Annotated in this window: 49 protein-coding genes (1 of these 49 running past the window's edge); 33 read left to right on the top strand and 16 right to left on the bottom strand. The window is 68.2% G+C overall.

Translation table 11 applies throughout. The annotated features are described in order from the left end of the window. Window positions 1-639 carry the 5' portion of a glutamate--cysteine ligase gene (locus tag DMH03_RS26375; protein ID WP_125794710.1) on the bottom strand. It extends 474 nt beyond the left edge of the window, so the window shows 639 of its 1,113 coding nt (coding positions 1-639); it begins with the start codon at window positions 637-639; its stop codon lies off the left edge, out of view. Continuing rightward, complete coding sequence (locus tag DMH03_RS26370; protein ID WP_125794709.1) at window positions 639-2,153, bottom strand: FAD-dependent oxidoreductase; 1,515 nt, start codon at window positions 2,151-2,153, stop codon at window positions 639-641. Before DMH03_RS26370 ends, DMH03_RS26375 begins: the two co-directional genes overlap by 1 nt. Window positions 2,154-2,227: 74 nt before the next feature. On the opposite strand from DMH03_RS26370, the gene DMH03_RS26365 reads away from it, so the two are divergent. From DMH03_RS26365 to DMH03_RS26350, 4 genes are all read left to right on the top strand, one after another. Continuing rightward, a complete protein-coding gene (locus tag DMH03_RS26365; protein WP_125794708.1) occupies window positions 2,228-3,526 on the top strand; it encodes an acetyl-CoA carboxylase biotin carboxylase subunit family protein in 1,299 nt (432 codons plus the stop codon). A gap of 3 nt (window positions 3,527-3,529) precedes the next feature. Beyond that, window positions 3,530-5,554 (top strand): CocE/NonD family hydrolase, encoded by a 2,025-nt coding sequence (locus DMH03_RS26360; protein WP_125794707.1) that lies wholly within the window; start codon window positions 3,530-3,532, stop codon window positions 5,552-5,554. After that, window positions 5,541-6,467, top strand: a complete 927-nt coding sequence (locus DMH03_RS26355; protein WP_125794706.1) for an alpha/beta hydrolase — start codon at window positions 5,541-5,543, stop codon at window positions 6,465-6,467. Before DMH03_RS26360 ends, DMH03_RS26355 begins: the two co-directional genes overlap by 14 nt. Before the next feature lie 151 nt (window positions 6,468-6,618). Further along, window positions 6,619-7,065: a DUF6098 family protein gene (locus DMH03_RS26350; protein WP_125794705.1), complete on the top strand. Its 447-nt coding sequence runs from the start codon at window positions 6,619-6,621 to the stop codon at window positions 7,063-7,065. 115 nt (window positions 7,066-7,180) lie between these two features. Here DMH03_RS26350 and DMH03_RS26345 read toward each other — a convergent pair whose 3' ends face one another. Then, complete coding sequence (locus tag DMH03_RS26345; RefSeq protein ID WP_125794704.1) at window positions 7,181-8,263, bottom strand: glutamate--cysteine ligase; 1,083 nt, start codon at window positions 8,261-8,263, stop codon at window positions 7,181-7,183. A 72-nt stretch (window positions 8,264-8,335) separates the two neighbouring features. Here DMH03_RS26345 and DMH03_RS26340 point away from each other — a divergent pair, with 72 nt between their 5' ends. Continuing rightward, window positions 8,336-8,695, top strand: a complete 360-nt coding sequence (locus DMH03_RS26340) for a hypothetical protein (protein ID WP_125794703.1) — start codon at window positions 8,336-8,338, stop codon at window positions 8,693-8,695. 10 nt (window positions 8,696-8,705) lie between these two features. On the opposite strand, the gene DMH03_RS26335 is transcribed toward DMH03_RS26340, so the two are convergent. After that, the gene (locus DMH03_RS26335) at window positions 8,706-9,641 is read right to left on the bottom strand and encodes a universal stress protein (RefSeq protein ID WP_125794702.1); all 936 of its coding nucleotides are present in this window, start codon (window positions 9,639-9,641) and stop codon (window positions 8,706-8,708) included. A gap of 97 nt (window positions 9,642-9,738) precedes the next feature. On the opposite strand from DMH03_RS26335, the gene DMH03_RS26330 reads away from it, so the two are divergent. Beyond that, window positions 9,739-10,131 (top strand): STAS domain-containing protein, encoded by a 393-nt coding sequence (locus DMH03_RS26330; protein ID WP_125794701.1) that lies wholly within the window; start codon window positions 9,739-9,741, stop codon window positions 10,129-10,131. Window positions 10,132-10,148: 17 nt separating this feature from the next. On the opposite strand, the gene DMH03_RS26325 is transcribed toward DMH03_RS26330, so the two are convergent. The 4 genes from DMH03_RS26325 to DMH03_RS42135 form a co-directional block, all read right to left on the bottom strand. Then, complete coding sequence (locus DMH03_RS26325; protein WP_125794700.1) at window positions 10,149-11,393, bottom strand: CdaR family transcriptional regulator; 1,245 nt, start codon at window positions 11,391-11,393, stop codon at window positions 10,149-10,151. A 22-nt stretch (window positions 11,394-11,415) separates the two neighbouring features. Beyond that, on the bottom strand, window positions 11,416-11,763 hold the full coding sequence (locus tag DMH03_RS26320) for an STAS domain-containing protein (protein ID WP_125794699.1): 348 nt from the start codon (window positions 11,761-11,763) through the stop codon (window positions 11,416-11,418). Between the two features lie 220 nt (window positions 11,764-11,983). After that, entirely contained in the window at window positions 11,984-14,170 is a 2,187-nt protein-coding gene (locus DMH03_RS26315) for a tetratricopeptide repeat protein (protein WP_125794698.1), read from the bottom strand. A gap of 188 nt (window positions 14,171-14,358) precedes the next feature. Further along, the gene (locus DMH03_RS42135) at window positions 14,359-14,517 is read right to left on the bottom strand and encodes a hypothetical protein (RefSeq protein ID WP_158632604.1); all 159 of its coding nucleotides are present in this window, start codon (window positions 14,515-14,517) and stop codon (window positions 14,359-14,361) included. Window positions 14,518-14,777: 260 nt separating this feature from the next. On the opposite strand from DMH03_RS42135, the gene DMH03_RS26310 reads away from it, so the two are divergent. The 4 genes from DMH03_RS26310 to shbA all read left to right on the top strand — a co-directional run bounded on the left by DMH03_RS26310 (window position 14,778) and on the right by shbA (window position 18,226). Then, window positions 14,778-15,779: a hypothetical protein gene (locus DMH03_RS26310; protein WP_233611658.1), complete on the top strand. Its 1,002-nt coding sequence runs from the start codon at window positions 14,778-14,780 to the stop codon at window positions 15,777-15,779. A gap of 485 nt (window positions 15,780-16,264) precedes the next feature. Then, window positions 16,265-16,768 (top strand): hypothetical protein, encoded by a 504-nt coding sequence (locus DMH03_RS26305; protein WP_233611657.1) that lies wholly within the window; start codon window positions 16,265-16,267, stop codon window positions 16,766-16,768. Between the two features lie 380 nt (window positions 16,769-17,148). Further along, the gene (locus DMH03_RS26300) at window positions 17,149-17,571 is read left to right on the top strand and encodes a hypothetical protein (RefSeq protein ID WP_125794697.1); all 423 of its coding nucleotides are present in this window, start codon (window positions 17,149-17,151) and stop codon (window positions 17,569-17,571) included. 4 nt (window positions 17,572-17,575) lie between these two features. Further along, window positions 17,576-18,226 (top strand): RNA polymerase sigma factor ShbA, encoded by a 651-nt coding sequence (shbA, locus tag DMH03_RS26295; RefSeq protein WP_125794696.1) that lies wholly within the window; start codon window positions 17,576-17,578, stop codon window positions 18,224-18,226. Window positions 18,227-18,238: 12 nt separating this feature from the next. On the opposite strand, the gene DMH03_RS26290 is transcribed toward shbA, so the two are convergent. After that, entirely contained in the window at window positions 18,239-19,174 is a 936-nt protein-coding gene (locus tag DMH03_RS26290; protein ID WP_158633124.1) for an SEFIR domain-containing protein, read from the bottom strand. A gap of 222 nt (window positions 19,175-19,396) precedes the next feature. Between DMH03_RS26290 and DMH03_RS26285 the strand changes: the two genes are divergently transcribed. The 7 genes from DMH03_RS26285 to DMH03_RS26255 all read left to right on the top strand — a co-directional run bounded on the left by DMH03_RS26285 (window position 19,397) and on the right by DMH03_RS26255 (window position 30,688). Then, complete coding sequence (locus tag DMH03_RS26285; protein ID WP_233611656.1) at window positions 19,397-19,975, top strand: toll/interleukin-1 receptor domain-containing protein; 579 nt, start codon at window positions 19,397-19,399, stop codon at window positions 19,973-19,975. A 3-nt stretch (window positions 19,976-19,978) separates the two neighbouring features. Next, entirely contained in the window at window positions 19,979-21,610 is a 1,632-nt protein-coding gene (locus DMH03_RS26280) for a CATRA system-associated protein (protein WP_125794694.1), read from the top strand. A 25-nt stretch (window positions 21,611-21,635) separates the two neighbouring features. Then, a complete protein-coding gene (locus DMH03_RS26275) occupies window positions 21,636-22,274 on the top strand; it encodes a hypothetical protein (protein ID WP_125794693.1) in 639 nt (212 codons plus the stop codon). Then, window positions 22,274-25,360, top strand: coding sequence for an ATP-binding protein (locus tag DMH03_RS26270; RefSeq protein ID WP_125794692.1), 3,087 nt, complete (start codon window positions 22,274-22,276; stop codon window positions 25,358-25,360). Before DMH03_RS26275 ends, DMH03_RS26270 begins: the two co-directional genes overlap by 1 nt. A gap of 53 nt (window positions 25,361-25,413) precedes the next feature. Continuing rightward, window positions 25,414-28,806: a hypothetical protein gene (locus DMH03_RS26265; RefSeq protein ID WP_125794691.1), complete on the top strand. Its 3,393-nt coding sequence runs from the start codon at window positions 25,414-25,416 to the stop codon at window positions 28,804-28,806. Between the two features lie 92 nt (window positions 28,807-28,898). After that, window positions 28,899-29,579: a DNA alkylation repair protein gene (locus tag DMH03_RS26260; protein ID WP_199749033.1), complete on the top strand. Its 681-nt coding sequence runs from the start codon at window positions 28,899-28,901 to the stop codon at window positions 29,577-29,579. A gap of 89 nt (window positions 29,580-29,668) precedes the next feature. Beyond that, window positions 29,669-30,688: a hypothetical protein gene (locus tag DMH03_RS26255; protein ID WP_125794690.1), complete on the top strand. Its 1,020-nt coding sequence runs from the start codon at window positions 29,669-29,671 to the stop codon at window positions 30,686-30,688. Window positions 30,689-30,710: 22 nt separating this feature from the next. Here the strand turns inward: DMH03_RS26255 and DMH03_RS26250 are convergent, their stop codons facing one another. Continuing rightward, window positions 30,711-31,094: a nuclear transport factor 2 family protein gene (locus tag DMH03_RS26250; RefSeq protein ID WP_125781405.1), complete on the bottom strand. Its 384-nt coding sequence runs from the start codon at window positions 31,092-31,094 to the stop codon at window positions 30,711-30,713. A gap of 123 nt (window positions 31,095-31,217) precedes the next feature. On the opposite strand from DMH03_RS26250, the gene DMH03_RS26245 reads away from it, so the two are divergent. Both DMH03_RS26245 and DMH03_RS26240 read left to right on the top strand, forming a co-directional pair. Beyond that, window positions 31,218-31,799 (top strand): PadR family transcriptional regulator, encoded by a 582-nt coding sequence (locus tag DMH03_RS26245; RefSeq protein ID WP_125794689.1) that lies wholly within the window; start codon window positions 31,218-31,220, stop codon window positions 31,797-31,799. Beyond that, window positions 31,792-32,214 carry a VOC family protein gene (locus tag DMH03_RS26240; RefSeq protein ID WP_125794688.1) on the top strand — a complete coding sequence of 141 codons (423 nt, stop codon included), beginning with the start codon at window positions 31,792-31,794 and terminating at the stop codon, window positions 32,212-32,214. Before DMH03_RS26245 ends, DMH03_RS26240 begins: the two co-directional genes overlap by 8 nt. Window positions 32,215-32,219: 5 nt before the next feature. Here the strand turns inward: DMH03_RS26240 and DMH03_RS26235 are convergent, their stop codons facing one another. Then, the gene (locus DMH03_RS26235) at window positions 32,220-34,061 is read right to left on the bottom strand and encodes a glycoside hydrolase family 5 protein (RefSeq protein ID WP_233611655.1); all 1,842 of its coding nucleotides are present in this window, start codon (window positions 34,059-34,061) and stop codon (window positions 32,220-32,222) included. Between the two features lie 71 nt (window positions 34,062-34,132). Here DMH03_RS26235 and DMH03_RS26230 point away from each other — a divergent pair, with 71 nt between their 5' ends. The 3 genes from DMH03_RS26230 (at window position 34,133) to DMH03_RS26220 (ending at window position 36,944) form a co-directional block, all read left to right on the top strand. Next, on the top strand, window positions 34,133-34,690 hold the full coding sequence (locus DMH03_RS26230) for a cysteine hydrolase family protein (protein ID WP_125794687.1): 558 nt from the start codon (window positions 34,133-34,135) through the stop codon (window positions 34,688-34,690). Window positions 34,691-35,523: 833 nt separating this feature from the next. Next, on the top strand, window positions 35,524-36,510 hold the full coding sequence (locus tag DMH03_RS26225; RefSeq protein ID WP_125794686.1) for an aldo/keto reductase: 987 nt from the start codon (window positions 35,524-35,526) through the stop codon (window positions 36,508-36,510). Beyond that, window positions 36,510-36,944, top strand: a complete 435-nt coding sequence (locus tag DMH03_RS26220) for a VOC family protein (protein WP_125794685.1) — start codon at window positions 36,510-36,512, stop codon at window positions 36,942-36,944. Before DMH03_RS26225 ends, DMH03_RS26220 begins: the two co-directional genes overlap by 1 nt. Window positions 36,945-36,952: 8 nt before the next feature. Here DMH03_RS26220 and DMH03_RS26215 read toward each other — a convergent pair whose 3' ends face one another. Then, window positions 36,953-37,537 carry a hypothetical protein gene (locus DMH03_RS26215; protein ID WP_125794684.1) on the bottom strand — a complete coding sequence of 195 codons (585 nt, stop codon included), beginning with the start codon at window positions 37,535-37,537 and terminating at the stop codon, window positions 36,953-36,955. A gap of 228 nt (window positions 37,538-37,765) precedes the next feature. Between DMH03_RS26215 and DMH03_RS26210 the strand changes: the two genes are divergently transcribed. The 3 genes from DMH03_RS26210 to DMH03_RS26200 are packed head-to-tail and all read left to right on the top strand — an operon-like array spanning window position 37,766 to window position 40,047. After that, complete coding sequence (locus DMH03_RS26210) at window positions 37,766-38,434, top strand: Crp/Fnr family transcriptional regulator (RefSeq protein ID WP_125794683.1); 669 nt, start codon at window positions 37,766-37,768, stop codon at window positions 38,432-38,434. Between the two features lie 28 nt (window positions 38,435-38,462). After that, a complete protein-coding gene (locus DMH03_RS26205; RefSeq protein ID WP_125794682.1) occupies window positions 38,463-38,786 on the top strand; it encodes a hypothetical protein in 324 nt (107 codons plus the stop codon). A 25-nt stretch (window positions 38,787-38,811) separates the two neighbouring features. Then, window positions 38,812-40,047, top strand: coding sequence for a glycosyltransferase family 4 protein (locus DMH03_RS26200; RefSeq protein ID WP_125794681.1), 1,236 nt, complete (start codon window positions 38,812-38,814; stop codon window positions 40,045-40,047). Here the strand turns inward: DMH03_RS26200 and DMH03_RS26195 are convergent. Further along, window positions 39,992-42,655, bottom strand: coding sequence for a tetratricopeptide repeat protein (locus DMH03_RS26195; protein ID WP_125794680.1), 2,664 nt, complete (start codon window positions 42,653-42,655; stop codon window positions 39,992-39,994). The two genes, DMH03_RS26200 and DMH03_RS26195, sit on opposite strands and share 56 nt — an antisense overlap. A gap of 701 nt (window positions 42,656-43,356) precedes the next feature. On the opposite strand from DMH03_RS26195, the gene DMH03_RS26190 reads away from it, so the two are divergent. After that, entirely contained in the window at window positions 43,357-43,803 is a 447-nt protein-coding gene (locus DMH03_RS26190) for a GNAT family N-acetyltransferase (protein WP_125794679.1), read from the top strand. Between the two features lie 59 nt (window positions 43,804-43,862). On the opposite strand, the gene DMH03_RS26185 is transcribed toward DMH03_RS26190, so the two are convergent. Beyond that, window positions 43,863-46,172, bottom strand: coding sequence for a PQQ-dependent sugar dehydrogenase (locus tag DMH03_RS26185; protein ID WP_233611654.1), 2,310 nt, complete (start codon window positions 46,170-46,172; stop codon window positions 43,863-43,865). Window positions 46,173-46,473: 301 nt separating this feature from the next. On the opposite strand from DMH03_RS26185, the gene DMH03_RS26180 reads away from it, so the two are divergent. The 5 genes from DMH03_RS26180 (at window position 46,474) to DMH03_RS26160 (ending at window position 53,306) form a co-directional block, all read left to right on the top strand. After that, window positions 46,474-46,917, top strand: a complete 444-nt coding sequence (locus tag DMH03_RS26180; protein WP_125794678.1) for a hypothetical protein — start codon at window positions 46,474-46,476, stop codon at window positions 46,915-46,917. A gap of 1 nt (window position 46,918) precedes the next feature. Continuing rightward, window positions 46,919-47,854, top strand: coding sequence for a hypothetical protein (locus DMH03_RS26175; protein ID WP_125794677.1), 936 nt, complete (start codon window positions 46,919-46,921; stop codon window positions 47,852-47,854). Next, on the top strand, window positions 47,851-51,456 hold the full coding sequence (locus tag DMH03_RS26170) for a WD40 repeat domain-containing protein (protein WP_125794676.1): 3,606 nt from the start codon (window positions 47,851-47,853) through the stop codon (window positions 51,454-51,456). Before DMH03_RS26175 ends, DMH03_RS26170 begins: the two co-directional genes overlap by 4 nt. Before the next feature lie 63 nt (window positions 51,457-51,519). After that, window positions 51,520-52,647 (top strand): sensor histidine kinase, encoded by a 1,128-nt coding sequence (locus DMH03_RS26165; protein WP_125794675.1) that lies wholly within the window; start codon window positions 51,520-51,522, stop codon window positions 52,645-52,647. Beyond that, window positions 52,644-53,306, top strand: a complete 663-nt coding sequence (locus DMH03_RS26160; protein ID WP_125794674.1) for a response regulator transcription factor — start codon at window positions 52,644-52,646, stop codon at window positions 53,304-53,306. Before DMH03_RS26165 ends, DMH03_RS26160 begins: the two co-directional genes overlap by 4 nt. Window positions 53,307-53,312: 6 nt before the next feature. On the opposite strand, the gene DMH03_RS26155 is transcribed toward DMH03_RS26160, so the two are convergent. Then, complete coding sequence (locus tag DMH03_RS26155) at window positions 53,313-54,191, bottom strand: alpha/beta fold hydrolase (RefSeq protein ID WP_125794673.1); 879 nt, start codon at window positions 54,189-54,191, stop codon at window positions 53,313-53,315. A gap of 202 nt (window positions 54,192-54,393) precedes the next feature. On the opposite strand from DMH03_RS26155, the gene DMH03_RS26150 reads away from it, so the two are divergent. Beyond that, complete coding sequence (locus DMH03_RS26150) at window positions 54,394-55,653, top strand: HNH endonuclease signature motif containing protein (protein ID WP_125794672.1); 1,260 nt, start codon at window positions 54,394-54,396, stop codon at window positions 55,651-55,653. A gap of 175 nt (window positions 55,654-55,828) precedes the next feature. Then, a complete protein-coding gene (locus DMH03_RS26145) occupies window positions 55,829-56,272 on the top strand; it encodes a hypothetical protein (RefSeq protein WP_125794671.1) in 444 nt (147 codons plus the stop codon). A 71-nt stretch (window positions 56,273-56,343) separates the two neighbouring features. Here DMH03_RS26145 and DMH03_RS26140 read toward each other — a convergent pair whose 3' ends face one another. Beyond that, window positions 56,344-56,979 (bottom strand): TetR/AcrR family transcriptional regulator, encoded by a 636-nt coding sequence (locus DMH03_RS26140; protein ID WP_125794670.1) that lies wholly within the window; start codon window positions 56,977-56,979, stop codon window positions 56,344-56,346. Window positions 56,980-57,092: the final 113 nt, after the last annotated feature.

Below are 57,092 nucleotides of genomic sequence, written 5' to 3'. Positions count from 1 at the left end.
CACCCCGCAGTCCACCAGCTTCCCGACCTGTTCTTCGTATCCGGCGGCGTCCGCGAAGTACGGTGCGATGCCGGAGCCGGGGAAACGGCTCTGCTCCACCATCCGCCAGCTCTCGTATCCGGTGTCGCGGCCGCCTTCGAACGGCGAATTGCCCGACAACGCCAGCAACGTGGGCAGCCATTCGCCCAGATGGTTCACGACGGCGACCGCGGTCTCGCGGTCCGGCACGCCGATGTGCACGTGGCAACCGCAAGCCTCGTACGCCTTGACCACACCGGCGTACAGCGCGTCGACCTTGCCGAAACGGTCGCCGGCGCCGTAGTCGCGGTCGGGCGAGGGACACAGGGGTGAGGGACACAGGGGAGTGCCGGAGGCGATGATGGCGCAGTCCTCGCCCGCCGCCGCTTCGGCGAGTGAACGGCGCCCGGCCGCCAGGTGCTCGTACAGCTCGTCGGCTGTTTCGCAGACGCCGGTGGCGGCCTCGATCTGCGTCGGCCGCAGTTCCCGGTGGACCGCCGCGCCGTCCGGCAGCGGGCAGCAGACGCGGTGCCGTTCGAGAACGGCCTCCGCCCGGGGACAGCTCACCCCGGTCCTGGGGTCGACCAGCAGGAACTCTTCCTCGACACCGATGCCGGTCATCACCGCTCCCGCTTCTTCGGCAGCGCGCGCACGGCCGGCCCCTGGATCACCGACCCGTCCAGGCCGAACCGTGACCCGTGGCAAGGGCAGTCCCACGTCTTCTCCGCGTTGTTGAACGCGACGAGGCAGCCCAGATGGGTGCAGTGGGCGCCGACGGCGTGCAGCTCACCGCCCGGGTCGCGGTAGGCGGCGACGAGTTCTCCGCCGTCACGGGTCACCTTGGCCTCGCCGGGGACGAGTTCGTCCAGGGAGGCGGGTTTGCGCAACGCGCTGAGGTGGTCGCCGACCAGGAACTTCGCCACCGTGGCGTTGTTCTCCACCGTCGAGATCGCGGAGCGGAGGTCGAAGCGGTTGGGGTCGTACAGGCTCGCCGACGGGTTGTCGCGTCCGGTCAGCAGGTCCGCGAGCAGCAGCCCGGCCGCGGTGCCGCCCGTCATCCCCCATTGGCCGAAGCCGGTGGCGACCCACAGGTGACGGCTCGCCGGATGGTAGCGCCCGACGTACGGAACGGAGTCCAAAGTGGACAGATCATGGGCCGACCACCGATGAGTGACCCGGCGTACGCCCGCGTGTTCGCTCGCCCAGCTCGCCAGCCGTTCGTAGCGGCTTTCGACGTCGACGGAGTCGCCGACGCGGTAATGCTCACCGCCCGCGATCGCATACGGGACACCGTCTTTGAGATAGCTCCGCACGGAGTGGTGGGTATCGGCGTCCAGGTACATGCCCTCAGGCGGGTGGTCGCCTTCGACCGGTCCGGCGACCACGAGGTCGCGGACCGGGTCGAGCCTGGCGAAGAACAGGCCGCGGTCGAACACGGGATAGTGCGTCGTCACCACGACCTCGCCCGCCCGCACATCGCCGGAACTGGTGCGCACTTTCACCCCGCCGAGTTCGTCGACGCCTTCCGCGCGAACGCCTTCGACGATCGTCCCGCCCGCGCGTTCGATCTCGCCGGCGAGCGCGAGCAGCCAGCGGCGCGGGTGGAAGTGCGCCTGCGACGCGAACTTCACCGCGCCGAGGGCGGGCACGTCGAGGTCGACCTCGGTGACGTAGGAAGCGGGAAGCCCTGCCTCGGCCGCGGCTTCCGCTTCTCGTTCGAGGCTTTCGACCGTTCCGGGATGGGTCGTGTAGACGAAACTGTCGGCACGGGTGAACCCGCAGTCGATGCCGAGTTCGGCGGTGGCCGCGGCGATCCAGCCCAGCGCGGCCGCCTGCGTGTAGGCGTACATCGCGGCGGCTTCGGTGCCTTTGGTCTTCGCCAGTGTGGCGTACTTCAGCCCGTGCTGGGTGCTGACCTTCGCCGTGGTGTGGCCGGAGACCCCCGCCGCGAGGCGACCGGCCTCCAGTACCAGCACCGAGCGCCCGGCCCTCGCCAGCCGGTAGGCCGTGGTGAGGCCGGCGATCCCGCCGCCGAGCACGGCGACGTCGACCTCGGCGGGCAGCGGCGTCCCGGTGCGGTCGGGAGCGGGAGCGGTGTCGAGCCACAGTGAACGCGTTCCGGGCAACTCCGTCATGGCGCCCGGATTCCCGCGCGGCCACGGAGGCAAACCAGGGTTTTCCTGGCCGCCGGAGCGGGTAGCACTGGCCTATGACCACATCCTCCAGGCCCCCAGAGGAAAAGAACATCTTCGTCATCGGTCTCGACGACAGCAACGAAGAGGTGCTGAGACGAGTCCCCGGCGCCGAGCGGTATCGCTTCCACGGTCTGCTGTCGCCGGACCAACTCCAGCACGGGCAGATCCCGATCGTCGAACTCGTGGAGAAGGCCGTGTCCCAGCTGGACGCCTTCGACGGGTCGATCGACGCGATCGTCAGCTATTGGGACTTCCCGTCTTCGACGATGGTGGCCATGCTGTGCGAGAAGTACGGCCTTCCCGGTGTTTCGCTCGAAGCGGTGCTCAAGTGCGAGGACAAGTACTGGAGCCGCCTCGAACAGGCGAAGGTGATCGACGAGGTGCCGTCGTTCGGCATCGTCGACCTGGACCAGGACGACCCCCGGCCGCCCGAGGGGGTCGACTACCCCATGTGGCTCAAACCGGTGAAGTCGTTCTCCTCGGAGCTGGCCTTCCACGTCGCCGACGACGACGAGTTCGAGAAGGCCGTCGCCGAGATCCGGGCGGGTGTCGACAGGATCGGCAAACCCTTCGACCGCATCCTCGGCATGGTCGACCTCCCCGCCGAGGTGGCCGACGTCGGCGGGGCCGCGTGCCTTGCCGAGGGTGAGCTCAGCGGCGTGCAGGCGGCGACCGAAGGGTATGTCTACAAAGGACAGGTCACCGTCTACGGTGTCCTCGACTCGATCAACTATCCCGACACCCCTTCGTTCCTGCGGCATCAGTACCCGTCGCAGCTGCCGGAGGACGCCGTCGAGCGGATGAGGGAGATCTCCGTCCGCGTGATGGAGCAGATCGGCTTCGACAACGCCACTTTCAGCATCGAGTTCTTCTGTCACCCCGAATCCGGGCAGGCCTGCCTGCTGGAGATCAACCCACGGCATTCGCAGTCCCACGCGGAACTGTTCGAATACGTCGACGGGGTGGCGAACCACCAGATCATGGTCCAGCTCGGCCTCGGCCAGGATCCCGGACGGCGCCGGAACAAGGGTGACTACCGGATCGCGGGCAAGTGGTACTACCGCCGCTTCCGTGACGCGCTGGTCACCAGGGTGCCCACCCGCGGCGAGATCGCGGACCTGGAGGCGGAGATCCCGGGGGTGAAGATCGAACCGGTGGCCGAGAAGGGAATCCGGCTCTCGGAACTGCCCGAACAGGACAGTTACAGCTATGAACTCGCGCATATCTTCGTCGCGGCGCAGACCGAACGGGAGATGGAGAGCAAGTACCGCCGGTGCACCGAGGCGCTGCGGTTCGACTTCGAGGAGGGGTAGCCCATGCGGACGGTGGCCTCGCTGCCGTACGAGATCACGGAGGAGGACCACGTCTGGATCCCGGTTTCCGACGGCGTCCGGCTGTCGGCGCGGGTCTGGCGGCCGGTCGCCTCGGACGGCGAACCGGTCCCGGCGATCCTGGAGTACATCCCGTACCGGCACCGCGACCTGACCTCGGTGCGGGACTCCGTGCACCACCCGTACCTCGCGGGGCACGGCTACGCCTGTGTCCGCGTCGACATCCGCGGTTCGGGGGAGTCGGAGGGCGTGCTCACCGACGAGTACCTCGAACGGGAGCAACTCGACGCCGAGGACGTGCTGGAATGGATCGCCGCGCAGCCATGGTGTTCGGGCCGCACGGGGATGATGGGCATCTCCTGGGGCGGGTTCGCCGCCCTCCAGGTGGCGGCACGCAAACCGCCGAGCCTGACCGCGATCGCGATCGCGTCGTTCACCGACGACCGGTACTCCGACGACATGCACTACATGGGCGGCTGCCTGCTTTCGGACAACGTCGCCGAGGCCTCCACGATGTTCGCCTACGCGACGCTGCCGCCCGATCCCGCGCTGGCGGGCGAGCGGTGGCGGGACCTGTGGCACGAACGGCTGGAGAACTGCGAACTCTGGGCGGGCGAATGGCTGGCACACCAGCGCCGGGACGACTACTGGCGGCACGCGTCGGTCTGCGAGAACTACAGCGACGTCCAGGTGCCCGTCCTCGCCTCGAGCGGCTGGGCGGACGGGTACTCGAACGCGGTCTCCCGGCTGCTGGCCAATCTCGACGTGCCGAGGCGCGGCTTGATCGGGCCGTGGTCGCACAAGTACCCGCACCTCGGCCGCCCCGGGCCCGCCATCGGCTACCTGCAGGAGCTGGTCCGCTGGTGGGACCACTGGCTGAAGGACGCCGAGAACGGCGTCATGGACGGGCCGATGCTCCAGACCTGGATGCAGGACAGCGTGCCACCGTCGACCTCGTACGAGGACCGCCCCGGCCGCTGGGTGGGGGAGCCGTCCTGGCCTTCGCCGCATGTGCACCCGTCCGAGCATCGGCTCACCCGGCACCGGATCGCCCGTCCGGGTGAGGACGTCCCGGCGGAGAACCTGTCGGTGGAGTCACCGCTTTCGGTCGGTCAGTTCGCCGGTAAGTGGGCCTCCTACAGTGCTCCGCCCGATCTGCCGTACGACCAGCGGGAGGAGGACGGCGGCTCGCTCGTCTTCGAAACCGACGAGCTCGCCGAACCCTGCGAGATCCTCGGTTCGCCGGTGGTGGACCTGGAGGTCTCGGCGGACAAGCCGGTCGCGCAGGTCGCCGTCCGGCTGTCCGACGTCGCGCCGGACGGCAGGGCCACGCGAGTGACCTACGGACTGCTGAACCTGACCCACCGCGACGGGCACGAAGACCCGGAGCCACTGGAACCGGGCAAGCGGTACCGGGTGCGCGTCGAGCTCAACGCCGTCGCGCAGGCCTTCCCCGCCGGGCACCGGATCCGGTTGTCGATCTCGTCGTCGTATTGGCCGCTGGCGTGGCCACCGCCGGAACCGGCGATGGTGACCGTCCACACCGGACAGAGCACGCTCACGCTTCCGGTGCGGCCCATAGCGGAAGCGGACGAGGTCCCGGCACGGCCGTTCGGTGAACCCGAAGGCGCGGAACCGCTGCCCGCGACCCAGATCGAACCCGGCGAACAGCGCTGGACCGTCTCCCGTGACCTGATCGACTACCGATCCGCGCTCGACATCGTGAAGAACGAGGGCAAGGTCCGGTTCGAGGACATCTGTCTCGACGTCACCAGGAACGTGTTCGAGCGATACTCGTGGGTGGCCGACGACTTCTGTTCCCCGGTGGCGGAGACGTCGTGGTCGATGACGTTCGCCCGCGGCGACTGGGAAGCCCGGTCCGAGACCCGCACCCGGGTGTCCTGCACTCCCACCGAATTCGTGATCGACGCACAGCTCGACGCATACGAAGGGGAGCGAAGGACGTTCTCCCGCAACTGGCATCGGACGGTTCCCCGTGATCAGGTCTAAGACGAGTCTCCCCGCGAAGTCGCTGCTCGCGTGGCTGCGCCTCACCAACCGGAAGCGCACCTACGCCGAGCTCGGCCGCTTCCGCCGGAGCATCGAAAGCAGCCAGGCGAAGGGCGACCGGGGGCCGATCCGCGCGATCAGGCGCCGGTTCGACGTCACCCGGTCCGAAGTGGACGGACGACCCTGCTACACCATCCGCCCGGCCGGCGGCGGAGGCGACGGCAACCACGTGCTGTATTTCCACGGCGGCGCCTACGTGCACCAGATCCAGCACGACCACTGGCGCTTCTTCGGACGGCTGATCGACCGCACCGGCTGCTCGGTCACCGTGCCGATCTACCCGCTGGCCCCGGCGCACCAGTGCCCGGAGACCACCGAGTTCGTCCGCCGCGCCTACGACGAGTTCGCCGCGGATGTCGCCCCGGAGGACCAGATCGTGATGGGGGATTCCGCCGGTGGCGGGATCGCGCTGGCGCTCACCAAGGCGTTGCGGGACGAAGGCAGGCCGGTGCCCAAGGAGACCGTCCTCCTGTCGCCGTGGCTGGACCTGACGATGACCCATCCGGCGCAACCGGCGCTGGACGAGCGTGACCCGTACCTGGCGCTCACCGGGCTGAACGAGGCGGCCAGGCTCTACAGTGGACAGCTGCCGCGCACCGACCCCAGGCTCAGCCCATTGTCCGGCGACCTTTCCGGGCTCGGGGCCTTGACCGTCTACATCGGGACCAAGGACGTCCTCCTCTCCGACGCCCGGCGGCTGCACACCCTGTGCACCGAACAAGGGGTGCCGCTGAGCTATCACGAGTACGAGGGCATGATCCACGCGTGGATGCTGGCCGCGATCCCGGAAGCGAGGCTGGCACTGGAGGAGATCGCGCATCTCGTGGATCGATCGCTGGTGAAACCGGTGTAGCTCCCTCGTGAGCGGGTAACCGGAACGAAGCGGCCGGTGCAGCGAGGTTGTACGTCCGCCGGTCGCGAGGTGGACCGGCGTGGGCAGCCCCGGCGGAGCAGGGACGCCGGCGCGCCGGTCACCGTGTCCATTCGTCGCACAGGAGCGCTCGATGCAGCAGTTGGAATCCCTGGGGGAACTCGCCGCGCTGGTCCGGCGACGGAAAGGCCTGTACGTGCGCTGGGCGCCGTCTCCCGAACATCGCCCCGGCACGAGCCGGGACGAACTCACCGGCACGGAACTGCCGGGACTCTCGGTGAACCCCCTCGATCCCGAACCATGGTGGCGGGATCAGCCGCTCGAACTCTGGCTGGCCAGGCGGCTTTACGACTATTGCCACCTCAGGCACGAGCGGCCCCGCGAGACCAAACCCTGGGTGCTGGCGGGCCGCGTGGTCGCTTCGGGACCGGACAACGAGCCACTGCTGACCGACCCCGAACCCGTCGGGCGGATCTCCACCGCCGTCCTCGACGAGGCTCGCGGCCTGTTGCGCGAGCGCGCGCGGGACGACGCCGACTGGGGCCCGCTACGCCGGCCTTCGGAACTCGGCCAAACCTGACCCCCGCCTGGCGTCCGCCCGATCACGCGAGTTCGCCGTCCAATCACGCGAGTTCCGCCTTCAATCACGCGAGTTCGCTTTCTGGACACGCGAATGACGCCATCCGGACTGGCCGCTAACCCGGCCGGACGGCCAACAGGTCCACGACGTCCTCCGCGCGTTGACGCTTCTCGAACCGCGCCCGTTGCCGGTCGGCCCCGCTGCCTTCGGCGACCAGCCTGGCGAGGCCGTCGTGGACGAAGTCGAGGTCCCCGGTCTCCTCGAGCGCACCGGCGGCGAAGGTGACGACGTCGTCGAGCACCTCGCTCGCCGGGGCGAGGTCGCCGGTCCGGAAATGCGGGCAGCGTCCCGAAAGCCCTTCCCGCGACGCACGCCAGATCTGGGCGCGCAAGACCTCGTTGGACAAATCCGCGGGGCGCTCCTCCGTGCCGAGGACCGTGCCGACCAGCCCGCGGATCAGCACCCCGAGCAGTACCGCTTCGCCGGGAGTGGCCGCGACGTCGGCGAACCGGAACTCCACCGTCGGCTGCTTCTCGGAAAGCCTTACGTCCCAATAGACCATCGCGCGATCGAGGATGGCGCCCGCGCGGAGCCAGGCGTCGACGATGCTTTCGTAGTGGTCCAGCGAGGTGAACCGCGGCGGCGAACCGGCCGACGGCCAGCGGTTCCACTGCTGGTAACGCCAGCTGGCGTATCCGGTGTCGTACCCGTCGCAGATCGCGGAATTGGCCGTCACGGTCAGCAACACGGGGAGGAAGGGCCGGACGCGGTTGATCACCCGGATCCCGGTTTCCCGGTCGGGGATGGCGATGTGGACGTGACAGCCGCAGGTGTGCGACGTCCGCGCGGTCGCCCCGAAATGTTCGGACATCCGCTCGTAGCGCGGATTCGGTGTGATGGCGGGTAACTCCGTCTCCGCCAGCGGTGCGCTGCCGCTGGGCAGCAGACGGCAGCCCCGCCGGGCGGCGCCTTCGGCCAGTTCCGCGCGCATCGCCGTCAGCTGCCGCTCGGCTTCAGCGTGTGTCTTGCAGATGTCGGTGGCCGATTCGGCCTGGGAGCGGGTGAGCTCCTGCTGGAGTTCGCCCTGATCCTCCTCGGCGGCGTCCACGACGGCATCTCCCGCCGGGGAAAGGTGGCCGTCCCGGCCCACCACGAAGAACTCTTCCTCGACCCCGAAGGTGAGTACGTTGTCGTTCACAACCGCTGATACCCCCCGCCCGCTCGGCACAAACTTTGTTTTCGCAGGTCGAGGACGGGGTATTTCAGGGTAATGAACCCGAAGTCGGCGGAGCCGCCGTATCTGCTGGCCGCACAGGCCGGCACAGTCGTGCGTCACCTGTACAGCCGGCTGCGGACCGAGGAACAGGCCTCACCCGCCGACCTCTGCCGCACCATCGGCGCGTTGCAGCAGCTCGCCGACGACCTCGCCAACGTCCTGCCCGGCTTGCAGGCACAACTCGAACAGAGCCTCCTGTCCGGTCAGCTCGGCACGGCCGACTCGGCGGGGGAGTCCTGGGACAAGGTCGCCGATGTCGGCTACGCGCTCGCCCAGGCTCGCACTGGCGGTCTGCTGATGGCCGCGGAACTACGCGCTTCGCGGCGGACGCTCGGAGAACTCGCTTCCTCGTGACGCGCCGCGCTCAGGCCACCGGCTGAGCGCGGACCACCGCCACCGGGCAATGGGCGTGGTGCAGCGCGTCGTCGCTGACCGAACCCAGCAGCAGCCGCCGGAGATCGCCGTGATCGCTGCGGCCGAGCACCAGCAGCGCGGCCTCACTGGACTGCACGGTCAACGCCTGCGCGGCGGGCCCCACCCCGTGCACCAGCTCCACGGAGACCTCCGGATAGCGCTCGCGCCACGGCTCGAGCTGCCGGGCGACGAGCTGGTCGGCCACCTCCTGCGGGATGCCGGGCGCCGGATCCAGTACCGGCCCGCCGAGCAGAGGCTCGCTCGCGGGGCCCCAAAGCGGCATGCGCGCGACGTGGACCGCGTGCACGGTGAGCCCGTGACGTGAGGCGAAGTCGAACGCGAAGCCCGCCGCCTGCGCGCTCTGCTCCGAGCCGTCGGTTCCGAGGATCACCGGCCCGCCCGGAGGCGGCTCGTCCCCGCGCACGACCACGACGGGACGTCCGGCGGTCTTGGTCACCTCGGATTCCGTCGAGCCGAGGACGGCCCTGGCGAACAACCCGGTGTGGGATTCGCCCAGCACGATCATCGCCGCGTCCGTCTCGTCGGCGACCGAGGTCAGGACCTGCTCCGGAGTTCCGCCGCCGACGACCGTGCGGACGTCGAGATCGGGCTCGGAGCGCTTCAGGGCTTCCGCCATCGAAGCGAGCTGACGTCGAGCGGGCTCGACGTCAGCTTCATCGGCGGCTTGCGGAACGGCTTCGTTCAGCGGCGTCGCGACCGGGTCCGAGCCGGGCGGGGGAAGACGGTCGTGGGTGCAGTAGGCGAGAACGAGGCCGAGGCCGCGCGTCTTCGCCTCGGCGACCGCCCAGCGGACGGCGCGGCGCGCCTCCGCGGATCCGTCGAAACCGGTCACCACCGGCCCTGTACCGGTCTGTGCAGCGGACATGGGACATCACCTCCGACGTGGGCGGTGATACCCGTTTTCGGTGGTCTTCAAGCGGCCGGACGGTTTCATCGCACCGGGTGACGGGGTACTTCCACATATGACTTCTCTGTCGACGCCCCGCGCGCTTGACAAGAAGCGCGCCTCCTCAGCGTCCTCCGAGCTGCGGGCACTCGAAGAACCACGAGGACGCCTCCGCCTGCATGTCAGCAGGCCGACCAGGGAAACCGCGGTCGTCAAGGCGAACGGCGAGGTCGACCTCGCCACCGCGCCGAGGCTGTGGGAGATGCTGGACCAGCGGCTCCACGGCAGCGGCACCAGGTTGATCCTCAACCTGTCCGAACTCGAGTTCTTCGGCGTGCCGGGCATCCGGGTGCTCGAACGCGCGCAGTTGCTCGCCGAGGACACGGGCACGCAGCTCTTCGTCTTCCCCGGTGAATGCCGGTCCGCCCGACGGCTGCTCGACCTTTGTGACGGTCTCCGAGTCTTGTAGGCACCTTTCGTGACGCGTCACAAGTGGCCCGTGGCCGAGCGGGCCGCGAGGGCCGCCTGCAGCAGGGCGACGTGTTCCAGCCTGGTGGGGTCCAGCCCGGTGAGATCGGCGATCCGGCGCAGCCGGTAGTCGACGGTGTTCGGATGGACGTGCAGGGCGGCGGCGGTCTGCCTGCGTCCTCCGCGGCGAAGGAAGGTCTCCAACGTGTGGACGAGTTCCTCGTTGCCGTCCAGCGGTGCCAGCCGGGTGGCCAGCCGGTCGAGCGCCGGGCCGGGGCGCGAAAGCTGGTACTCGAGCAGGACGTCGTCGAGCCGGTACAGGCCGGGCGGACGGCCGGATGCGGTGGCGACCGCGAGGACGTCCTGCGCGAGCCTCGCCGCCGCGGGCACCCCGGACGGCTCGGCCGCGGCTGCGCCGGCGATGACTTCCGCGCCCGCCGTGCGAGCGACGTCGGCGAGGACCCGCTCCAGCCGTGTCCAGTCGCGCGTGGACAGTTCGCCGACCGGGGTTTCATGCGGTAGCAAGGCGATCCCGCCTTCGGGCGTGAGCGAGGTCAGCACCGCGCCCCGGACCTGGCGCTCCAGCTCGACCCGGAGCCGCCGGAGTTTCCGGCGGCCGGCGATCTGCGGGTCGACCCCGGTGGTGGCCTCGTCCGGATGCGCCCCGACCGACGCCGCGAGCACGATGTAGCACGGCGGCAGGCGCAGACCGGCCTGTCCCGCCGCGACTTCCGCCGGTTCGCCGTCGAGCAGTGCGGAGAGCACCGCGTGCCGCGCCGAACGCTCGTCGTCGACCATCGTCTGGCGCTCGTCGAGATACCCCGCGCCGACCGCGGGGGTGACCACTTCCAGGTACCGCAGGGTGAGCGCGTTGACCGCGAGGACGTCGGCGACCTCCTCCGGCCGCGCGTCCGGCGTCAGCGACGCCCAGACCACCTGGATGCCGATGTGGTACGCGGTGAGCACGATGTCGATCGGGATGCCCTCCTCCGCGCGCCGGGCCGCCGATTCGCGGAGGAAGTCGAGCTCCTCCCGCGTCGGCGTGGACCCGGTGCGCAGAGTGTCGATGAACGAACGCAGGTTCTGCTCGATCACGTGGGTGATGTCGCCACTGAGTTCCTCGGCGGGTAACAGCCCGTACTCCGGGATGCGTGAGACGATCTCGGCGAGAACCGTCTTCGCGAGCGACGGCAGGACCTCGGTCAGCCGTTCCGCCAGTGGACGCCCGCCGATGCGGAACCCTGGATCGTTGTCACCCGTCACAACCGCCCATCATGACAGCTGGTCAGCGAGTGAGCGCGTCCCGTGCCGAATCGAGGGTCGGGTGCACGGTGAAGACGGCGTCGAGGCCGAGCAGCGACATCGGGCGCAGCAAAGCCCGCTCCCGGGTGACGATGACGAACGGGACGCCCGCTTCTTCGGCCTTCGCGCGGACCTGGACGAGAGCGGTGAAACCGGACGAATCACAGAAGCTCACCGTGGACAGGTCCGCGATCAGCGCCGCCGGCGTGAACAGGAGCTCCTCTTCCATCGCCCGTCGCAGATCGGCGGAGACGGCAAGATCGATTTCACCCGACACGGTGACGACGGTATCGGTGCCGGACGCGGTGACCGAGATGTCGAGAGAGGACACGAATCTCCGTGTTGACCGGGAAAGATCGGATGCGGGAGCGCGGTAGTCAGTCAAGTGGACTCCTTGCCGGTTTGGGGGCCGGCTCCTGCCCGGAGGGCATGCCGGACCCGGAAAAAAGGATCCGGCGGCTGGTGTCTGAACCGCGACAGGTCAACCGTAGCAGCCTTGCGGGTCGACCCGCCGGATGAGCGGCGTCCGGACTCGTCGCCGGTATCCCCGCTCAGGCCGTCGCGCCTCCGCGCGCACGGCTTTCACCGACCATGACCTCGTCGAGATCGGGATGGACCTCGTCGGCTCGATTCCACAGGTCGGCCGCCAGCTCGGTGGAGCCTTCAGCGGCAGCGACGTTCCCGAGGCCGACGTAGGCGCGCGCGGTTTCGTAACGGCTTCCGCAGGCTTCGGCGCGGTCCGCGGCCGCGCGATACGCCGAGGCGGCCAGGTCGTGACGCTCCGTGTGAAACCAAGCCCAGCCCAGGCAGTTGAGGGCCATCGCGGCGTCGAGGTCCAGCCCCAGCTCGTCGAAGACGGCCAACGTTTCGGCGGCGAGTGTGGTGGCTTCGACCGGCTGCCCAAGCGCCGTCAGTACCAAGGCGATCCCGCGGCCGGTGATCGCGGCGTTGCGGCGATTGCCGTCACGGCCGTAGGCCGCGTGCGCCTGCCGGAGATCTCGCAACGCGTCGTCATGGTTGCCCCGATAGTGTTCGGCCCAGCCGCTGTGCGCGAGTGTCGTGGTTTCCCCGTGACCGTCACCGATCTGCCGGAACAGCGCGAGCGCTTCGCCGTAACACGCCGAAGCTTCGTCCAGATCGCCGCGATCGACGTGCGCGACCCCGAGATTGGCCGTGGTGGTGGCGAGCGCCCACGTGTCGCCGACAGCCTCGGCGGACGCGCGCGCCCACCGATGGGTTTCCAGCCAAGGATCCCAGAGTTTGGCCACGAAGAAGTAGTCACGCAGGAAGAAGGCGAGCTGCCAGCACCGGTCGTACTCACCGCGTTCATGCGCCGTCCTGCACAGGGCGACCAGCCCGGGCCATTCGGCGCGGAACCAGGACATCGCCATCTCGCCGTCGTCCAGCCGTACCGGTTCCGGGATTCCAGGGTCGAAGACGATCTCCGGGACGAAGCGGTGCGGGGTGAGTTCCTTGTCGGCCTGAGCCGCGGTTCGCACCGCGAAGGCGGTCAGCCTGCCGAATGCTGTCATTTCGTCCTCCGCGTCGGTCAGTACGAATTCGGTCGCGAACGCGCGCAGCAGGTCATGGAATCCGTAGCGGTCGGAGTCCGGTTGGGTGAGCAGGTGGGCTTCGTGCAAACGGTCCAGCAGCCGATCGGTCTCCCGGAACGAAAGCGCGCTCAGCGCACTCGCGGTATGGATGTCGACGTCGGTCCCGGGGTGGACGGTGAGCAACCCGAAGAGCCTCGCTTCGGCGGCACTCAGCTGCTTGACGGACAGCCGGAACGCGACGGCGAGCGAGCGTTCGCCGTCGTCGAGCTCGCCGAGACGAGCTGTTTCGTCGGCCAGCCGCCGATCCAGTTCCTCGACGTCCCAAGACGGGTGAGCGCGAAGCCTCGCCGCGGCGATCCGGACCGCGAGGGGGAGCCGGGCGCATCGTTGGACCACCCGGATGACGGCTGCGCTGGAGGGAACACCGGTGACCGTGGTGAAGAGGCCGACCGCCGCATCGAGCGGGAGCATGTCCAAGGAGATGTGCGCGGCGTCGTCGAGCGCGCTCAGCCGGGACCTGCTCGTGATCAGCACCCGGCACTTCGGCTCGGCCGGGAGCAGCGGGCGCACTTGAGCCGCGTTGACCGCGTTGTCGAGTACAAGGAGCACACTGCGGCCCCGAAGCCGGGACCGATACAACGCCGTCCGATCGGCAGGGTCGGCCGGGATGTGATCCGCCGGCACGCCGAGGACGCGCAGGAGTCTGTCGTGCACCGCGGCGGATTCGCCGGATTCGTCGCGCAGATCGACGAACAGGCAGCCGTCGGCGAACCCGGACTCCAGCCGGTGCGCGCACCGCACCGCGAGTTCCGTCTTGCCCACGCCGCCCATGCCGGACACGACGCAGACTCCTCCGTCGGCTTCGAGCGCCGTGCGGATCGCCCGCAGTTCGGCGGTCCGCCCGGTGAAGGAGGTCGTCGCCGGCGGTAAGCCGGACGGCCGGACGTCCGGCCGTGTCCTGCGCCGCACGGATTCACCGGGCAGCAGTGGTTTCAACGCTCCCTCCGCACCTAGTTCGGTTTCGCACAATGCGGCGAGTGCGGGATTCGGCGCGGAAAGCCCGGTTTCGACCTTGCTGAGGTAACCCTTGCTGTAGTGGGTGCGAACGGCGAGTTCGGTGAGTGAAAGGCCGGCCGCCTTGCGGCGGCGTCTCAGCTCGGCTCCGAACGTGGCTCTCTCGTTCATCGGCCCCCACCCTCGTCGGAGGATCAGTATGGCCGTGTGGAAGATGTTTCGGCAGCTGGCTCCGGCCGCCTGCCGGATCCGTGGACCCGGCAGGCGGCCGCGTGTGCGTTCCATGGTCGCCGATCGTCCTCAGCCGAACACGAAGCCGAGCAGGGCCAGGATGAGGCCGATGGTGTGGGTCTGCATGGTCAGTCCACCTCCTTTCCGTGTGTGGCGACCGCCGGCTGGACCGGGTTCGCGGGCGCGGTTCCCTGTGCGCCGCCGAGCACCACCCCGACGACGAGCGCGATCACCCACAGCCAGAAAGCCAGCCGTAAGAGCAGTGAAAGCGAGCACATGACCTTCATTCCGACTCCTTGGATGTGCGCGTCAGGGCAGCACTCGACAGCACGGAAACCGCTGGTCGGTGTGTTATTCGCCGCGAATTTCGGCGACTCACCAAGAATGCGTCGCGGGTCTGGCAGCGACAAGGAGTTTCCTGTTTCCCGTCTGGGCGGGAAAGGGAAACCCGAATAACGATCGTCGATACACGGCCGCGACCGGCTGGACACGGGCCGCCGGGCTGACGACTATTGACCACCGTGCTCGAACCACTAGGGGAGGACTGGTGACCGTCAGCGCTGTTGATCTCGCCGGCGAATTGAAGCTGCTTCGACGGGGTAGGGGAATCGCGGCACCTCACCTCGCCGAGCGGGCGGGTCCCGCGCTGCGCGCGGTCTGCGGTACGGCCGGGGGTGCCGGAAACGCGGCGATCCGGAGAATGCTGGGCGAATGCCTGTCCGAGTGGTCGCGTTCGTTGCCCGAGGATCTGTGCACCGCTGTGCTGGCCGCGCTCGGACTGCACCCGGAGGCGGTGCACCCCGTCTATCAGGAACGGGTGCGCTGGCTGGCCGGGCATCTGCAGCGTGACGACCGGACCGCCCGCCGGCGTATCGACGAAGGAATCGATCGGCTCGCCGAGGTCGCCGTGGCGTCCACGAACGAATCCTTCGAAGCGGAAACGGCCCAGCCCAGTAGTAGGTGGCACACGGAGGAGCTGCGAGTGACGCTGGCGCTCGACCAGCCGGTTCCGGAGGTTTTCGAATTCCGCCGGATCGTCGCGGACGCCGACGACATCACCGAGCTGGACCTCGCCCTGACCCTCACCGACTCGGTCTATCGGGGTGAAGCCATCGGCGCCGACGATCTCCGGGTGGACGTGTTCCACGGTGGACGGCTGATCGGCAGGGCGATGGAGTCCACTGATCGCGTCGGCTTGGCGTTACACCTGCCCGAACCGCTTCAGCGGCAGAGCAGACACGAGATCGCGTTGCGGTTCAGAGCGGAATTCAGGCACCCGCATTTCGTCTGCGTCCCCCGTCATCCGGTCGATCTGTTCGACCTGCACGTCCGGTTTCCCCTGCCGATCCCGGCGGAAGTGGTGCGGCTGGAGCGGGTCTTCCAGGACGACGCGAGTGATGAGGCGGCGCGAGGATTCTCCTTGACGCCGGACGCTTCCGGCGAGGTCCATGTCCAGTTCCGGCGCCTGACACCGGGTTTCGCCTATGGAGTGCGCTGGAGGGCGCCAGTACCGCTTGGGGAACCTCTCGTGAGCGGTAAGGACGGCTAGAGTCAGCGCGTGCCGGTGTGCGGGCGGCGATTTCGGCGTGTGTCGTCCGCCGGATCACACGTGCCGTCCGTCCAGTCACGCGAAACCGCCGGCTCCGGTTATTCGGATAGCCCCCCGGAACTGTTGAAGGGTAAGGCAAGCGTGTCGTGTCTCGGGCACGTCCCCAAGCACGCGAGTCACGCCTTGCCGAAGTACATGAAGGCCCCCTTCCTTGCGCTAGACGCAAGGAAGGGGGCCTTCATGTACTTCACGACCGGCCGCCGAGGCCACTACCGTCCCACGGTCACCAGGGATCACATCTGACGGTAGCGAAAGCCTCCTTCACTACCCTCAGAGTAGGCAAAGAGGCCCTCACTACCAGGAGAACGCCTACGCAGAAGCGGACACTGGCCCCGCGCTTCCCCTTAATAACCCGGCTTGAGTGCCGGGGTGGCCCTCGCGGCTACGGTGGTCAGGAACACTTCGTCAGGCGGAAAGGGACCACCATGCCGGGCCGGGAACCTGCGCCCACGCCGCGCTACGACGATGAAGACGTCGAGGACCAGTCCACCACACGCCGACGCCGAGTGATGCTGTCCATGGTGGCGCTGGCCGTTCTCGGCGCGCTCTGTGGAGCCGCGTTCACCTCCAAGGCGGCGAACCACTTCGGCTACGCCCTGCCGGAAGAGAAGGGCCTCCCGCACCAGGTCCAGTACAACGGCAGGGACTACCGCGACCCCACGACGTGCGCCGGCGCGCAATGGTGCGAAGACGAGAAAACCCCCGAACAGCGAGCAAGGCCGTACTGCACGCCTCGGACTGGACTGGGCCTGAGTGAAGGCACAGGTGGCTCAGGGTTGATAAAGGTCGATGACGTCTTCACCCTGTTCGGATCTTCACACCCCCTTTTCACGGCTGGTGCCGTCTCGCCGGGGGAGACAGTGACGAGGGTGGTCGTCGAGGCGTCCGATGACTGTTACCTGACCTACGATCTGGTGGGCGGCCCCTAGCCATCCGCCGCCACCCAGGATCGGCTTCGGTGAAGCTCTTATTGAGGGGTAAGGCAAAGGCGGCTTGATGCCAAGGCGACACGGCCGCTGGGTGGTCGTGAGTGTTTCGGGTCGTCAGAACGACACATAACACTCACGACCTCCCCACGGGGCTGCACGGCGTAGCGCTGCCGGTGCAGGACGGGTTCGGCTTCGGTCATCTGCGCAGGGATCGATTGCCGAAACAGTTTCGCTACCGGTGATCGCGCCCGTGCGGAAAATGTCCTTGATTTGGGGCTGTTCGCAACGGTCAGAACAAGGACAAGAAACCGCGAGCCGCAACGTCGCCGCCGCTTTCTCCGATCACCGGGTATTCGGACCGCGAACGCCCGGGAGAGAGCATGGGAACCGCCACTGGCACCACGGCTGCGGGAAACGGCACGGCAGGCGCCCTGATCGTCGTTCTGTACCTGGGCTATACCGCCTTCAAGAGACATGGATTCCGGCCGCGGCGCGTGGAAACGACGCTGAGCGGGCAGCAGCTGCGGCAGGTTTTCAGGAGAACGGTCGCGAGGAGGGGCTGGTCCATCGCGGACGACGGAAATCCCATGATCGCCCACTCCGCGGCACTCGACGCGGTCCGGCAACGGATCGCCCTCAGCGTCTCCGAGACGAACGGGCGCACGGTAGGTGAACTGGCCGCCCTTCTTCCCGGGAAGACGACGCTCGGTGATACGACGAAGGCGTACAGCCTCCGATGGCGGATGAATTCCTTCATCGCACAGGTCCGCCGGCTCGATTCCACCGCGAAAGTGATGGATTGATCCGATGGCGACCATCGACACTCGCCTTATCGGCGGCGAAGTCCAGGGATACCGCACCTTGGCGGATTTGCCGCGCCCGTCGGGCCGGCTGACCAAAGAGGCGCTCGCCCCGCTCGTCGTGGCGGCGAAGAACGGTGATCCGGACGCGGTGCACGCCTTGCTGGCGGTCGTGAAGCCGATGCTGGTGCGCTACTGCCGCGCGCGGATGGGCGGTCGCGACCTTTCCTACCTGTCGGCCGACGACGTCGCGCAGGAGGTTTGCCTCGCGGTCTTCAAGATGTTGCCCGCCTATGAGGATCGAGGTGGCTCGTTCCTCTACCTCGTGCGGGCGATCGCGGCCAACAAGGTCGCCGACGCCTTCCGCATGGTTTCCCGTGACCGATCCGACCCCGTGCCCGAGCTGCCGGAGGCCGGATCGGTCCGCAACGAGCCCGAAAGCCACGCGCTCGGCGTCGACCTCGGCGTGCGGTTGGGCAGGCTCGTCGCCAAGCTCCCGAGAGTGCAGCGGGAGGTGCTCACCCTGCGGATCGTCGTCGGCTTGACCGCAACCGAGACCGCGGCCGCGCTCGGGTTGACACCGGGGAACGTGCGGGTCAAGCAGCATCGCGGCTTGGTGAAGCTTCGTGAACTGGTGCGGGAGGAGGACGACTTCTGAGCCGTACGCGTGCTAATCCAGGACGGGATCGCCCCAGGCCAGTTCCGGGAACCATCTGGTCCCAGTCGTGCCAGGGCGGTGGAATTCCAGCCGAAGCGTCAGCACTCCGGTGACGCCGATGTCGATCGTGGCCGGTTTCCCCAGCGCGACCTTGACCTCGGGTGAGGGTCTTCCGTCGAGGAGTACGCGAAAGTGCCCGACCTGGAAGGGTTCCACGGCGTCGTCGAGGACGCCGGCGACCGCGGTCAGCCTTCGGTAAGCCATTCCGAGGTCCACTTCGACGAAGGCGAGTCGCTCCGCCGCTCGTAGGACGATGCTGTCCGCGTAGTGGACGTCGTTGATCCGCGCGCCTTCCGTCCGGACGCCGTCGCTGCACGCCCGCCATTCCAGGCCGGTCGCCAGCGACGTCCGGTGCGGTCCGGTCGCGCTCACCGCGCCGCCGGACCATCGGCCGCGCTCGGGCCGCTGGTGCCGGGCTCTGCCGGTGATCGCGGCCAGCAGATCCTCCACGCCTTCCTCGGTGAACGCGTCGACCGGGTACCTGGTGGTGGAGAACGGGTTGAGGAAGTTCGGGATGTCCTCGACGGACTGCTGGGGGAACACGACCGGGAGTACCCGTTTGATCTCGCGGCCGAGATCCCTGGTCAGCCGATCGCGGATCCGCGCCGCCTCGAACTGGGATCCTCGTCCTTCGTCGGGGGCGGCCGTTCCCTCGGCGCGGCGTTTGTACTCCGGGGAAGCGATGACCACTACGAAATTCGCCGTGTCGAGGTGCTTCAACGCCCACAATGACCAGTCGCGACGTTCGTTGTCGTCCCATTGATCAAGGTGCACTTCGAGGCCGATCCGGCTGTGCAGGAAATCCGCGAAGAGGCGAACCCGATCTTTGTGCTCCGGTGAATCATGTGCGTAAGTGACGAACACATGCGGCGGCTCGTTGTCGGCCATCGAAACTCCTGTCAGGTGAAGGTGACCCATTCTGCGGGTGCGTCGCATTCTTGACGATCGCACGGTCGAAGACACTCGTTGTCACCCGCTTGTCATCTTTCTGTCTTTCCATGCCCGCCTGCGCTGCGGTGTCCACTTTTTGTCTTGTTTTTGGACCTTTTTAAAAACCCGCATGGGCCCCTACGATCAGGTCTGTCCGGCGGATCGGGGTGCGAAGGGGCGATGACGCTCGTGTACGAGTACGACGTGTTCATCAGCTATCGCCGCAGTGGAGGCGACGCCCCGGACTGGGTGCGGAATCATTTCCTTCCTCGTCTGCGGAGACTTTTCGACGACAATGTCGACTATGACGTCAAGATATTCCTGGAGGACAGCGTTCCCGTCGGAGGAAAGTGGCCACAGGAGATCCGGGACGCGTTGCAGCGCACCCGGATCCTGATCCCGGTCTGCTCGCCGAAGTACTTTCTCGACGAATGGTGCCTCGCCGAATGGCACACCATGGCGAAACGAGAGGAAATCGTCGCGAAGGCAGGCCGGTTGATCTATCCGGTGATCTTCAGTGACTCGGAATACTATCCCGGCTACGCCCACGAGCGCCGTATGCGCAGTTTCCGGAACTGGAACAAGCCGCATCCGCAGTATCAGAACACCCTTGAGTACCTCGACTTCGACCGTGAGGTCGAGCGGATGGTGGAGGAACTGGTGGAGATCATCGCGCAGGCGCCGCCGTGGTGTCCCGAGTGGCCGATCGAGACGCCGCCGCCCGAACCGCCAAGACCGTCGAAGCTGCCGAGGTTCTGACCCATGCCGGGAACCGTGGTCACCTTCTACTCCTACAAGGGCGGCGTCGGGCGGAGCTTCACCTTGGCCAATATCGCCGTTCTGCTGGCGCGCTGGGGATACCGGGTGTTGTGTTTGGACTGGGACCTCGAGGCGCCCGGTTTGGACACCTACTTCCGGCCGATGATGAGCGCGCCTCCGTCGGGCGGCGTCGTGGACCTGATCGACGACTTCCGCGATGGCAGGTTTCGCCCTGGCGCGCATACGACCCGGTTGAAAGGCAAGGTGAAGCTCGACGTCATCACGGCGGGCCGGGCGGACGCCGCCTACGTCGGACGAGTGCAGGACCTCGACTGGGAAGCCCTCTACGAGCAGGGTTTCGGCGACTACCTCGAAGAATGCCGGGAGCGGTGGACGGCCGACTACGACTACGTGCTCATCGACAGCCGGACGGGGATCTCCGATATCGGGGGCATCTGCACCGCCCATCTTCCGGACCGGCTCGTCGTCCTGTTCACGGCGAACGTGCAGAGCATGAAGGGCGCGGTCGAGATCGCCGAACGTGCCAACGCCGCTCGCGACCGCATGCCCTACGACCGGCCGCAGCTGACCGTCCTGCCGGTGCTCTCGAGATTCGACGCCCGCGAGGAATACGCCCGCTCGGAGGAGTGGCGGCGTATCTGTCTCGAAGAGACCAAGGACCTGTTCCGCAGCTGGCTCGATCGCGATGTCTCGCCGGACCTGATGTCGCGTCATCTGACCTTGCCGTACGTCTCCTTCTGGACCTTCGGCGAGCAGCTCCCCGTGATGACGGAACTCAGCCCGACCGCCGACCAGATCAGTTTCGCGCTGGAAACGGTCGCGGCGGTCGTGGCACACGACTTCGACCGGACGGACCTGCTCGCCGAGAACCGGGACGCCTATGTCGCCGCGATCCGTGCGGAGAAACGAACGTTCGGCCACGACGTCCGGGTCAGCACGACCAGATCGACGATGCGGCTCGCCGACGACCTCATGAAGTACCTGGCGGAGCTCGGTGTGCGCCCGGTGTTGTCGTTCTCGGGGGAACGGTCACTGCTCGACAAGGCCGGGGACGACGCCAAGCATCTGTGCCTCATCGTCGACGGGGAAGTGAGCCGGTGGCAGTCGGCCGAGGTCGAGCTGTTCCTGCACCGGACCCTCGGTCAGGATCGCCGGGTCGTCCCGGTGCTCACCGAGGACACCGAGCCGAACACGCTGCCGGGCTATGTGGGCAATCTGAGGCATCTCCAGTTCGGCCCGTCCCGTGGGCCGGTGGAGATCGCCCGGAATCTGGTCGATCAGCTCACGGGAACGACGGCGCTCGTCGAGCCGGGTGAGCTCGACGTCGCCGGCGTGCTCCGGCAAGCCGCTCGCGCGCGACTGCGCCCGCTGATGTGGGGACCGGTGGAAGAGATCGTCACCGAGCTGCAGATCGCGATCGGAGCGGGCGAACGGGATCGCGTTCAGGATCTCGCCGAGGAGCTCATGTCGGTGACGCGGCCACGAGCGACCGACGCGGAGCCGGGCGGTCGCCTGCTTGCGCCACCGGACACCCGCATGGCCATCGAGTGGGCCATGCGGGCCGCCGAGGCGAGGGTCACACGACACGGATTCAGCGGATTTCTCGATCAGTAGGAATCGGGTATGGGAAGGATCACGGATGACGGATCGATTGGGACAGAAGCAGATCGCGGCGATGCTCGTGCTGATGGTGATCGCGCGCGAGATGTCGAATCCGGAGCTGGACGAGATGGTGGGTTTCACCCTCGACGGGAAGGAACGCCGCCAGCTCAACGATCTCGATCTGGTCAGCAGTGACCGTAGCAAGGTGCTCCGCGGCCGTCCGTTCGTGCACGAGCTGACCGAGTACGGCTGGGCCTGGTGCGAGGAGGAGCTGAGCACGGAGGGGGTGCCGTCGCCCCGGACCAGCCTCGGCAGCGCACTGTACGTTCTGCTCGGCGGCCTCGGCAGGCACCTCCGGCGGGAAAGGCTCCGCCTGGCGGACCTCTTCATGCCCGAGGTCCAGCTGACGGCGGAGGAGATCGAGACCCGGATCCGGATCGCGTACCGCAAACTGTCCCAAGCTCCGCGCGACTGGGTCGGGCTGGTGGACCTGCGGCCGATGCTCGGCGAAGCGTCCACTGTGGACGTCGATGAGGTCTTGAAGGAACTCAGCCGGTCGGGGCAGGTCCGCCTGGTCCCGGAGTCGAATCGCAAGGCGCTCACCGCCGCCGCTCACGCCGCGGCCGTCCGTATCGGCGGTGAGGACAACCATCTGCTCTCGATCGAGGAGCCGTGATGGATCCTCAAGCGGCGCTCTCGGCCCTGCGCTTCGACTGGGCCGACACACCCGATCACGTGTGGCGCGATTCGCCCTACCACGTCGACGGTCTCCACACGGGTGTCCTGGCGCAAGTGGGGGCCGGGATCAGGGAGGCGGTCTCCAGTGACGGCCCGAGTCCGATCGGGCTCGTCCTCCAAGGAAAGAAGGGTGTCGGCAAGACACACTTGCTCGGGCTCGTCCGAAAGCAGGTGCATGAGGCTCGTGGCTACTTCTTCCTCAACGATCTCACCGCCGGCGACGCGTTCTGGGAGAACACGGCGGAAGCGTTACGCCGGGGTCTTTCGCGACTGGACGGTTCCGGTGTTCCCCAGCTGACCAGCTTCCTTCGGCGCGTTTGCCTTCGCGCGAGCATCGACGCGAACGTCACCAAGAAGATCTTGGACGGAGGTGGCCTGTCGAGAGGCGATGTCGACTCGTTCGTCGACGGCCTGCGTGCCTTCGATCGAGACGTCGCGAGGGAATGTGCCGACACGGCGCGAGCGCTGGTGCTCTACGCGAGTGAGGATCCGAGCAAGAACTACGTCGGGGACGACTACCTCGGGGTGTTCCCGGAGTCGAAATCCGGGGACCGCCGCAAATGGGGGATCCGGTCGGCTCCCAAGTCCGCGGCGGCCCAGGTCAAGAACATCACGAGGCTGCTCGCGCTCACCGGCCCGATCGTGATCGCGGTCGACCAGCTCGACACCCTGGTGGCCCGCTCCGCGGTGACCGCCGAGCAGGTGCGTGACAGCGCCGAAGAGGACCTGCTCGTCGCGCAGATCGCGGACGGGCTCATGGGGCTGCGGGAAGTGACCAGACGGACCATGACGGTGCTCGCCTGCCTGCCCGGCACTTGGGAGCTGCTCAAGAGGAAGGCCACGGACACGGTTCCGGACCGCTTCCGGGAGGCCGAGTTCCTCGGCAGGGTCACCGACGCGGAGGTCGGCAGGGCTCTGGTCGAGAAGCGTCTCGGAGTCGCGTACGAGGCGATGAAGTTCGTGCCGCCCCACGCCACCTGGCCGGTGTCGCCCGTCGCGTTCGACGGTGTCTGGGAGGAGTTGTCCCCGCGGGATGTGCTGAAACGGATCGTCGCGCACGTCGATTCCTGTGTGCGGGCGGGACGGATCACCGAGCTGACCACGTTCGACGAACGTGGCGCGCGGCCGGCAGGCCCGCCGCGGCCAGCGATGGCCGCCGATCGGTTCGTGGAGCTGGACAAACGGTTCGAGGAACATCGCTCGGAGGCCGACCCGTCGGCACTCCTCGACCCGAAGGTCGAGGACAAGGTGATGCCGAGGCTGCTGTCCGCGGCGCTCCGGGGATGGATCACCGAGGTCGGCGACGACAACCTCGAATGGGTCTACGGGGCCAAGAGCGACCGGAACGAGCTGCACGCCTGGCTCACCCGCACGGTGGACGAGACGTCAGACCTGGAAGAGCATTGGGCGTTCCGGGCCATCGCGGCCTCGCATCCCATCGCCGTGCTGCACCGGTTCCGCAAGGCACGCTCGGCCGCCGGAGTGCGGAAGGGGGCCGAGAACCGGCATCTGGTCGTGATCCGCAACCTGGCGTGGTCGGGAGGGATCAAGACCCAAGCGGAACTCAAAGCGTTCGAAAAGGACGGTGGCAGGGCACGCGAACTGTCCGATGCGGACATCCGCACGTTCTGGGCACTCGACAAGATGTTCGCCGAGGGAAGCCGGGAACTCCACGAGTGGCTCGTCGACCGGCGCCCCGCCGGCCGGTCGGAACTCCTGGCGGAAGTCCTGCCAGAGGCCCTTCAGCGATCTTCGCCCGGATCCGTTGAGGCGCAGGCACCGGCCGCCGAAGGGGAGATCACCCTCGGCACCGTGACCGGCACCGGGAAGCCGGTCAGGATCGAACTCGCCGCCTTGCGCAAGCACGCGGCGATCTTCGCCGGTTCGGGTTCCGGGAAAACGGTACTGCTGCGACGGATCGTGGAGGAGTGCGCGCTGCAGGGCGTTTCGGCGATCGTGCTGGATCCGAACAACGACCTCGCCCGGCTCGGTGACGCCTGGCCGGAGCCGCCCGAGGCATGGGGAGCGGACGACGCCGAGCTCGCCAAGCGGTACCTGGCCGAGACCGATGTCATCGTGTGGACCCCGGGGAGGGCAGGCGGCCGGCCGCTCGCGTTCCAGCCGTTGCCCGATTTCGCCGGGGTTCTCGACGACGAGGACGAGTTCAACGCGGCCGTCGAGGTCGCGGTGGCCACGCTCGCTCCGCAGGTGAAGCTGACCGGAAGCACGGCGAAGACCACTGTCGGCCTCGCGGTGCTGCGGCAGGCCGTCGTGTACCACGCCCGTACCGGGTCCCGGAGCCTGCCTGAACTCATCGAGGTGCTCGAAGATCTGCCCGACGGGGTGAGCACCCTGAACGACGGGCGGAAACTGGCGGCCGAACTGGCCGAATTGCTGAAAGCCTCCATGGTCAACGATCCGCTTTTGGCGGGTGGCGGCCAGCCTGTCGACCCGGGGCTCTTGCTCGCTCCAGGGGAAGGCAAGCGGGCAAGGGTCTCGGTCATCAGTTTCGTCGGGCTGCCTTCGGAGAAACAGCGGCAGAACTTCGTCAACCAGCTCCAGATGGAGCTCTTCGCCTGGGCCAAGCGAAATCCGGCTGGTGACCGGCCACTCGGCGCACTCTTCGTCATGGACGAGGCACAGCTGCTCGCCGCGTCGGGGACCCTCACGGCGAGTACCCGCAGCACCATCGTGCTCGCCTCGCAGGCCCGGAAGTACGGTCTGGGACTGCTTTTCGCCACACAGGCACCGAAGGGCCTGCACAACCAGGTCGTCGGCAACGCGATGACGCAGTTCTTCGGCAGGCTCAACAGCCCGGCCCAGATCGCCGCGGCCAACGAACTCGCCAGGGCCAAGGGCAGCCCCGTCGACGACATCTCGCGACTGGAACGCGCCCAGTTCTACGTGGCGGGGGAGGCGTTCGGCTTCCAGCGGGTGACCACTCCGCTGTGCCTCACCCATCATCCGGCCAGCCCGCTCAGCGTCGAGGAGGTGCTCGCCCGCGCACGCGCCGAAGCCGAGTGAAGCCGTAGCCCGTTCGCCCCATCAACTGTGCTCGCTGGAAAGGATTTCGCACCATGGCAGGAATCTTCATCACCGTCCGGTCCGGTGACGGTCAGGACCGGATCCGGGATCTCGAACGGAGTCTGGCTCACGTGTTCGGAAAGGACCGGGTTCTCCGGTCCGGCGGTCCGGCGTCGGTCCTGGTGGTGCCGATCGGCACCGAGGCGCTCGACGAAGGGGGCCGGGAGGAACTCGCCGAGGCGCTGCGACTCGGCAAGAAAGTCGTCCCCGTCCTCATCGAAGACGACGAAGACTCCGAGGACGCCGTCATGCCGGACGAGATCGCCGGGCTCTCCAGCCTGCGATACCGGCGGCTCGGCGGGCGTACGGCGGAACAGGACATCGCCTGCCTGATCACCGAACTGATCCGCGTCGCCCCGGAATTGGGCATCGGCGTCGTCAAAGGCCTCGAAGACCTGCCGGAGTGGCTCGATTCCTGGCGGCACGAGACGAGTCCCGTACTGCCCGTGGAGCTCCCGGTGCTCGGCCGGGCCAGGGAAGTCGACCGGCTGTGCGCGTGGCTGGACGCGGCGCCGTCCGTCCTGCCCGTGTACGCCGGCAGCCGTACCGAGGCCGCGGCGTTCGTCGCGACCGCGCTGGCGGCCCACCGGCCAGGACTTCGGGCGGTGCGAGTGTCCACTGAGGAAGGCCGGCGTCATTGCCGGGACCTGGACGGTCCTTTCGTCGCCGTGATGGACGGTGTCGACCTGGGGGAGAGCGACACCGGTGGTGGCCATGTCGTCGTGGTGCGGCGTACGTCGCACCGGGGTGGTGCCGAGGTCCTGACGCTGCCCGGGATTCCCCGCGACGAGGCGGCCGAGGCGTTCGCTGCGGCAGGTGTCCCGCCCGCTGACGCGCACACGTACGCGGATCTCGCTCGGCGCGGTCTCGGCAGTCTGCGCCGCAGGCTGAGTGTCGCCGGTGCTCTCCCGAAGTGGGTGAACCCGCTGGAACGCGATCTCGCCGCGCCGCTCCTGCTGGTCGGCCGATGGTCGGCGGGATCGCGGCACGATCTGGACGAGATCGCGGTGATCACCGGGCGGGAGATCGACGAGCTCGGACGCTTTTTCGCCAGAGCCGAGGTCGGCGACGACCCACTGCTGGCCCGGTCTGGCGACGGGATGCGGTTGGCCGATCCCCACGATGCCTGGGCGCTCCTTCATGGCAGGCTGAGCGCGCAGGATCTGCGACGCTGGCACGAGGAAGCCGTCAAGGTGCTCGGCGAAAGAGAGCCCGGGCGGAAGTGGTCGGCGGAACTGAGGCACGGGCTGGCAAGGAGCGCGGCGCTGCTGGCGGCCGAGGGAGAGACCACGTTGCCCGGTGGCGGTACGTGCGCCGACCACGCGACGCGGTTCGTTCGTGAACTGCTCGGACGAGCCAACGACGACGCGGCCGGAGTGCTCTGGCGGTCACTCGCCGATGTACTGCCCCTGCTCGCCGAAGCGGCGCCTCACGAGTTCCTCAGTGCTGTCGATCACGCGCTGACCAGTGATCCTTCGCCACTGAGCGGCGCTATCGACGGTCTCACGGCGGCATTGGAAACGGTCAGCTGGTCCGACGACGCGTTGCCGATGGTGGTCTCGCTGCTGGCCGAACTGACGCGGCCGGGGAGGGAGGCGGGTGACCAGCCGCTCGAATCGCTGATCACCCTCGTGCAGCCGTGGTACCCGTATCTGGACCTGCCCGCCGGGCAGCGGACGGATCTGGTCAAGGCGATCGGACGGCGCTCCCCGGAAGCTGGCTGGCGGTTGGCTCTCGCACTCCTGCGCGGGCCGCGAGGACACCTTCTCGCGAGTCCGCGGCGTCCCCGGATCCGTCTCGAATGGACAGTCCCGGCGCCGCCAGTGGCCGTCTCCGACGGGCCGGAGTTCGAAGACGAGTTGGTCGCTTCGGCATTGGCCGCACTGGGGGAACGGCCTCATCGGTGGTGCGAGTTCTTCGAGCGGCTGCCCGAGCTGACCACCTCGCAGTGGGACCGCGTCGTCGAAGCCCTCACGAGGCTGGACGCGGAACGGCTCTCGGCGGACGAACGGCTTCGTCTGTGGGGCCTGCTCACCGCGCTGACCGCCGAGCATCGCCACTACGACGGCGCGGACTGGACGCTTCCGGAAGAATTGCTGCAGTGGCTGGAATCCTGCGCCGAAATGATCGAACCGGCGGTCAATCCGGGGCGTCACGGCCTGTTGTTCGGGCGGGATCCGTACCTGGAGGGCGGCGACTCTCTCGATCCGGAGGCGCGTGACGCCGAGATCGATCGTCTTCGCCGCGACGCTGTGAGTGGCGTCCTGCGCGAGCACGGTGTCGCGGGACTGAGTGCTCTCGCCGCCGAGAGCGCGCAGCCCAGACTGGTCGGAGAGGTCGCGGCCCAGGTGGCGGTGGACGACCTCCAGGAAGACGCCCTCGCCGAACTGGGTCGCGAGGACTGGGCGGCAGGCTGGGCGGGCGAGAGGGCACGGTCCCAGGGCGAAGAATGGCGGCAGGAGGTCGCGACGCAGCTCAAGGAACAGGACAGACTGGTCGACTACCTCCTGGCCATCCCCGTGGACCACGCGGCGGCGCTTTTCGATTCCGCCGACGACGCGGTTCTCGAGAGCTACTGGGCTCACGTGGATCCGTGGCCGCTTCCGGAAGGGGAGGAGTCGTCGTTCGTCACGCGACTCGCGCGGCGCCGGCCGTGGGCCGCGGTCAAGGCGCTCGCCTTGGGCGTGCGCGCGACAGAGCCGCCGCCTTTGCCCGCCTCCCTGCTGGAAGAGGTGCTGCTCCAGGCGTCCGCCGATGGCATCGAGCCACCCGATCGCAGGGCCGTCGCGAATGTGGCGCCGTTGCTGGACCAGCTGGTCGAGGCCGGGGGGTCGGACGTCGCGGTCGCGCGGTTGGAGCTGCGGTTCCACCCGGCGCTCAAGCACCATCGGCAACCGTGGAGCCTCCAGCGGATTCTCTCCGAGAACCCGGGCGCGTTCGCCGAACTCTGCACCCTGATCCATCCCGCGGACGACGACGTGCCGAGCGTCGAACTGGTCAACATGTGGCTGACGGTCTTCGAGACGCGCACCATGCCGGGTGGTACCGACGGTGCCGCGCTCAAAGCCTGGGTTTCGCGCGCCCGAGCGGAGTTCGCCGAGCGTGGCCGGGCCGAGTTCGGCGACCGGGCGATCGGCACCGTGCTGGCGAGCGGTTCCCCCGTTCCGGACGGCATGTGGCCGCCGGAAGCGGTCCGTGACGTCTTGGACGTCGTCGACGGCGGGTATCTCCGGGAAGGCTTCGCCAGCGGCCTGACCTTCCAGGGCGGCGACTCGCGGGATCTCGCACAGCGTCATCGCGGCTCGGCCCGGCGGATCAACGTCGGCTGGCCGCGGGTCGCCGCACTCCTGCGTGAGCAGGCCGACGAGCTCGTTCGGCGCGGGTAGCGGTCGAAGTCGCCCGTGTGGAGGGGCCGAACGGCTCCTCCACACGGAACGCCTCGTAGGCTGAATGTCGCAAACGTGGACGGGAGGCCGAGGTGACCGGGACGACGAAGGCCGAGGTGATGGCCGAACTGGCCGCGCTCGACGATCCGCGTGCACGTCAGGTGAACGAGAAGCACGGCGACGACCACGGGGTCAACCTCGGCAAGCTGCGCGCGCTCGCGAAGCGGCTGAAGACCCAGCAGGAGCTCTCCCTGGAGCTGTGGGACACGGACGACACCGCGGCGAAACTGCTCGCGTTGCTGATCTGCCGTCCGAAGGCGTTCGAGCGTGCCGATCTGGATCGCATGGTGCGCGAAGCACGCACCCCCAAGGTGCACGACTGGCTCGTGAACTACGTGGTCAAGAAGAATCCGCACGCCGAGGAGCTACGCCTGGCCTGGTCGGCCGATCCGGATCCCGTGGTCGCGAGCGCCGGGTGGGCGCTGACCACCGAACGGGTGGCGAAGAAACCCGAGGGCCTCGACCTCACGCGGTTGCTCGACGTCATCGAGGCGGAGCTGAAGACCGCGCCGGATCGCCTGCAGTGGGCGATGAACCACTGCCTGGCGCAGATCGGGATCGACCACGCGGAGCACCGTGCCCGGGCGATCGGCATCGGGGAGCGCCTGGAGGTGCTCAAGGACTATCCGACCCCGCCGAACTGCACGTCGCCGTTCGCGCCGGTCTGGATCGCCGAGATCGTGCGGCGGCAGTCGGGCGACGTGAGCCGCTGACGACTCTGCCGATCGGGTGACGCGGGCAACGGCCGCGGCCCGGCGCGCGTGATCCGGCCGAAACCTGTTCCGGCACTGAGGGGATCCGCATGGACATCGGCTTGGTCAAACGATGCGCGACGGCAGGCGTCGCCGCCGTCGCGCTTTCTGTTTCGGTTTCGGCTCCGGCCGGGGCGAGCCCGGCGCCAGGCTCCACGGCGTGCTCGTATCAAGTGACGCCGGTGGTGGTGCCGGCGGACGCCGAACGCCAACGGGTCGACGTCGTGGCGACCGATGGCGCGGGCAACTACTCCGGCACCCAGATCGTCGGCTCGGTCGGCGCGTACCGGCTCGTCCTGTGGCACGGCGACGATCCCCGAACCGTCGAGCCGCCCAAGGGATTCGACTCGGTCGCGCCCGTCTCCCAGAACCGGTCGGGCACCGTACTGGTCAACGCCGTCTCGTTCGACACCCGCGAACGGCAGATCTTCTTGTACCGCGACGGTGTCTACGAGCCACTCGCGATACCGGCCGGCTTCGTCGATCCCCGGGCTGTGGCGATCAACGATCTCGGTGAGATCGTGGCCACGGCGACCCCGGCCGGTGGCACCGGCGCCGTGGTGATCGCGTGGCTCAGCTACGCCGCCCAGCCCTTGATCATCTCGCCGCCCGAACTGCCCTACGCGTCCGCCGTCGACATCGACCAGGACGGCACCATCATGCTCGGCGACGGCTATTCGGCCTATCTGTGGCGTTCCGGCAAGCTGATCGCGCTGCCTCCGTCGCCCGAGGTCCCGGTGTTGTCGCGGGGCATCAGCGCGGGCCGCGCGGTCGGGACGATCCTCGACCCGAAGGGGCCGAAAGGTGTGGTCTGGACCGGGAACATCCCGGAACTGCTCGAAGGCGGCGGCTCGGCGGAGAGCATCAACCGGCACGGCCTGATCGCCGGCCGCGCCCGTGCCTGGGACGGGCCGCCCGTGGTCTGGCAGGGCACCCGCCTGGCGGGGGAACTGCCGCTTCCGGCCGGGTCGGCCTCGGCGAGGGCGGACCTCGTCAGTGACGACGGGACCGTCTTCGGGGATGCCGACGCCGGCGCCGGTCCGGTGCACTGGCGCTGCGCGGTCCGGTGATCCGTCGCGGGCGGCGGAAAGCTCAGCCGAGCGCGTCCGCCTTGATGGCCTCGAACTGGGCGCCCATCCGCGCCGCGAGTGCCTCCGCCGCCCGCAACGGCCGGACCATCACCTTGAAATCGGCGATCTTGCCGTCGGCGTCGAAGGTCAGGAGGTCGCAGCCGTTGATCTCCAGCCCGTCGACCGTCGCTTCGAACTCGTACACGTGGTGCGCGCCGTCGTGGATTTCGCGGACATAGCGGAAGTCCTCGAACACCCGCAGGACACCGCGCAGGATCGCCGCGGTGATCGCCTTCCCCTGGTAGGGCTTGAACGCCACCGGGCTGGTGAAGACCACGTCGTCGGCGAGCAACGCCTCGATCGCGGCGGCGTCCTTCGCTTCGACTGCCTGGCGGAACGTGGGCATGACGATCTCCTCATAGTCAACTTGTTGAGTAGATGTCGCCGAGCGTAGGTGATCACCATGCCGGTGTCCATCAAAGTGCCTAATCAACTTTGCGACTAATCCGCGCGGGGTTATCATCACACCATGGCGCTGCGGAACGCGATCCTCGCGACGCTCCTCGACGGCGAGTTCTCGGGCTACGACCTGGCGAAGAGTTTCAACGCGTCGGTCGCCAACTTCTGGACCGCGACGCCGCAGCAGCTCTACCGGGAGCTGGACAAGATGGAAGCGCAGGGCCTGGTGGCGGCTCGGGTGGTCGAGCAGCAACGGCGTCCGAACAAGCGGCTCTTCTCCCTGACCGACGCCGGCGCGGCCGAACTCGCCGGCTTCACCACGCGGCCGTCGAAGCCGACCGCGATCCGCGACGAACTGCTGGTGCAGATCCAGGGGGTCGAGGCGGGTGACGACAAGGCGGTCCGGCGCGCCGTCGCGGACAGGATGGCCGTCGCCGAAACGAAGCTCAAACGGTTCGAACGCCTCCGGGGCCGCCTTCTCGGCGAAGCCACGGAGGCGGAGTTCCTCGCCACCGCGCCCCGTGTCGGCCCGTATCTGACCCTCGCCCGCGGGATGGCGTTCGAACAGGAGAACATCCGCTGGTGTGCACAGGTTCTCGCGGTCCTCGACCGGCGCGCGACCGCGGACGACGGAGGAGATCGGCTTGGTTGAGCGGAAGAAGGGTCCGAAATTTCGCCAGGTGGTGCTGGATTGCACCGACGCCCGCGCGCTGGCGGAGTTCTACCGGCGGCTGCTGGTGTGGGACTACCGCCCAGGGGACGAACCGCCCGCGCCCGGCGACGGCGACAAGGACTGGCTGGTACTGAGAAATCCGGACGGCGGGGCGCAACTCGCCTTCCAGCAGGTCGATCGGCTGCCGGAAGCGAGCTGGCCGGACGCCGAACCGGTACCCCAGCAACTGCACCTGGATCTGACCGTGGACTCGGTCGAGCAACTCGAGGAGCAGCACGCCCGCGTCCTCGAACTCGGCGGGCGGCTCCGGTACGACCGCAGCGAAGACCCGGAAGAACCGCTGCGCGTGTACGCGGATCCGGCCGGGCATCCGTTCTGCGTCTTCGTCGTCTGAAGCCCTCAGGCGCGGCAAAGCAGCGCGTCGGGGGTGCGACTCGAGCCGACCCGGCCGGTGTACGCGACACCGGCGACGTATTCGCCTGGTGCGCACTGGCCCTTGTAGTGGCCCGACGCGAAGTCGCCGCCGGGCGACCCGGACGGCCGGTTGTCACCGCGGTCGAACCAGACCGTCCGGCCGGTGCGGCCCAGCGGGGTGGCGGACCGGCCGCACAACAGGGCGGAGAACGCCGAACCGGTGACGCTGTACCCGACAGCGGCGTGGTCGGGCGGGCATTGCACCTTGGTGTAGCCCGACGCCCAGTCAGTGTCCACATAGGTCTCCCCGCGGACCACGGCATATCCCGCCGGGACGGCGAGCGTGCCGGTGCACAGACCCCGGTTACCGGTGTGGGAGAGACCGGTGAGCCGCTGGCCGTCGGGGCAGGAACCCTTGCGGGCGCCCGGATTCCAGTCCGGCATGGTACGGACCTCGCGGGAAGCCTGGAAATCGGCGTGGTCGAGGTTCAGCATCGACCACCGCTCGGCAGGCGGGATTCGGCCGGACCGGGACGGCGCGTCCACCAGCCGTCGCCAGGCGGGACCACGCCAGTCCGTGCCGTCGAGCACGTCGACACGCCGTCCCGCGGTGTCCCACGACAGCAACGACCATCCGTTGCCCTTGCCGCCGTCATGGAAGCCGACCGCCGGCCAATAGGCGAAGTCGGTGTCGGTCTCGGCGAGATAGGCGACGAAGTTCTCGAACCAGGCGCGGCTCGCCGCGTCCGTGGTGTGGCGGCCTTCGCCGAACTCGCTGATCCAAAGCGGGGCGGTGTAGTGCTTGCCGGTCTCGGCCGAGACGAAGAACGCTTGCCGGTAAAGGACATCGCGCAGCTCCTGGGGTGACAGGTCGCGGTAGCGCGGGTCGTGCGTCTCGCCGGTGCCTGTCGCTCCGGAGTGGTTCGGCCCGGTGTAGCCGTAGAAGTGTGCGGCGTAGACCAGCTTTCCGGAGTCCACGAGCGTATGCGACAGCGTCCGGGCAGGCTCCAGCGTGGGCCTCCCGTGGGGAAGGCCGTCCACGGGCACGCCGGTCCAGTTGATGCCCTCGACGATGAGCAGCAGATCGGGATTGGCCTCGGTCAGGATGCGATCGGCCACCCGCTGGCTCGCGCGCTGCCAATCCGTGCCGTTTCCCCAGCCCCAATTGGGATCGTCGAAGACGTTGCGGCGGACCTCGTTGTACAGATCGGCGCCGGCCACGCGCTTGTTCGCGGCGTAGCGGCGGGCCATGAACAGCCAGTCGTCCTGCCATTGCTGTTCGGTCTGCGCGGTGTTCCAGCGTTCGTTGCCGTCGAGACCACAGCACCAGCGAGAGGTCGTGGTGTGGTTGTTGAGGATCACCGCGAACCCGCGTGCGGTCAGCCGGGAGACGACGCGGTCGTAGACCCGCAGCGGGGTAAGGCCGCGCAGTTCCGGGTTCGCCGGGAGGTCGGGGACCGGCTGGGTGTCGTGGATCATGGCGTTGGAGAAGGGAAGCCGGACGCTGTTCAGCCCCAGCTCGGCCAGCCCGTCGATGACGGTGTCGATCGACACCCGATCCAGCCCGAGCGGTGTCTGATAGGCGATCTCACCGGCGTGGTGAGCGGCCGGATCACGCACGTCACCGGACCCGGTCCACGTACCGCTCGCGCCGTGCCAGTTGGCGGCCTTCAGCTTGAACCGGTCGCCCGCCGCGTCGACGATGTAGCGGCCGCGCGTGCTGAGCGGCGCGGCCCAGGCCGCCGGGTCCGCCGCGGCGACGGCGGGCGGGGGAACCACGATTCCGGCGGTCACCAGCGCGGCGAGCAGCACACTCTTGATCCTCACCCGCCGGAGGCTAACCAGTCGCGCGCCCGGTTGTATACGGACGTTCGGGTTGCTGTTGATAGCTTCGCGGTATGACCACCGCGCTGATCGTCGGTGACCTCCAGCGAGGCATCACGGGCAATTATCCGTTCGCCAAGCAAGTCCTGCCACCGGTCGAGGCCCTGCTGCCGCGGGCGCGGGCGGCCGGCGCGCTCGTCGTGTTCGTGCACTTCGCGCTCCGCGGCAACGGCGCCGATCTGCCGGCGGGGAACCCGTTGTTCAAGACGTTCCACGAGGCGGGGGACACCTTCCACGAGGGCTCGGCCGGGACCGAGATCGCCCTGCCGGTCGCCGACGACGACGTGGTCGTGCTGAAACGCCGTGCCAGCGCGTTCGCCGGCACGGATCTCGATCTGGTGCTCCGCGCCCGCGGCGTCGACACCGTCGTGATCGCCGGAGTCGCGACCAGCGCGATGGTGGCCGCGACGGCCTACGACGCGGCGGATCGCGGCTACCACGTGACCGTGCTGCGCGACGGTTGTGCCGACGGCGACCCGGCGATACACGACTTCTTCGTGGACGCGGTCTTCCCGAGCCGCGGGTTCGAGGTCGTGACGTGCGCGGACTGGCTCGTCGACGGCGAATATTGAGGGGGAAGGCAAAGGTGGCGTGGCGTGGGGCCGGTGCCCGCTTCTGCGTAGGCGTTCTCCTGGTAGTGAGGGCCTCCTTTCCTACTCTGAGGGTAGTGAAGGAGGCTTTCGCTACCGTCGGATGTGGTCTCTGGTGACGGTGGGGCGGTTGTGGCGTCGGCGGCTGGTCGTGAAGTACAGGAAGGCCCCCTTCCTTGCGCCTAGCGCAGGGTCCCGGCAAAGTCGCATAACTGCTGGTCGGCTCCGCCGCTAGAGCGGGACTAGGTGAACGTGTCGTGGTGGACCCGACTGGAGCGGGTTCCCGCAAGGAGCTTCACCCGGCGCCTGACTGTCCATAAGGGACACTTTACGAAACAAAGGTGCCCGATTTGGGTGACTTGCACGGTTTCACGAGGGGGTCGTGAGTGATTTTTGTTGTTCTAACCCTCATTGCCACTCACGACCCCCCCGCAGAAACGTGCACAGCGGCATCAATCGGACACTCAATCACCCGGCGGTGTCCCTTGTGGACACTGAAGCCCCGCCGGCGTCCAGAATCCGGCCTGCCGACAGTGCAGGAATAGTCGCCTGACCTGCAAGATCTCGACTTTGCCGGGACCCTGCGCCCAGGTACAGGAAGGGGGCCTTCATGTACTTCGGCAAGGCGTGATTCGCGTGTCTGGATGCCGCACTCGGGTGTGTGCGGAGTCTGAGAACGCGAGTGCGGTGTCGCGTCACCCAGCCCGCCGTCTCGCCCGAGACACGACACGTTTGCCTTACCCCTCAATAAATCGCGAGACCGGCTCGCTCGGGTATGGCACCGTGGTCGCCGAGCCGATCAAGGGGGAGCCGGAATGGACACGAGACGACTCGGGCGTACCGATGTCGAGGTGACGCGGCTGGGGTTCGGCGGCGGCCCGCTCGGCGGACTGTTCGCGCCGTTGGACGACGACACCGCGGCGGGCGCGCTGGCCGCGGCCTGGGACGCCGGGATCCGTTACTACGACACGTCACCGCATTACGGGATCGGGCATTCCGAGCGCCGGATCGGCGAGTTCCTGCGCTCGCGGCCGCGAGCCTCCTTCGTCCTGTCGACGAAGGTCGGCCGCCTGCTGGTCCCGCGTGATCCGGACGGGGAAAGTGATCCGGCAGGCTTCCACGTGCCCGCGACGCACGACCGGGTACGCGACTTCACCCGCGACGGGATCCGGCGCAGTGTCGAGGATTCACTGGAGCGGATGGGCCTGGACCGGATCGACGTGCTGTACCTGCACGACGCCGAGGAGTTCTTCGACGACGCGCTGCGCGACGGCTATCCGGCCCTGGCGGAACTGCGGTCGGAAGGGATCGTCGGCGCGATCGGCGCCGGCATGTACGACACGGCCATGCTGACCACTTTGGTCAAGGAGACCGATGTCGACGTGGTCATGCAGTCCGGCCGCCACACACTGCTCGAACACGGCGCGCTCGACACGTTCCTGCCCGCGTGCGAGGAACGTGGTGTCTCGGTGATCGCGGCTTCGGTCTTCAACTCCGGGTTACTCGCCATGCCGAGGCCTGTCGCGGGAGCGTACTTCGACTACGAGGTCGCCACGCCGGAAATCCTGGAGCGGGCGAACAAGATCGCCGACGTGTGCGAGGCGCACGGCGTGACGCTTCCGCAGGCGGCCATGGCCTTCCCGCTCCAGCACCCGGCCGTAGCCGGTATCGCGGTGGGGATGCGGTCCGCCGACGAGGTACAACGGAACGTAGAGTCCTTCGCCGCGGAGGTGCCCGCACAGGTCTGGGCCGATCTGAAGGCCGCGGGCTTGATCCGTTCGACAGCGATTAGGGTGGTCTGATGGTGTCGGTGAAACAGGTCCAGGTCACTTTCGACTGCGCGAAACCCGAGCGCCTCGCCCGCTTCTGGTGCGAGGTACTGGGATACGTCGTGCCGTCGGCGCCGGACGGGTTCGCCACCTGGGACGACTACAACCACACGCTGGCGCCCGAGGAGCAGGACGCGAGCTTCGCCTGCAGTGACCCCAACGGAGTGGGCCCGCGGCTGTACTTCCAGCGCGTTCCCGAGGGCAAGGTCGTCAAGAACCGGGTGCATCTCTGCGTGCGGGCCGGCATCGGACTCGTCGGTGAAGAGCGCCTCGCCGTCCTTCAGGCCGAGCGCGCCCGCCTGGAGGCGCTCGGCGCGGTCTGCGAGCGGGTCATGCTGGCCGACGAGGAGAACGAGTCCTGCATCGTGATGCAGGACATCGAGGGCAACGAGTTCTGCCTCGACTGAGGCCGGGTTCATCGCGCTTCCCGAATGCTGAACGTCGTGATGCAGAAGCCGCCGTCCTCCGTGCGATCGGCGATCACGGTGCCCCGGGAGGACCGTCCTTTGACGTCACCGGCGACGTTGGCGAGGACGAACTTGGCGGTTCCGCCCGCCCTGGTGATCTCGACGCGGGAACCCAGCGGGAGAAGTGAGTCGATCTTGTCGTCCATGAACCGCTTCTGCGCTTCGCAGGCGAAGGCGATCGCTCCCGCCCTGTCGCTTCCGGCGATCTTCGCGAGAAAGTCCGTGACCACCTGAACACCCTTCTCCGGCGGCTGCGGAGCCGGGCGCACGGTCACGGTGACCCTCGGGCGCGTCGTGCGGCTGACCGTCGTCCGGCTCGGGCTGCTCGTCGGGCTGGAGGTCGTCGCCGGGCTGGAGGACGGGACGGGCAGCGAGATCCCGGCGTTCTTGCGGAGCAGGAAGCCGGGAGCGGCGAAACCGGTGACGCAGAAGGCGACCAGCGCGATCACCGCGACCAGGATCCCGATGGCCACACCGGGCTTGACGGTCGAAGACTGGGTGTTCTGCTGGTCGGGCAGGCCTGGATAGCTCATCGGAGTCACCTTCCGTGCGGATCTGAAGTGGCGATCCGACGGAGCCTTCGCGGGGCGGGTTCCGATCCTTTCGGAGACCTTACGGGTCCCGGTCTGTTCCGTGATCCGGCTGAAGGCGCTGATAGGTGGCCTGCGCGTCGATGGCGGAATCAGGCTGCGAGTATGGAGTAGCCCTATCATGCGATCGGGTTAACCCACATCGATGTGTAGAGCAGTACACTCAGAGCCATGGCTCAGAACACATCTCTTCACCTGACCGACTTCCTCACCGCGCAGCAGCGCGCTGAGCTGGAAGGTCTGGCCGATGAGGTGACCTACCCGCCTGAACACACGATCTTCTGGGAGGGCCAGCCGTCCCTCGCGGTGCTGATCATTCAGTCGGGCAACGTGAAGGTGACCCGCCAAGGTGCGGACGGCACGGAGATCATCTTCGCGATCCGAGGGGCGGACGAGGTGATGGGGGAGGAGGGCGTCTTGATGGACGAGCCGCGTTCGGCCACCGTCAGCACGATCACCACGGTCTCCGGATTGATCCTCCGCGCGGACGAACTGCTGCGCTTCGTCGGCGAACAGGACCTGTGGCCGGCGATGTACCGGGCGACCGTCCGTCGCCGACGGCAGTTGGAGGAGCGGCTGATGCTGGCGCGGCTGGACGTGCGCAGCCGGCTGGCGCGGTGGTTGCTGGAACTGGCCACCGAGGTGGGGGAAGACACCGAGGAGGGTTGGGTAATCGAATCGACCTTGTCGCAACAGGATCTCGCCGCCCGTATCGGCGCTTCCCGTGACGGCGTGGCGATCGAGCTGCGGAAGTTGCGGGAGCTCGGTCTGGTCACCACCGCGCGGCGGCGGATCGTCCTGCACGACCTGACCGCACTGCGAGCGATCGTTGCCGGCTGACGAAGAGGAAAAGCGAAGGGTGACGAGAATGGCCGAGGATCTGGGCCCCTTCCAGGACTTCTGGAACGCCTGGAACGAAGTGCACGAAGAAATACGCGAAAAGGACTTCGAGCACTTCCCTCGCGCGGTGCAGATTCAGTTCGAGGAAATGCGTGAACACCTCGATAATGACGACGCCCGAGCGGCCGCGCGTGAAGCGACGGACGTGATCAGTATCGCGCTCAACACCATGCGCTGGCTGGGCTACGGTCCGGCGGAGATAGCCGAGATCGCGCGTGATCGGGCCAGGGAACGGATGCTCGGTCAAACCCCGTCGATTCTCGGCAAGTATCAACGCGAATACGACATCTGACGCCAGGGTCAGCGCAGGAGGAGCCATGTCGAGCGCTTCGTTCCGAGTCAAGGGTCGGGACCCGGCTCGCGTGGAGCCCCCGTCCGTGTTGCTGATAAGCGACGAATGGTCACCGACGCGCGGTGGGATCTCACGATTCAACAGGCGCCTGGCCATCGCTTTCGCGGCCGAGGGCTATCGGACGGCTTGTCTGGTGAAGAGTGTGTCGGCACTCGAGCGCTCGGACGCGCAAGAGCACGATGTCCGGTTGTTCATCGCTCCCGCCACGCCCGACGGGCCGTCGCTGTTCGTGCCGTCTCCCGAGGTGCTCAAGTGGCGCCCGGACGTGGTGATCGGACACGACATCGTCAGCGGCGCGGCGGCTTGGACGTACACCCAGTACTACGTGCCCGACGCGGCCTTGGTTCACGTCATGCACACGTCTCCGGCGCAGAACGAGTCCTTCAAGCCGCACCCCGACCGGGCCAAGCGGATCGCCGCCCACGAACGGCGGATGCGGGAGATCGCCGCCGACGCGACCGTTGTCGCCGCCGTCGGCCCGCTGCTGCGCAACCGTGCCGAGGCGATCCTGGACAGCGGCGATGTACTGCAGCTCGATCCCGGTATCGACATTCCCGACGATCCGCGCTGGCTGCGCCGTAGCCCGCCGTCCAATTCGATCGTGCTCATGGTGTGCCGGGCAGAGCACATCGGACCGAAGGGCGTGGACATCGCGGCCGGCGCGGTCGCCGGAATGCGGTTCCCGCATCATCACCCTCCTCCCGAGCTACGGATTCGCGGGGCACACCGCGAACGATGCGACTCACTCAAGGACGACCTGGTCACCACTTTCGGTATCGGCCGAGACCGGATCGATGTGCGCGAGTACGACGCGGACCCCGCGGCCATCGCCCATGATCTCGGCCACGCCGCGCTGTTCCTCATGCCTTCCCGTGCCGAGGGGTTCGGTCTCGCGGCGCTGGAAGCGATCGGGCTCGGCACTCCGGTGCTCATCAGCGGCCGTAGTGGTCTCGCGCAGATGCTGCGCGACAGCTACCCGGAGGTCGCCGAGCCGATGATCGTTCCCGTGGTGGACGACCTGGCGGAGGACATCCGCGTGTGGCAGAAGGCCATCGAGCGCAAGATGGACCATCTGGACGGTGCTTTCGGCTACGCAGGCGAGATGCAGCGTCGCCTCGCCGGGCGGTTCCGGTGGAGTACGACCGTCAGCACGTTGGTGTCCCGCCTTCCGGCGCCCGCGTCACGTCGGCCGAAGTCATGAGCGTCGCGAGTCTGGCCTCGACGCGTTCCGCGGCCGGATGCCGGATCTCCCGGTACGTCGCGAGCGCCTCGCGCAGCGCGCCCACTCGATCACCGTCGTCGGGATAGACCTCGGCGAGCCTCTCCGCCGCGATGGCGCCCCAATACCGGTCGCCGAGCCGCCGGTCGAGCGCATGGGAATGCCGGTAATGCTCGACGGCCTGAGCGGGCCTGCCGAGTGCGCGTTCGATGTCGCCCAGAACGAGCAGGACATTGGCCTGTCCTTCGAGATGACCGAGCGTCGTGTACTGCTCGAACGCCCGGGTGCAGAGCGGGAGCGCCTCGTCGTCCCGGCACAACGCCGAAAGCTGATCGGCCATCGCGGCCAAGGCGTCGGCGTGCGCCAGCCGATCAGGGCGATCTCGGACCAGGCTCCACGCTCGTTCCGCATGGTGCAGTGCTTTGAGGTGACCACCACGGGCACCGAGCACTCTCGAACAGGCCAGGTGGTTCTTGAACATGCCGACCTCGTCGCCGAGCTCTTCGTACAATTCCATCGCCTGGCCCAGCAGCTGGACGGCTTCGTCGATCTCGCCGACGCGGGCGATCGCCGTCGCCAGGTTGCGGCGGCTCGTGGCCTCCCCGAGCCGATCACCTCCTTGAATCGCCGCGGCCAGCGCGGCGCGCTGGACGGCGGCACGTTCGGACCACCGCCCGGTACGGCGGAGAAAGGTGATGCAGGCCCAACCCAGCCGCCAGGCTTGACCGGTCAGTCCGTTGCCTGCCGCTAATCCGACGAGCGCCAGGAGTGTGGGGTGCTCGTCGGTGAACCAGACCATGGCGTCGTCGGCGTCGACGAGGCCGGCTTCGCCGAGCGGCCGTTCCCCGACGATCATGTCGCGACCGTAGCGATGTGGCAGTAGATGCCGTTCGGCATCGAGCCCGGTGATCAGGTAATGGTCCACGAGCCTGGCGACGGCGGCCGGTCGTTCCGGATCGGTCGCGGCCAGCTCCGCGGCATAGGCACGGAGCAAGTCATGCAGCCGAAACCGGTTCGGCCGGTATTCCGACACCAGGTGGGCGCTGGTCAGCTCGCGGAGCGCGACCGGCGCGTCGTCGCTCAACGATCGGCAGGCGGCCAGGCCGATGTCGGCGCCTGGATGGATGCCGAGCAGGCGAAACAGGCGTGCGGCCACGGGAGACAGTACGGAATACGACCACGAGAAGATCGCTCGCAGGTTCAGATCCGGTTCCCCGAGGTCCAGCGCGTCCAGCCGCCGTCGCTCGTCGTGCAGTTCTTTGAGCAGGCCTCGGAGGGACAGGGTCGGCTGGTTCGCCGCGCGCGCGGCGGCCACACTCAGCGCCAGCGGCAGGTGGGCACACCTGCGTACGAGCTCCGTGGCGGATTCGGGATCTTCCTCGAGGCGTGCGTGATCGATCCGCTCCGCGATCAAAGCGAGCGCGGCCGCGTCGGACAGGACGTCGAGCGCGATTCGGTGGGCACCCTCGCGGACCAGGAGGCTGTCGAGCCGATTTCGGCTCGTGACCACGGCGACGCAGGTCGGGCTCGCGGGAAGCAAGGGGCGCACGTGATCACTCGATCGCGCGTTGTCGAGGACTACGAGCATGCGACGCTCGGAGAGCATGCTGCGGTAAAGCGCGGATTTGGCGTCCTGCCCGGCCGGAATCGCCTGCGGGTGTACTCCGAGCGTCTGGAGGAAGCTGTCCAGCACCTGGCTGGAGTCCAACGGATCCTGCTCGTCGAATCCGCGGAGATTGATGTGCAGTTCACCGTCCGGGAACCGGTCGCGCACCCGATGTGCCCACTCCAGCGCCAGTGCGGTCTTCCCGATACCGGCGGTGCCGTCGATCGTCACGATGACGGTCCCCGTCGCGGGCTCCCGCCGGGTGAGCAGTTCGGTCAGCCGCACGAGTTCGGCGTCTCGCCCGACGAACTGCCGTGTACTCGGTGGAAGCTGATGCGGAGCCGTTGACCGGGCCATCGGCGGCGGCTCGTCCGCGGGTACGGGCTTTCCGTCCACAAGCCGGATCCAGGCGATCGCTTCGGTCTCCTTGGCGGTGACCTGGACTCGGCTGTAGGTGTCGCGCGCGGCCTTCACACTGTGCCAGACCACTTCGTCGAAGAACCACGCTGACGTGATCATGCTCAGCAACCCGCCGGACCGGGCGTGTGCCGCCGTGAACACGGGTGCGTCGAGGAGCCGGAACGCGTGGTTCACCGCACGGCCCACCACTCCGTGGTCGTCGTAGTGGATTTCTCCGGCGTGCAGCGCGAGTCGCAGACGGATGGATTCCTCTGACGGGCGTCCGATGTTGTATTCCCGCAACCCGGTGACGAGCTGCATCGGCAGTGCCTCGACGAGCGCGCTCTTGGCCACCGTGGGCGGGAGGATAACGAGCACTCCGTCGCCGCGGTCCTCATGGTCGCGCTCCGTCCAAGGGACACCAGCCTCGCCGAATGCCCGTTCCAGGACGTCGTACAGGCCGCGGCGGACCGCGAGCTGGTGCAGATTGGTGCGCCGCCGATCACCGAACGCGGACACATCCACGACCAGCACTGTCCGGTGCACAGCCGCGGGGAAAGCCACGAGTCCATCAAGCCAGCTCATGGCGATGCCTGCAAGGAAGAACCGGCGAGCGACCGATCCGGAGCGACTGCGGCTTGTTGAGGGGTAAGGCAAAGGTGGCGTGGTCGGTGCTGGGGGTCGTGAGTGGCGTTTCGTGTTCTAACCCAATGCCACGTGGCTTAAGTTGATCTTGGACGTGGTTTTGATCGCAAGTGGCGACGGTTGCCGCAGGTCAAGCGCTCGGTTGCCCTGGCCGACGGGAGCCGGCACGCCTGTAGCGTCCACTGTGGACAATTTCGATGACTGAATGTCCGATTGATGACGAAATGGTCGGTTCTGTCAAGGGGACCCCTTCCTGTACCTAGGCGCAAGGGTGGGGTCCTTCATGTACTCGGGTTCTGCGCGTGAAGGGCCCCTTTGAGACGTTCATCGTCTCAAAGGGGCCCTTCACGACATCACCACGATCGCGAAAACTCACGTGAGCGCCTGGCTGGAGTCCTTTGGGTACCTGTGGGAGGTGTGAAGGTCGAGTTTCCTCGGCTGAGCCGAGGGAAGGGGGCCTTCACGGACCGGGGCCTGGCATCAACCGCAGCCTCAACCACGTAGGTACCTAAGACACCCTTGGCTCTAACCCTCATTGCCCCTCACGACCCCCTATCGCGTCTGACCAGGGCCGTCCACGCACACGACACGTTTGCCTTTCCCCTCAATACTTGTCGGTGGTCGCTGCCATACTCCGCGCCATGACGAACGAGGTGCGCCTCAGGGCCGTCGAGCAGGCCGATCTCGAAGTGTTCTTCGAGCAGGAGCAAGACCCGGTGGCCGCCGGTCGTGCCGCGTTCCCGCCGCGTGACAGTGAGCGGTTCATGAAGCATTGGGAGACCAGGGTGCTCGGCGATCCGGCGGTGACGGTGCGCACCGTTGTGGTCGGCGGCAGGGTCGCGGGAAACGTGGTGGCCTGGCCACAGGACGGCAGGCATTGGGTGGGTTATTGGTACGGAAGGGATTTCTGGGGAGGAGGTGTCGGATCGCGAGGGCTTGTGTTGTTCCTCGGCGAGATGCCGGTCCGGCCGTTGTACGCCGATCCGGTGGAGACCAACGTCGGGTCGGTCCGGGTGCTGGAGAAGTGCGGTTTCCGGCTGTTGTCCGAAAAGGACGGTGAGCACGTGCTGCTCGTCCTCGACGAGTGATCCCACCGTGCGACCGTGCCCCGGCCGCGAGAAGCGACCGGGACACGGAAGGCGACGGGTCAGCAGGGCTGCAACAGCCAGCAGAGCCGGTAGTTCGCCTGGTATGTCGTGGACGTGCCCGGCGCGATGATGTTCTGCGTCCGCGCGCCGCCGTGTGCCCAGCCGGTGTAGGCGTACTTCAGGTTGAGCGGTGGCAGTTTCTGCGGGCTGTCCGCGCTGATCGAGTTGGTGGATCCGGCGATCACCGTCCGGGAGAACGGCGTCCGCTGCTGCGTGCCGCCGACGGTGAGCGTCGCTTGGCTGGGATTGGAGGTGAAGTTCAGCGACACCGTCTTCGGCTGCAGGTCGATGGTCTTGGTGCCGGTGCGGCCGCCCGAGTCGGTCGCCGTGAGGGTCAGTTGCAGATACGACGGGTAGTCGTGGTCCGGTGCGACGAACGAGCCGGACGCGGCGCCGGGGAAGTCCTGGACGTTGTGCGTATGGCAGGTGCCGTTGGTCGCGCAGTGCCGGATCGCGAGCCGCCAGGACAGCGCCGACGCCGGGAGCTGGCCGTCCTGGGCGTCGACGGCGCGGCCGGAGAACGCCACGGTCTGGCCGACGGACCAGTTCAGCGTGCCTGCCGGGCTGTCGATGACCGGCACCGGATCGAGGCCCTGCGGCGTCCCGACGGTGACCCGCACGGTCGTGGTCGCGGCGGCGCCGTGGGAGTCCGTCACCCGTAGTCCTGCGTCGACGGCGGCGGACGCGGTGTAGGTCCAGGTGGGGTTGGCGGCCGACGAGTCGTCGTACGCGCCGTCGGCGTCGAGGTCCCAGGCGTAGGACAGCGTGTCCCCGGCGTCCGGATCGGTGGAAGCCGTGCCGTCGAACTGGACCGTCAGTGGCGCGGGCCCGCTCGCCGGGGTCGCCGTGGCCACCGCGGAAGGCGGCCGGTTGGTGCCGCCGGGATGGCTCACGCGACGGAGTTCGCCGCTGCCCAGCGCGACGTAGAACAGGTCGCCGCCCGGTCCGGTGAGTACCTGCACCGGCGTGTTGACACCGGTCACGAACGGCACGAGACGGCTCGCGTCCGGTTGGCCGTTCACGGCCTGCATGGCCCAGATGCAGCCGCGGGAGGAGTCGGAGAAGAACAACGCGCCGGAGTACTCGGCGGGGTAGTTGCTTCCGGACTCGAAGGCGATGCCGCTGATCGAAGAGCCGCCGGTGGGACACGGATCGCTCGCCACCACCTTGGCACGGTGGTTGTAGGCGTAGTACGGCGTGGCGTGCCCACCTGAGGTGTAGAGGGACTCGCACCGGTCGAGGTTCGCGCCGTCGTAACCGGCCTGCCTGGCGCCGCCCTCGAAACAGGGCCAGCCGAAGTTCTCCGCCACCCCGTCGCCGACGTCGGCGACGCGGTTGATCTCCTCCCAGGCGTCCCAGCCGACGTCGCCCGCCCAGAGCTCACTGGTGCCCGGCCGGAACCCGAACCGGAACTGGTTCCGCGCGCCGTAGGCGATCACTCGCCGGGCGTTGGCGTCGGCGCTGTTCGCGAAGGGGTTGCCGGGCACGCCTTCGCCGGTGTCGGGGTCGATGCGCAGCAACGTGCCGTTGAGCAGCACCGGCTGTCCGGCGGGGCGTCGCGGCGACTGCGAACGGAGTGCGCCACCCTCGGCAGCCGGTGGCGTCAGGTTCGTCCCGGCGGACGAGGGCGGATCGGCGCAAGGGTTCCCGACCTGGCCGTAGTCGGCGAAGGTGAAGCTGGCGCCGTCGCCGCCGCCCGCGTACAGGGCACCGTCCGGCCCGAAGGCGAGAGCGCCGATGGAGTGGCTGGGGAACTGCTGGCACCAGCCCGTGACCAGCGGCTTCTCGCTGACGGCCGTGCCTGCCGGGCCCATGGTCAGCTGGGAAACGCGGCCGGTGACGACGCAACCTTTGTCGGTCGCGCCCGGTGGGGTCGGGCAGGTGTCACCCCACCGCGGCGCGGTACCACCCGGCTCCGCGTCGAAGGTGTAGGAGACGTAGACGTACGGCCTCGCGGGAAAAGCGGGGTCGACGGCCAGTCCGAGCAGGCCGCGGTCCCAGAAATCCTGTGTCTGCGGACGGAGATCGGCGAAAATCGTCGCCGTCGTGTCGGTGAGCGAATCGAAGACCTTGACCAGGCCGCTCTTCTCCGCGACGAACACCCGGCCGTCCGGCGCGAACGCGGTGGCGGTCGGCGAACTGAGCCCGCCGATCGCCACCGTGTCGGTGAAACCGGCGGGTACGGCGGCTTCGGCGGGCGCCACGGTGACGAGCCCGACGGCGAGCGCGCCGATCAGCGGGCCGACCACGCCCACCGCCAGCGCACGTCGTGATCTTCGGTGGAACAAGGAACGGCGAGAACTCAACACACGGAACTCCTCCTGCGCAGGGACCGAACAGAACGCGGCAGCTGTCCGGTATGGCGTGCCGGGACCCGAAGTTGTTACGTCGATGACAGAAATGCGCACAAGTCGCTAAAGACGAGCCAGGCGGACGGGAGCCACCCGGGGGTTAATGCGGCGGAGTTGGAAAAAGAATCACCACGTTCGCCGGCGTGTTTGTCATCCGGATGTCCTTTCGAAGACGTATTCACCTGTCGGTTCCGTTCTTCTTGATATGAGTAGGCTGAATGGCGTATGTGATACGCGTCGATGGATTCGGGAGGGTGTCATGGACGCGGTGTCGGCGGCGGCGATCACGTCGTTTTTGATCAGCTATGGGCGGCATTTGGCCGGTGTCGCCGGAGCGGTGGTCGACGAAGGGGTCACGCAAGGACTTCGGTCTTTGTGGGAAAAGGTGCGCGGCAGGTTCTCGTCCGACCCGCAGGCGTCAGGAGCGCTGGAACGCCTTGCGGAGCAGCCGGAAAATCAGCGTCGCCAGGCCGCCGTCGAAGATCATCTCGATGAGCTCATGGCTGCCGACGGCGACTTCGCGGCCGCGCTTTCGGAACTGGTCGAGCGGCTGAAAACGACCGGTTATCCCACCATTCAGGTGCGCGACGCCGGAGCGCTGGCCATCGGCGGAAATGTGTCCATCAAAGGCACCCGCCAGGTCGCGGGGCGCGACATCACCATCTCCGGTCCGTCCACCGGCGGGCCCGCTTCGGGGAAATGACATGACGATCATGAGCAAGGCCGGGAGTTTCGCGGCCGGACTCCTCCTGGTCGCGGCGCTGACGTCGTGCGGCCGCGATCAGGCCGACAAGGGCCCCGATTCGCCGCCGGTCCCGGAAACTTCCACCGGTGTCCCGCCGGCCGAGCCGTCGCCAGGGGCGAGCACGGCACCCGGCGCCTCGACGTCGTCCGCGACGGGAAAGCCCGGTGGGACGGCGGCGCCGTCACAGAACCAGCCCCGGCCAGGAACCGGGGCGGGGCCTGCCAAGACGTCGTCGGCACCCGGAGTCCCGGCGAATCCGTGCGGGACGCCTCCCGCCGGTCGCGCGCAGGACGGTCGGGCCCACCAGCGGATCGTCTTCCCCGCCCTCGGCACCCACCAGTGGCCGGACGCCGAAGTGACCATGCGCGCCTGCGCCACTTCGGGCCTTCCCGTCGCCTACCAGCTCCAGAACGGTGGCCGCGGCGACGGTTGCTGGACGTCCGCGCTCACCAACGGCACCGTCCGCGCCCACGTGGTGCCGTTGACCTGTGAGGTCACCGCCACGCAGGCCGGGAACGCGGCCTTCGCGCCGGCTCAGCCCGTGGTCGTCACTTGGACGGTGAACAAGCTGGCGGTCAAGATCGGCTGGCTGGGTTCGGCGGACACGCTCGTCTACTCGCCGTCCAATCCCGTCGTGACACTTCAAGCGCGGGTGACGGCCATGCACCCCCTCCCGAGGTTGGTGATCTACGCGGACGCGAACGGCGCGTGCACCCTCGCCCAGGTGCCGAGGAACATCGGGGGGACCGGCGGTGCGGCGATCACCTTCGACGTGCGGATCGCTCTGACGGACCCAGGCGGGCAAGGCGGTTCTTGTGACCTCCGGGTGACCGTCGACTCGAACCACATCGCCAACGGCAGTCACGACGACCGCCACTACGTCGTCAGGAGATGAACCAGGAGGACGAGACCGACGCTGCGAGGACGCTGTCGGTCGACAACGCCGGTCCGGTCGTCCAGCACGGCGATCTGGAGCTGACCGGCGGCCTCGTCGCGGGCCGGGACCTCACCGTTCACGGTCCGGTCAACGTCCTCGCCGACGACGGCGCCCAGTTCGGCGACCAGGTCACCCGGCCGGGACGGGCCGCGGATCTCTGTCCTTATCCCGGGCTGGACGCTTTCGGTGCCCGGCTGGCCGGGTATTTCCACGGCAGGGAAAGAGATGTCGACGCCGTACTCACGTTGCTCCGCCGGGCGACGCTGGTGGCCGTGGTCGGCTCGTCCGGCAGCGGTAAGTCCTCGCTGCTGTCGGCAGGGGTGCTTCCCGCCCTCGCTGACGGCGCGGTCGCCGGATCGGCCAAGTGGACCGCCGTGCCGATCCGGCCCGGTACGCAGCCGATCGAGCAGCTCGCGGCCGTTCTGGCGAAGCTCGCGGGCTCTCGCGCCCAGGAGATCTCGGCGGCTCTTCGGGAGAATCCGGCCCGCTTCGGCGAATTCGACGCCGGCGGGCCGACGATCTGGCTGATCGACCAACTGGAGGAAGTGTTCGACCCGGCGGTGGATCCCGGCGATCGCGCCGCGTTCCTCGCCGCGATCGCCTGCCCGCTTTCGTCCGCCGAGACCCGGGTCCTCGTCGCGTTGCGGTCGGACTTCTATCCGCATCTCGACCAGGAACCCGTGCTGGCGGCGGCCGTCTCGGCGGCTCAGCACCGGGTGCTGCCGATGGGACCGCGGGCGATCCGCGACGTGATCGAGAAACCGGCGGACCAGGTCGGACTGCGCGTGGAGCCCGCGTTGATCGACCGGATGCTGGCCGATACCGACGCCGCCGAAAACGCGTTGCCGTTGCTGTCGTACGCGTTGGCGCAAACGTGGCGACGGCGGCGCAACGGCTGGCTGACACTCGCCGAATACGCGAAGGCGGGGGCTCTCGACGGCGCGATCGACCACGCCGCCGAACGCGTGTGGGAGTCGTTGGACGACCGGCAACGGGCGACGGCTCGGCGGATGATGCTGCGGTTGTCCCATCTCGGCGAGAACGCCGTCGCGGTGCGTCGCCGGGCCCGGCTCGAGGAACTGGTGACCGACGCCGACGACGAGTCTGCCGTCCGCGCGGTCACCGATCGGCTCGCCGCCGCCCGGATCCTCACGATCGATTCGGACGCGGCGACCGGCGCCCCGGTCGCCGACATCACCCACGAAGCGGTGCTCCGCGCGTGGACCCGGCTACGGAACTGGCTGACGGAGGATCGCGAGACGAAGCGCGCGCAGGACGACCTCGGCAGTGGCGCGGCGGCCTGGGAGCGGCACGGCGCCGACCCCGGCTATCTGCTTCGGGGTGCGCGGCTCACCGCCATCGAGGTCGCACGCCGATCCGGCGGCTTGACGGTGAACGATGTCGAGCGGCGGTTCCTGGCGCTGAGCGGCCGCGTCGAGCATCGGCAACGATGGCGGTCGCGGCTGCTCGGTCTCCTGGCCGCGGCGCTGGCCGTCGCGGTGACCATCACACTCGTCGTCGTGCACCAGCAACGCCGCATCAGCCGCGAAAAGACCGTCGCGGACGCCGTGTCGCTCGCCGCCAGGTCGCGTTCGGTGAGCGGGCAGGAACGAGACCTCGGGGCACTGCTGGCCGTCGCGGGGGCGGAGACCGACGACAACCCCGTCACCCGCGCGGCCGTCATGGACGTGGTCTCCGCACGCGGCGGCCCGCTCGCTTATCTCCTCCCGGCCGGACGGCGCGCCACAACCGTGGCGGCCGGATTCACCCGCGACGGAGCCGCGATCGTCGGTGCCGGCGACGGCTCCGTCTGCGCCCTTTCACCGGTGGACGGCCGCCGGATCGGCCCTTGTTTCACCGGCCATCGCGCCAACATCAGCGCCGTCACGGCGAACGACGACGTCGTCGTGGCCGCGGACGCCACCGGTCTGGTGACCGTTCACCGGACCGGTGCCGCGGCACCGGTCCGCGATCCGATCATGGCGACCTCCGCCGTGGTCGGCGTCGCGCTCGCCCGCGACCACCTGTTCGCGGCCACCCGATTCGGTGCCGTCGAACGCTGGAGCCTGACCGGCCCGACGACCCCGCTGCCGCCGCTGGCACAGAGTTCCGACGTGGTGGCGCTCGCCGTCGCCGACAAGGCAGGCCAGATCGTCGCCCTCACGACCGCGGGGGAGCTCAAGCGCTGGCGGCTCGCCGACGGTGCCGAACTGCCCGGCCTCGCCGAACCGGGAACCGTGTCGACCGGCACGACGATGCGGCTGGACGTCGTCGGTGGCACGCGGGTGGTGACGGCGGACGAGAACCGGATCGGGGTCTGGGACCTCCGCGCCGAGCACCCTCCCTTGTGGACGGACGCACCGGGCGGGACCGCGGTCGCCTCTTCCGGCGACGGCGAAACGGTGTTCGTCGGGGCGGATACCGGCAGGATCACCTCGTGGCGCCTCACCCCGGAACCGCTGGCCGTCGAGCCGGTTCACGCAGGCCTCAACGCGGCTGTCGTCGCGCTCGGCAGCGGAGGTGACTTCCTGGTCGGAACGGACCGCGGCGGCCGGGTGATCTCGTGGGACATCACCGGCAAGCGGTCGCCCGCGGGTATCCCGCTCGCCGAGGCGACGGGCCCGATCCAGGCCGTCGCCAGGAATCCCGGCGGCGCCATCGCGTCGGGAGGCGCGGACGGTGTGGTCCGGGTGACCCGGGATGGGTCCACAGTGGACGCTCACGCTTTCGAAGGCTCGGTCACCGGTCTCGCTTGGAAGGCGACTGGAGCGATCACGGTGGGAACCGACCGCGGAACCCTGTTCGAACTCGACCCGGCCAGCGGGGCGGCCCGGGCACTGGCGGAGCGGCCGGGTACCGCGGTCACCGGTCTCGCCGCCGACGGCAGGGGGAGCCCGGTCGCCGGCTTCAGCGACGGCCACGTGCTCTTTCCCGATTCGCCCGGTACTTCCTTCACCGCGGCCAAAGGTGCCGTGACGGCGATCGCGCTGAGCGCGGACGGCGACTCGGTCGCCGTCGCTTCCGGCGACGGCGTCTCCGCACCGCCGCAGATCTCCTTCGCCACGAAGAGCGGGGAGTTCCGGGACATCCGGACGCTCACCGGGCACGCCCTGCCGGTCACGAGCCTCGCGTTCGGTCCCGATGGGCGATCCCTCGCCAGCGGCAGCGACGACAGGACCATCACCGTCTGGACCTTGGCCGACGGCACGAGGAAAAGCACCCTTCGCGGGCACACCGACATGGTCCTGGCACTGGCCTATTCACCGGATGGCGCGACGTTGACCTCCGGAAGCCAGGACGGAACTCTCCGCCTGTGGGACGTCGCCACCGGTCTCCAGATCGGGCGTCCACTCGAGTCCGGGGCCGGCTACGTCTGGTCGCTCGCGCCCTCGGCCGACGGCGCGAGCCTCGTGGCCGCCAACGGATCGACGGTCGTCGAATGGCCGTTGAGCAGGGGAGCGTGGCTGGACCGTGCCTGCCGGCTGGCCGGTCGCGTCCTGACCGACGACGAGCGGAATCGCTACCTGCCGGGAGAGACCTCTCTACGCCCCTGTGCGTGACCAGCCGGTCAGCCGCGGGTGCGGCATGTGGACGATTCACCCGTTCGGAATAAGCTCTGCCCCGTGGGCAACCTTCGGCGGGTCTCGGAGCTGTGGCGGCGGCGGTGTGGCCCGGTCTGGTATCTCCCGGTCGCTTTGGCGCTCTTCGTCGGCTCGCTGCTCCCCGCGTTGCACAGCCACGGCACGCAGTTCGGCGGGATGCCGAACCGTCCTTACGACGTCCTGGCCGTCGTGGGGGTGGCCCTCCAGTGCGTTCCGCTCGTCGTGTGCCGCCGGTGGCCGGTCACCTGTTTCGCCCTGGTGTCGCTCGGATTCGCCGTCGATCAGTTCGGGGGCTATCACTCGTTCGCGGGCACCGCGCTGCCGATCGCCCTGCTGACCGTGGGGCTTCGGCTGGAACGTCACCGTCGGGTGGCGGCGATCGTGTTCTCCGCGACATACATCGGGGCGGCGGTCGCGTTCACGCTGCTCGGTGGGACGGAGTCACTGACCGGCTATGTGACCTTCTATCTCGCGCTGGTGCTGGCGTGGGGGTTCGGGACCTGGCTGCGGGCCGACCGGGGCGCGGAAGCGGAACGACGCCGCCGCGTCGCCGAGGAAACGCGGGCGGCCGAACGAGCGCGTATCGCCGCCGAACTCCACGACGTCGTGACCCATCACGTCACGGCGATGGTCGTGCAGGCCGAAGCGGCCCGGTACCTCACCGACGCGCGGCTCGAGCAGAGCCTGACCGCCGTCGCCGACACCGGACGGCTGGCCATCGCCGATCTGCGTCACCTGCTCGACGTGATCGACCCCGGCCACGGGGCCGAAGCGATCCCGACGCTGGTGGAACGCACACGCTTGGCGGGACAACCGGTGGAGTACACCGAGAAGGGCGAGCCCGCGGCGCCCGCCGGAGACGCCGGTCCGGTCGCCTACCGCGTCGTACAAGAGGCGTTGACCAACGCGCTGAAACACGCCCGCGGCAGCCGTACCTCGGTGCGGGTGCACCACGGTGACGGGGAGATCACCGTGGCCGTCGACACGGACGAGTCCGGTGCGCATGCGGGATCCCCGGACGGCGGCGGACGAGGACTCGCCGGGCTGCGCGAACGGATCGACGGCCTGGACGGCGATTTCAGCGCGGGCCGCAGAAGAGACGGCGGGTTCTCCGTCCGTGCCCGCATCCCGGCGAGGATTCCGTCGTGACCGCGCCGACCCGGGTCCTGGTCTGCGACGACCAGATGCTGGTCCGCACCGGACTGGTGACGATCATCGACGCGCAACCCGATCTCGAGGTGGCGGGCGAATGCGGGGACGGACGGGCCGCCGTCGAACTCGCCGCCCGCCTGCGTCCGGACGTCGTGGTGATGGACGTGCGCATGCCGGTGCTCGACGGTATCGAAGCCACTCGTCTGCTGGCGGGCGCCGGGGTGGCCGAACCCGGCAAGGTGCTGGTGGTGACCACGTTCAATCTCGACGAGTACGTCTACCGCGCACTGCGCGCCGGTGCGAGCGGGTTCCTGCTCAAGGACACCCCGCCCGACCGGCTGCTGCACGGGATCCGCACCGTGGCCGCCGGCGCGGCCCTGCTGGATCCCGAGGTGACACGTCAGCTGGTGGGCCGCTACGCCGCCCGGATCCGGCCCGCGGAGGACGAAAATCCGGGCGACAGCCCGCTGACTCCCCGGGAACTGGAGGTGCTCCGCCTCATCGCGGACGGCCTCTCCAACAGTGAGATCGCCGCGACCCTCATGATCAGCCAGGAGACCGTCAAGACGTTCGTGTCGCGCATGCTCGCCAAACTCGGTCTCCGCGACCGGGTCCAGGCGGTCATCTACGCCTTCCGCCACGGCCTTGTCACCTGAACTGTCCTAAGAGGACTTCGCGGCTTCGTCGGTGACACGCTGAATCGCACGGACGGCGAGATCCGGCTGGTCGACGTAGATATAGTGCTCGCTGTTCGCCGCGGTGCTCAGATTGCCGCGGCTGGACAGCGCGAGCCATTTGCGCTGGCCCTCGGACCACGCCTGCTCCAGGGCGGCGCCGTATTCGGGGACGGCCGTGAGATACGGCTTGCCGTGCTGGATCACCTCGACCGGGATAGTGCCGGCCGGGCGGACCTCGCCGTCGGGGACCACCAGCTTCTCCGGACCCTGCCCCGCGATCACCGCCAAGGTCTGGTCGCGCAGTTCGGCCGCCATACCGGTGGCCGACTGCGGGATGTGCTGCCGCAGATCGGCGGTCTGGGTCGGGGACGTGGCGTCCATCAGCACCAGGCCCTTGACCCGGTCCTGATGATCGGGTGCGTACCTGCCGGCGATCAACCCGCCGAGTGAATGCCCGGCCAGCACGACCGGCTTACCACCGGCGACCCGGTCGATCACCCCGGTCAGGATCTTCCCGGTGCTCTCGAAACTCTGCGGCCCGTCAGGCTGGTCGCTGGCGCCCGCGCCGAGCCGGTCGTAAGAGCAGACCTGACCTTGCGCGGCCAACGTGTTCTGGAGCCCCGCCAGCTTCCCGACGTCGTCGCCCCCGCCGTGCAGCAGAACGACGACCGGCCGCCCCTCGACCGGATCACCCGCACACGACACGTTCACCGAACGCTCGCCGACCTTGATCTTCTGGGTTCCGGTGAACGCGGTCCGGTCTTCCGCGAACGACTCCGATTCCGTGGCTTCGTCGCAAGCCGAAAGCGCAACACCGGCCACGGCGCAGCACAGCGCGATCAGAGCGGATGCCTTACGGGACATGATGAACTCCTGGTACAGGGGGACGATTCACGGCAACGCTACGGATCTCGCGGCCGCGAATCGTCACCATGCGGAGGACATCTGCGCGTAGCTCTCACGGGGGACAAGGCGGCCTGAATCACCCTTCAGTGTTGTTTGTTCGATTTCCTTGTCGCTTAAAATTACGAACGCTTGTTCGATTGTTTTGCGGTATTCTTGTGGGGTGTCCGAGACTTTCCTTCCCGAGTTGCCGCAGGAACTGTGGCGTGCCGGCAAGCTGGAGCTTGCCCATGGCGTGCAGCAGTCCTTGCAGGTGATCAGGATGGCCACCGCCGGACTAGGGCAATTCCTGGCGGAGATCGAGTCTCGGGGTGTCAAAGACTTGTACGGCTATGGCCGCACGGCCAACTGGTTCGCCGATATTGCGGGATTGTCGGTTGGTGAGGCGGGTGCGGTGGTGAATCGGGCGATCGCCCTGAACCCCACCCGCGCTCTGGACGGCACCGAGGTTCCGCCTGTCGCACCCGCTACGGCCGCGGTCGCTGCCGAGGGGCTTGTCGGGGATGAGCGGATCGACCAGATCCTGGACATCTTGAAGAAGCTCCCCGCCGACACCTCTGTTGAGGATCGGGCGAGTGCGGAGAAGATCCTCGCCGACCTCGCCCGCGACGCCGGACCCCGCCAGCTCGCCGACGCCGAGCAGAACCTGCTCGCGTGGCTCGACCCGGACGGCAATGAGCCGAAAGATCCTGAACCCGCTCAGCCGCGCCGGGAAATCACGCTGGAGCGCCGCAAAGACGGTTACTGGAAACTGACCGGTTTGCTCGACGATGAGACCGGTGCCCGCACCGCGGCGGCGCTGGAGGCGCACGCGGCGCCACGCCCGGTCGACGAGTTCGGCCAGGCCGATCTGCGGATGAAATGCGAACGCATGGGTGATGCGTGGGTCGACATCCTGGACCTCGCGATCGCCTGCCCCGACCAGCCGGGCACCAGTGGCTATCGCACTCTGCTGCATGTCACCGTCGGCCTCGACGCCCTGAAATCCGGTCTCGGCACCGCGTGCCTCGACTTCGTCGGGACGATGACCGCGCGCGAGGCCCGGCTCGCGGCCTGTGACTGCCTGATGCTCCCGGTTGTCATGAGTGCGGCCGGTGAACCCTTGGATGTGGGGCGGTTGAGACGGTTCGTCACTCCTGGCCAGCGGCGTGCGTTGAACATCCGTGATGGCGGTTGCGCGTTCCCTGGGTGTCATCGGCGGCCGAAGCATTGTCACGCGCACCATATTCATCATTGGGCAGACGGAGGGCCTACGGATCTCCGGAATCTGGTGTTGCTGTGCGGTTTTCATCACCGGCTGATTCATCACGGCGACTGGGAAGTCCACATGGCCGCCGATGGGTTACCGGAGTTCATTCCTCCGCAGTATCTGGATCCGTTACGAAGATCCCGGCGCAACACCCTGCGCCGCACCGCCGCTTGATCCGAGGAGCCCGCCCGCCACACCGGCGACGGGCTCCTCGTCATGCCCGCAGCAGACGGTGGCCCATCGGGACGGGGCGATGCGACGGTGGCCGGGAGTGGCCGCGGCATACAATCGCGACGAGGGGCGAAGCGCCAGGCCGAGATCCCGGCACCGGCGTGAGGAAGGGGCCAGGATGTTCGGTTCGAAGAAGAAGCTCAACGATCTGATGGCGCAGCTCAGGCCCGACCTGAGCCGGGAATCGCTCGGCGTCGGGCCCGCCTTCCCGGGCATCGCCCCGAACCCGCTCCTGAGCAGTGATGCGTGGAAGCGCAATGCGGAACTGCGTACGGGGGCGCTCGCGCTCGGCGTTCTCGTCGACTGGCGGGAGGTCAGCAGCGACGGCAGTCCACGCGTGGTCTTGATGTTCGACGTGGAGACCGCCGGCGGCATCTCATTCCGCGGTGTCGCGGACGAAGACCTCACGATCACCGAGCTCACCCGGCTCGCCCCAGGGCAGACGTTGCCCGTGCGCTTCCGGCCGGCCGTCATGGACCACTACGTCGCCCTTGCCCGGGACGCGGACCCCGCCCATGTGCGGCGGCTCTCCGACGAGATCGCGAGCCGCAAGCGGACCTGACCCGAAGCCTCTGGCCGGATCGTCTACCGGGATCGCCTGGGCACGCCGCCCCGGTGTCCGTCCATTGTGGATCAGCTGTAGGCGCGCAGGAACACGTCCACCCCGTCGTCGAGGATCGCGAGGATCTCCGACTTGCCGACCGTGCCTGCCAGGTCGTCGTTGATCACGTCGAGGGCCAGGCGCATCGTCAGTGCGACGAAGTGCTGCATGGCGCGCCGCGGGTCGGTCAGCCGGAGCCTGCCGTCCGCCGCGAACTTCGCGAACCGTTCCTCCATCATCCGTTCGGGCTGGTCGCGCGCCGCTTCCGGTAGCCGCGGCGCCACGGGGGCCTGCGAACTCAGCCGCCGGAACGTCGCGTAGTCCGAGGTGGGGAACATTCCCGTCGTCACCCGCCGCGCGAAGCCGAGCAGGGCGGCGCGGATGTCCCTGTCGTCGGTGAGTTCTTCGTCGATCGCCTTGCGCACGGTCGCGACCACGGCGTCGTTGGCGCGGCCGAGGACGCTGCGGAAGAGGGTCTGCTTGTCGCCGAAGTGGTCGTAGACGGTGCGTTTGGACACCCCGGCCCGCGCCGAGATCGCGTCGACGCTGGTGAGTTCGTATCCGTCCGACACGAACAACGTCTCGGCCGCGTCGAGGATGGCCGCCTGCTTGGCCTCGGCCTGCAGTCGCCTGCCCGGTGTCCGCGCGGTCGCTCTCGGGGTCGCCATGTTCTCATCGTATTCTCAGCCGCAGAAAACTGCACCGTGTAGTGTAGTTTTTGAGGCGGATACGCCGCCTTTCCTTCATCCCGCACAAGGAGCCCTTCATGCAGGAGAGCAGG

It is taken from the genome of Amycolatopsis sp. WAC 01376, from assembly GCF_003947415.1.
GTDB lineage: Bacteria > Actinomycetota > Actinomycetes > Mycobacteriales > Pseudonocardiaceae > Amycolatopsis.
This window is presented reverse-complemented; position numbering and strand designations above follow the sequence as displayed.

Excerpts from the sequence above, each read along its gene's own strand:
- DMH03_RS26370 (WP_125794709.1), bottom strand. The coding sequence starts at position 2,153 with ATGACGGAGTTGCCCGGAACGCGTTCACTGTGGCTCGACACCGCTCCC.
- DMH03_RS26365 (WP_125794708.1), top strand. The coding sequence starts at position 2,228 with ATGACCACATCCTCCAGGCCCCCAGAGGAAAAGAACATCTTCGTCATC.
- DMH03_RS26360 (WP_125794707.1), top strand. The coding sequence starts at position 3,530 with ATGCGGACGGTGGCCTCGCTGCCGTACGAGATCACGGAGGAGGACCAC.
- DMH03_RS26350 (WP_125794705.1), top strand. The coding sequence starts at position 6,619 with ATGCAGCAGTTGGAATCCCTGGGGGAACTCGCCGCGCTGGTCCGGCGA.
- DMH03_RS26340 (WP_125794703.1), top strand. The coding sequence starts at position 8,336 with ATGAACCCGAAGTCGGCGGAGCCGCCGTATCTGCTGGCCGCACAGGCC.
- DMH03_RS26335 (WP_125794702.1), bottom strand. The coding sequence starts at position 9,641 with ATGTCCGCTGCACAGACCGGTACAGGGCCGGTGGTGACCGGTTTCGAC.
- DMH03_RS26330 (WP_125794701.1), top strand. The coding sequence starts at position 9,739 with ATGACTTCTCTGTCGACGCCCCGCGCGCTTGACAAGAAGCGCGCCTCC.
- DMH03_RS26315 (WP_125794698.1), bottom strand. The coding sequence starts at position 14,170 with ATGAACGAGAGAGCCACGTTCGGAGCCGAGCTGAGACGCCGCCGCAAG.
- DMH03_RS42135 (WP_158632604.1), bottom strand. The coding sequence starts at position 14,517 with ATGAAGGTCATGTGCTCGCTTTCACTGCTCTTACGGCTGGCTTTCTGG.
- DMH03_RS26305 (WP_233611657.1), top strand. The coding sequence starts at position 16,265 with ATGCCGGGCCGGGAACCTGCGCCCACGCCGCGCTACGACGATGAAGAC.
- DMH03_RS26300 (WP_125794697.1), top strand. The coding sequence starts at position 17,149 with ATGGGAACCGCCACTGGCACCACGGCTGCGGGAAACGGCACGGCAGGC.
- shbA (WP_125794696.1), top strand. The coding sequence starts at position 17,576 with ATGGCGACCATCGACACTCGCCTTATCGGCGGCGAAGTCCAGGGATAC.
- DMH03_RS26290 (WP_158633124.1), bottom strand. The coding sequence starts at position 19,174 with ATGGCCGACAACGAGCCGCCGCATGTGTTCGTCACTTACGCACATGAT.
- DMH03_RS26285 (WP_233611656.1), top strand. The coding sequence starts at position 19,397 with ATGACGCTCGTGTACGAGTACGACGTGTTCATCAGCTATCGCCGCAGT.
- DMH03_RS26280 (WP_125794694.1), top strand. The coding sequence starts at position 19,979 with ATGCCGGGAACCGTGGTCACCTTCTACTCCTACAAGGGCGGCGTCGGG.
- DMH03_RS26275 (WP_125794693.1), top strand. The coding sequence starts at position 21,636 with ATGACGGATCGATTGGGACAGAAGCAGATCGCGGCGATGCTCGTGCTG.
- DMH03_RS26270 (WP_125794692.1), top strand. The coding sequence starts at position 22,274 with ATGGATCCTCAAGCGGCGCTCTCGGCCCTGCGCTTCGACTGGGCCGAC.
- DMH03_RS26265 (WP_125794691.1), top strand. The coding sequence starts at position 25,414 with ATGGCAGGAATCTTCATCACCGTCCGGTCCGGTGACGGTCAGGACCGG.
- DMH03_RS26255 (WP_125794690.1), top strand. The coding sequence starts at position 29,669 with ATGGACATCGGCTTGGTCAAACGATGCGCGACGGCAGGCGTCGCCGCC.
- DMH03_RS26250 (WP_125781405.1), bottom strand. The coding sequence starts at position 31,094 with ATGCCCACGTTCCGCCAGGCAGTCGAAGCGAAGGACGCCGCCGCGATC.
- DMH03_RS26245 (WP_125794689.1), top strand. The coding sequence starts at position 31,218 with ATGGCGCTGCGGAACGCGATCCTCGCGACGCTCCTCGACGGCGAGTTC.
- DMH03_RS26230 (WP_125794687.1), top strand. The coding sequence starts at position 34,133 with ATGACCACCGCGCTGATCGTCGGTGACCTCCAGCGAGGCATCACGGGC.
- DMH03_RS26225 (WP_125794686.1), top strand. The coding sequence starts at position 35,524 with ATGGACACGAGACGACTCGGGCGTACCGATGTCGAGGTGACGCGGCTG.
- DMH03_RS26220 (WP_125794685.1), top strand. The coding sequence starts at position 36,510 with ATGGTGTCGGTGAAACAGGTCCAGGTCACTTTCGACTGCGCGAAACCC.
- DMH03_RS26215 (WP_125794684.1), bottom strand. The coding sequence starts at position 37,537 with ATGAGCTATCCAGGCCTGCCCGACCAGCAGAACACCCAGTCTTCGACC.
- DMH03_RS26210 (WP_125794683.1), top strand. The coding sequence starts at position 37,766 with ATGGCTCAGAACACATCTCTTCACCTGACCGACTTCCTCACCGCGCAG.
- DMH03_RS26205 (WP_125794682.1), top strand. The coding sequence starts at position 38,463 with ATGGCCGAGGATCTGGGCCCCTTCCAGGACTTCTGGAACGCCTGGAAC.
- DMH03_RS26200 (WP_125794681.1), top strand. The coding sequence starts at position 38,812 with ATGTCGAGCGCTTCGTTCCGAGTCAAGGGTCGGGACCCGGCTCGCGTG.
- DMH03_RS26195 (WP_125794680.1), bottom strand. The coding sequence starts at position 42,655 with ATGAGCTGGCTTGATGGACTCGTGGCTTTCCCCGCGGCTGTGCACCGG.
- DMH03_RS26190 (WP_125794679.1), top strand. The coding sequence starts at position 43,357 with ATGACGAACGAGGTGCGCCTCAGGGCCGTCGAGCAGGCCGATCTCGAA.
- DMH03_RS26180 (WP_125794678.1), top strand. The coding sequence starts at position 46,474 with ATGGACGCGGTGTCGGCGGCGGCGATCACGTCGTTTTTGATCAGCTAT.
- DMH03_RS26175 (WP_125794677.1), top strand. The coding sequence starts at position 46,919 with ATGACGATCATGAGCAAGGCCGGGAGTTTCGCGGCCGGACTCCTCCTG.
- DMH03_RS26170 (WP_125794676.1), top strand. The coding sequence starts at position 47,851 with ATGAACCAGGAGGACGAGACCGACGCTGCGAGGACGCTGTCGGTCGAC.
- DMH03_RS26155 (WP_125794673.1), bottom strand. The coding sequence starts at position 54,191 with ATGTCCCGTAAGGCATCCGCTCTGATCGCGCTGTGCTGCGCCGTGGCC.
- DMH03_RS26145 (WP_125794671.1), top strand. The coding sequence starts at position 55,829 with ATGTTCGGTTCGAAGAAGAAGCTCAACGATCTGATGGCGCAGCTCAGG.
- DMH03_RS26140 (WP_125794670.1), bottom strand. The coding sequence starts at position 56,979 with ATGGCGACCCCGAGAGCGACCGCGCGGACACCGGGCAGGCGACTGCAG.